A 50353-nucleotide genomic window follows, 5' to 3' on the forward strand; every position below is an offset into this window, starting at 1 on the left:
GAAAGTAATGCAAAGCTTAATAAACAGGAAATATTAATCGCTGCCTATGGGTGACAACAGTGTTCTACAACAGAGCCTGAAATTCATGGTGCTAATGGCTATCTAATCGATCAATTTTTACATCATGATAGTAATCAACGCAATGATGAATACGGCGGCAGCAGTGAAAACATGATACGTTTTGCCCTAGAAGTTGTTGATGGTATTATCGCAAAAATAGGTAATGACAGAACCGCTTTAAGAGTATCACCCGGCGCCTACTTTAATATGGCGGGCGATAGTCGCGATCGTCAAGTCTTTGATCAACTGCTACCAGAGCTTGAAAAACGTGATTTGGCCTTTTTACATATTGGTATCTTTGACGATAGTATGGAGTTTGATTATTTAGGCGGCAAAGCCTCAAGTTATGTGCGAGCAAACTACAGTAAAACCTTAGTTGGTGTGGGTAGTTACACCGCAGAAACGGCGAGTGAGGCAATCAATGCTAATAAGTTTGATCTTATTGCCATTGGCAGACCCTTCATCGCCAATCCTGATTATGTTGCTAAAATCCGCAATAAGCAGCCATTAGTCAGTTATTCGGAGGAGATGTTGACTAGTTTAGTTTGATTGAATTGAACTGACTTCAATCCCGTTGAGGCTAACTTGGCCTAACTTAACTTAAATACATTGAAAACTCGCCACTAGTGGCGAGTTTTACTGTTTAAGCTAAAAGCTATCTCAGCGCTTAGTTGCGACAAGAATTAAAGACTACTTTTGGCTTAGAGTTAATGCCTGCTCAACGTCTGCAAGAATATCTTCAATATGTTCAATACCAATAGACAAGCGCACCATTTCCTTACTTACGCCGGCCTTAGCCAATTCTTCTGCGTTCAATTGTCTATGGGTTGTTGAGGCTGGGTGACAAGCTAGCGACTTAGCATCACCAATGTTAACCAGACGCACAATAAGCTGTAGTGCATCAATAAATTTAGCGCCTGCTTGTTCGCCACCTTTAATGCCAAAGCTTAAAATTCCGCTGCTGCCTTCTGGCATATATTTTTGCGCCAATTGATAATCAGGTGAGGTCTCTAAGCCAGCATAATTTACCCAGTTAACTGCACTATGCGCTGATAAATATTGCGCAACACGAAGGCAGTTAAAACAATGACGCTCCATACGCAGAGGTAAAGTTTCTAATCCTTGTAAAATAAAAAAGACATTCATCGGAGAAATGGCTGCGCCCATGCTTCTCAGCGGTACCACTCGCGCTCTAGCAATAAAGGCGGCATTGCCAAAGGTTTCTGTGTAACTAACACCATGGTAAGAAGGATCTGGCTGATTCAATAGGGCAAAACGTTGCTTATGCTCATGCCAAGGGAAATTCCCTGAGTCGACAATAATACCGCCGATAGAAGTACCATGGCCACCAATGTATTTCGTTAAAGAATGCACCACAATATCGGCGCCATGTTCAAACGGGCGACACAATGCTGGGCTGGCGACGGTATTATCGACCACCAGAGGTACGCCATGTTTATGAGCGATAGCGGCCATTTTTTCTATATCGGCAATATTGCCGGAAGGATTACCTATGGTTTCACAAAAGACGGCTTTAGTATTTTCATCAATTAAACTTTCTAAGGCGACAAAGTCATCATGACTGGCAAAGCGCACTTCAATACCCTGTTGTGGCAAGGTGTGAGCAAACAAATTATAGGTGCCACCATATAATTTATTGATGCTGACAATATTGTCACCCACTTTGGCCAAGGTTTGAATAGTCGCGGTAATTGCGGCCATACCTGACGCTAAAGCTAAGCTGGCAATGCCGCCTTCAAGTTCAGCAACTCTTTTCTCTAAGACCGCTTGAGTAGGATTACCAATGCGAGTATAAATATTACCTTCAACTTTTAAATCAAATAAATCTGCACCGTGTTGGGTGTTATCAAAGGCATAACTTGTCGTTTGATAGATAGGCACAGCAACGGCCTTACTGCTTTGCTCTGGAGTATATCCAGCGTGAATAGCTATAGTTTCTTTGCGCATATTTATTCCTAAGTTACTAGTTAATATAATGATTTTATTCATCATATCGAATAGCGTGCAACGAAGATAAGACCGTAATGTGATTAAGATAGTTTTTTTAGTTATAAAACTATTAATATTAGTTAAACAATATCCTATGCTTTTGAGTGGCTTGATTTAACGCTTATGCACTTGCCACTGAAGTCCGCACTTTGCATAGTAACGAAGATAAATATTAATCCACAGGTGTAACCGCGCAGTTATTACTGTAAATTAGTCTCCTGTTTCTTCATTATACCAACTATCATGACAAAAATTCGTTTGACCCAATACTCACACGGCGCAGGCTGTGGCTGTAAAATTTCACCGTCGGTACTTGATGTGATGCTAAAGTCATCACTGGTTTTACCCGAGAATAATGCACTTTTAGTGGGCAATAGCACCAAAGATGACGCGGCTGTTTTTGATATTGGTAATGATCAAGCAGTGATCTCAACCACTGATTTTTTTATGCCCATTGTTGATGATCCTACTGACTTTGGTAAAATTGCCGCCTGTAATGCCATTAGCGATATTTATGCTATGGGTGGAAAGCCGCTAATGGCGATAGCTATTTTGGGCTGGCCGGTAAAACTTTTAGCACCAGAAATAGCCCAACAAGTGCTTGATGGAGCACGAATTATCTGTGCTGAGGCAGGGATCCCGTTAGCGGGTGGGCATTCCATTGATGCGCCTGAGCCTATTTTTGGCTTAGCAGTTACGGGTCTGATCAATAATGCGCACATTAAGCGCAACAATACCGCAGGGGTTGGCGATCTTTTGTATTTAACTAAGCCGTTAGGTATTGGCATTATGACCACGGCTGAAAAACAAGGGAAATTGTTACCTGAGCACACACAACTAGCACCGAAACTGATGAAAACCTTAAATACTATTGGGCAAAAGTTTGCAGAACTGGATGTTGTTACGGCTATGACTGATGTCACTGGCTTTGCACTTTTAGGACACCTATTGGAAATGTGTCAAGGCAGTGATGTTGCTGCTGTTATTGATTTTGAGCAAGTACCCTGTATGGATTTCGTCAATGATTACATTGATCAAGGCTGCATACCTGGTGGCTGTGAGCGAAATTTTGACAGTTATGGCGAGCACGTTGGGCCGTTAAGCGCCAAGCAAAGAACAATTTTGTGCGATCCTCAAACCAGTGGCGGTTTACTTGTGGCAGTACAACCTCACGGCAAGGAAGAATTTGAAGCTGTGTGTCGAGATAATGGCCTTAACCTACAACCTATTGGTGAGCTAGTGGTGGCAACTTCACCCACCGTGAGCTTGTTGTAATGACCATCAATATTTCAACAATAGCGCGAGCCAACAGCGCAGACTTTCGCGCTATTATCCGTAATAAAATTCCTTTAATGGATGTACGGGCGCCAATTGAATTTGAAAAGGGCGCTTTTAATCAGTCGATTAATTACCCTCTGATGACTGATGATGAACGAGCGGAAGTGGGCCTTTGTTATAAGAATAATGGCCAAGCGGCTGCTATCACCCTAGGCCATAGCTTAGTTTCAGGACAGACTAAAGCGAGTCGACTGGCACAATGGCAAGACTTTGCTCGGGAAAATCCACAGGGCTATTTATATTGTTTTCGCGGCGGTTTACGTTCACAAACGGTACAGCGCTGGTTAAAGGAATCAGGTGTTAACTATCCACTGCTTATCGGTGGCTATAAAGCCCTGCGTCAGTTTTTACTGGACGAACTGGACAAATTAGCATTACAGCCATTGATGATTTTAGCCGGTAATACCGGCTGTGGAAAAACGCCTTTCCTAAGCCATTGTGTTAACAGTTTAGATTTAGAAGGTGCAGCGGGTCATCGAGGTTCGAGTTTTGGCGGCTTTGCTACCAGACAATCAAATCAAATAAATTTTGAAAATAAGCTAGTTGAACAATACATCACGGGTAACTATAACTCAGGGCAAACCTTGCTCTTAGAAGATGAGGGCAGGGCAATTGGCAGCATTCATTTACCGGATAGCTTAAGAAAAGCCATGGTATTAGCGCCAATAGTGGTGCTTGAAGAAAGCTTAGATTATCGACTTGAGCATATTTATCAAGAATACATCATAAAAATGACAGCCCAATACCAAGCTAAATATGGTGTTGAACAAGGCTTTGTCGCCTTTAGTCAGTATTTAGAGCAAGGCCTGTTTAAAGTACGAAAGCGCCTTGGTACCGAGCGTTACGGCCAATTAAAGGCAATACAGAGTACAGCCTTAATGCAACAGAAAAATGGTCTACTGCACTATCATCTTGATTGGTTAAAACCTTTACTCAGCGAATACTATGATCCCATGTATCAATACCAATTAGGGCTAAAGGCCGAAAGAATAATTTTTCGTGGCAATAATGCCCAATGTTTATCTTTTTTGCAAAATGAGCTCGTTTCGGCTCGTTAGTGCTATTTATTTTACTTCGCTTAGCTCACTGTAATCACTGCGCTACTCGGCTCAGCTTGATAACGTTCAAACATGCTGGCGAGGTTTTCATATTCAGTACTAAGCTGCTTTTCTTTTAAAAATTCGGCATTATAAAGTTTACTATAAGAGCGCTCGGCCAAGTCACAGCAAAAGGTGACAATAGTTTTCCCCTGACCCATTTTTGCGGCGGCGTATAAGGCACCAGCAACATTGAGGGCGGAACTACTGCCGAGTAAGATACCGTCACGTTGGCTGAGCTCTCGGGCAACTATTAGGCCACCCATAATAACTTGAGCATATTTTCATCAATTAAGTAGACTTAATTTACCTTGATTAAGTCTAAAGATTGATGTGCCTAAGCCTCGTTCGCAACAAATTAGTTTATTGGATACGCCCTTTTACCACATTTACAGTCGCACGGTACGAAAGGCATTTTTGTGTGGGGTAGATAAAGAGTCAGGTGTTAGTTTTGAGCATAGGCGCGCTTGGATTGAGAAACGACTATTCCAGTTATCTCAAGTGTTTGCTATCGATATCTGTGCGCATGCCGTGATGATAAACGTGGTGAAATTAACCATAAAACGGTAAACATTCTGACAAGGTTACACATCAGTGAAGAAAATTGGTTAAAGCTCACTACAGAGTTTGAAAGTATATTTACAGGAGCCGTAGGCACAGCAGAGCATTTATGTGAATTTAGTGAACATATTGGTTTACAGCGCACACATGGTATAGCCAATGCTCAGGCTTGTTTGAATAGCGCATAGCCTTTTATGAACTATCAGCAGCGTGAGGTTATAATGGGTGGCATAGTTAATGTGATTTACGACTTCACTCCTTTCTGATAATACTGCTGATATTCCTCATCAGGCACCATGCGTCCACCCGTTGCCCACGCAATATGATTAGAATTGGCCATAGCCTGCAGAGAGATTTTTTGCTGTTTAACATACTCTAAAAATTCTTGAGAGTTCTGCAAGGCAACTATACCCGCATTCGACGCCAATGCCGACGGTTCTAATTTAAGGCCTTCACTATCTTGTAACACTGTTAATAGATCATAAAGCCGCTGGTCGGCTACTGTATAGATGCCACTTAACAGCGGCTCAATAAATTTACCTACAAAACCAGATGCTCGGCCAACCGCTAAACCATCTGCACAGGTTAAACCATCGAGACCAATATCTTGAACACATACCTCATCGTGCAAGCCAGTGTGCATGCCTAACAACATACAAGGTGCCGCCGTCGGCTCGGCAAAAAAGCAATGCACGTGATTACCAAATAACTGCTTTATGCCGAAGGTAATCCCACCCGGTGCACCGCCCACACCGCAAGGTAAATACACAAACAAAGGGTGTTCGGCATCCACTAAAATATTATTTTCAATCAGTTGCTTTTGCAAATGTAAGGCCGCTATGCTGTAACCCAAAAATAATTGTTGAGAATTTTCATCATCAACAAAATGACATTTTTCAGTAGCCAGTGCTTGCTTTCGGCCATGCTCAACCGCCTTACCGTAATCGCCTTCATGCTCGATCACATTGACCCCATTGCTGCGTAGAACGTCTTTTTTCCACTGTCGCGCATCCGCCGACATATGCACGCTGACCTTAAACCCTAACTTGGCGCTCATAATGCCAATACTTAAACCAAGATTCCCAGTCGAGCCGACAACAATACTGTGCTGTGCAAAAAATTCCTGAAAATCTTCGTTGGCCAAAATATTATAATCATCTTCTATTTTTAGTTTACCAGCTGCCAAGGCGATTTTTTCAGCATGAAATAAAATTTCATAAATCCCGCCGCGGGCTTTAATAGAGCCTGCAATCGGTAAATGGCTATCGCATTTTTGCCAAAGACTGCCTTGTAGCATTGCATCACTATTTTTCTGGACTGCATTTTTGAAGTCAGCTATTGCTACCAATGGGGATTCAATGATGCCACCTTGCTCGGCTGTTTCTGGAAACACCTGAGCGATGTACGGCGCAAACCTTTGTAAACGCGCAGCAGCTTGTTCGATATCGGCACGCTGTAAAGTTAATTTTTCATTACCAGACGGAGACAACAAAGGATTAATCCAAGTTAGTTCTCGCTGCCGATTTAGTTTTTCCAATAATGGGAATTTTTTAATTAATTCGGTTTTCGAAAACGCGGGACTATTCATAAACTACCTTTAAAAATTCAATTATCAATTTAGCCAATTTAGCAGATAGCTACTAAAATGGAAATAATCACAGTCTCTTTTTTATTGATGATTATGAGTGGCTGTTAGCTATTTTGTGCTTGATGCTTAAGTGAAAATAACGGCTTATGGTTATCAAGAACAAAATTCACCAGATTAAGTAGCTATATACCCTATTAATGTTTCAATTTATCCGATTATCCGTGTTTAAACGCGGATAATCGGATAAAGGGGAATAGTGAGTAAGTGCTGCTTATCCAGAGTTCAGGTTATATTACTAAGCTGTCATTTATTGATATCAACCACTGCGCTAGCTGGCTCTGCTTGATAACGTTCAAACATGCTGGCGAGGGTTTCATGATTGGTACTAATCTGCTTTTCTTTTAAAAAATCGGCATTATAAAGTTTACTATAAGAGCGCTCGGCCAAGTCACAGCAAAAGGTGACGATAGTTTTGCCAGGGCCCATTTTTGCCGCAGCATATAAGGCACCAGCAACATTGAGGGCTGAGCTACTGCCGAGTAAGATACCGTCAAGTTGGCTGATCTCTCGGGAAATGGTCACCAAGTCTTGATCCGGTAACCGTATGGCCTTAGTTATCTTGGCCTGGCGGAAATTTTCGACAGTACGCATAATGCCAATGCCTTCGGTAAAGGAACTACCGCTGGCTTGATACTGGCCGGTTTTTAAATAGTGGTAGATGCCTGAGCCGTGGGGATCAACCAGCCATGTTTGTAATTGCGGGTTCTGCTCTGATAAATACCTTGAGTTACCCGCTATGGTGCCGCCAGTACCAACTACCGAAACCAGGGCATCAATATGGCCTTGGGTTTGTTGCCAAATTTCTGGCCCGGTATTGAGATAATGGGCTTTACAATTACTGGTATTCTCAAACTGATCGGCCCACCAATAATCACCATGCTGTTCACCAAGGCGTTTGGCAGTATGATAAAAATGTTTTGGATCGGCAAAGGGGCAGGCATCAACGAGTAATAATGTTGCGTTATATAGCGCGATCATTTGTTCTTTTTCTTTAGCTTGTCCTCTAGGCATTACCGCTAACATGTTAAAACCATAGGCATTGGCCACGAGTGCTAAGCCAATACCGGTATTGCCGGCGGTGCCCTCGACTATGGTCATACCGTTTTTCAATTGACCACTTTCTATGGCGTCTGTTACTAACTGCAAGGCAGCTCGGTCTTTAATAGAGCCTCCTGGGTTTTGCTGCTCACACTTTAATAAAATCTCACAACCAGTTAACTCGCTCAGGCTATTGATGCGTAATAAATCGGTATTACCGATCAATTCAGTGATGTTATTGGCAATGTTATTGGTAGTGCTAGGGGAAAATATTGTCATGGCATCTTCAAAGTCGCGAGGTGTTTATAAAAGCGTAGACCTAGCTAAGGCTAAGTCAAGCTGCTGTTATTTAACCTTAATATTAGTCGCCGGGGATGATGGCAAATAACAGAGGCTGTCCTAGATGAGTCATTAAGTGTTAAATTTACAGGTGACCCACCTTAACCAATATAATTGTCTCTTGTTCTACATAAGGAAAATGCTCACTTAAATGCGGACTACGAAGCCAAGTGCCTGCGGGATAGCGGCCATACTCATCCATGAACTCGCCACTAATAACAAATATCTCTTCGCCGCCGAAGTGTTTGTGTGGTTGAAATCGCTCACCTTTGGGCCACTTAACCAGCGCGGTAGATTCACCTTGGAAGTTGTGCAGTGGCATAACCATTAAATTACCCATACCCGGTGACCAGCTTGTTTTAGTGGTATCAATGATTAGATGTTCATTATCACCTGATTGAAATTGGTGCAGCTTCACCAATAAGATACAACCGTCTTTACTAAATGGCGCATGACGAAAGCCTTCAGGATTTCTAAAATAACTTCCCGCATGATAGTCACCGGTGTGATCAGAAAAACTGCCTGATAACACAAAGATTTCCTCACCTAGCGGATGATCATGTTCATTAAAGCTAGCGCCAGGCTCAAACTTAACTAAGCTGGTGGCATGACCTCTTTCTGCATCTTCTCTGGCTAAAGGTTTACGCCATACACCGGCGTGCGGACTAGCTAGCCAAGGTTGCTCTTGAGTATTAATAACGACTTTTTCAGTGAAGTTCATATTGAGCATGATTTTTCCTCTAATACCCATTAATTAAATAATCTACTTGGTATAATATCCTCTACTCAATACTATACCAAGTACGCACAATAGGGTTTGCTAAGCACTTTTAGGTACATCTTTATGAATAGTGAGACAATTAAATTTTCAAGAAAATCAGCACCTGAAAAGACTGCGCGTATGGTTGAAAGTATTGTTGGCTGTAAATGGTCGCTCACCGTTTATAATTTACTGAAGAATGATATTCGTCGGCCAGGCGAAATGGTAAAAAGCGTCGAAGGCTTAACCACTAAAGTGTTAAATGCTTGTTTAAAGCGCAATATAGAGTTTGCTATTGTTGAACGGGAAAGTTTTAATGAAATTCCACCTAGGGTAGAATATAGAGTAACGGCGTTAGGCGATAAATTTATCCATATACTGACTGAATTAGAAAAGCTGCAAACAGAAATAGATGACGGTAATTTGTAAGATTTTTGTTGTGTTCTTTAACTAAATAAGCTGAATTATGGTTAATAAATTTTTATCTAACTAATGATATTATTGCGCTTAGAAGAAATAAGCCGCAAAATGAAGCTCTGCACCGAACAGCCATCCTAAGTAGAAACTAATTTATATGAACGCTAATTCGCTAATAATTCTCGATTTTGAAACAACGGGTCTTTCTCCCAATAATGGTGATAGAGCCATTGAAATAGGTGCGGTAAAACTTGAAAACGGTGTGGTCACCGAGCGCTTTCAAGAGCTGATGAATCCAGGACGACCAGTGAGTTATTTTATCGAAGACTATACCGGCATCACCAATGAAATGTTGAGTGATGCTGCGCCCTGTCATGAGGTAATGGCACGCTTTGCTGATTTTATTCAAGGGCAAAACCTTGTCGCCCATAATGCCTCTTTTGATAAACGCTTTTTAGACAGTGAGCTAAAACGTATATCGTCAAACTATGATGGTCAGTTCGGCTGTTCGTTACTGGTCTCGCGCCGATTATATCAAACCGCGCCTAATCATAAGTTAGGTACCTTGATTAATTATAAAGGCATAGCCTCAAAGGGCAGTTTTCATAGGGCATTATACGACGCTGAAATGACGGCCAAACTGTGGTTAGCCATGCTTGATGACATTCAACAGCAAACGAATGTTGATGAGGTACCGTTTTCTTTAGTGCAAAAATTGGCAAAAACCACTAAAGCGAATGTGGCTAAGTTATTCGCTAACTATGTCGTTAGCTAAATAACCTAAGGTTTTTTTGTGCTTATTTGGCTGGTAAAATACTCTTTTAAAAAATTAAGCAATAACCTCAGTTTTTTAGAGTTAGCCGTGCCTGGCGGGAAAACCCCATAAACATTGATATCGCTTAAACTGTAATCATCAAGCACCGTTTCTAAGGTACCAGCCTTGATTTTTGGCCAAGCATCATAAGTTGGAATACGAGCTAAACCATGTCCGGCTTCAACAAATGCGGTACGCGCCGCGGCATTATTGGTACTAATAGTTCCTTTGGTGTTTACGCTGAACGAACGACTGCCTTTAGTTAGGGTTATTACCCCTGAGGTTAATTTGTAGATCACCCATTGATGATTAGTTAAATCTGCTGGCTTCGTTGGCCGCCCATATTGAAGAAAGTACTCAGGTGCAGCACAAAGACACGTTTTTAGGGTGGCGAGTTTACTTGCTTGTAAACCTGAGTCAGGCAAAGGCGCACCACGAATGGCCAGATCGATGCCTTCTTTCATGATATTAACCACTTCATCAGTCAACATGACATCAAGCTCAATTTTTGGATAAATCTTCTTAAATTCATTGAGTGCTGGCACCACAGTCTGCAAGCCAATATTTACCGGGCAGGTAATTTTAAGTAAGCCGATGGGCTCATTTTTGAAATTTTCAATTTGCTGATTGGCGGCACTGGCTTGCTCGGCAATAATGCGACAGCGTTCATAGTAGGCTTGGCCGGCTTCAGTAAGCTTGATTGAACGTGTTGAACGATTAAGCAGTTTTACTTCCAGCTGTGCTTCAAGCTTTTTTAAATGATAACTAACTACGGCTCGAGATAGCCCTAAATGTTTAGCGGCGGCGCTTAAGCTGCCTTGATCAATGACTTGAGCAAAAACAACCATACTCTTCAGTCGTTCAAATGAAACATCCATAACACTACCTAGCACTCATAAAATAACGGACAATACGATTAATTAGCTATTGTATCAATTATTAATACAATGTTGTCAGTTTTATCTGCATTGTTCATCTATGGCGGTAGTTCTATACTAGCTGCATCTCAACGAAGAAATATTCCTTATGGTTAGCTAAATCGCTAACTTAAATAGCTAACTTATATAATTAAATAGATGGATGAATGAACATGACTAAAAAAATATTGATGGTACTTACTTCACATGATGAGCTTGGTAACACGGGCAAAAAAACTGGTTTTTGGGTGGAAGAGTTTGCCGCCCCTTATTACGCTTTTATCGATGCGGGTGTTGAAGTAACACTGGCGACACCAAAAGGCGGGCAAGCACCTATTGACCCAACAAGTACCTTAGCCGATTTCCAAACATCAGCCACTGAACGTTATGATGGCGATGAGGTAGCACAAGCTAAAATTGCTAACACAGTGCAGTTATCTTCTCTTAGTGAAAGTGATTTTGATGGCGTATTTTATCCAGGTGGTCATGGTCCATTATGGGATCTTACCGATAATAAAGACTCAATCGCCTTGATTGAAAGCTTTCTTAACGCAGGTAAAGCTGTTGCGGCAGTTTGTCATGCCAGTGCCGCCTTATTAAATGTAAAACAAGCGTCGGGTGAATTTGCCATTAAAGGCAAAGCAGTAACCGGTTTTACCAACAGCGAAGAAGAAGCCGTGCAATTAACCGAAGTTGTGCCTTTTTTACTTGAGGATGAACTGATTAAGCGTGGCGGCGAATACCAAAAAGCGCAAGATTGGCATGCCTTTGTCGTACAAGATGGCCTTATTATTACCGGTCAAAATCCAGCGAGTTCGGCCTTAGCGGCAGAAAAATTACTGACTCAGCTTTCAGCTTAACTTAGTTGTTTAGGTAATCAGCTAGGTAATCAGTTTAGCTACCTGGCTAAGGTAAGCCGTTTTGCTAATAGCTTAGCGATACATATAGGAATATAGATGTTAAATTTTAATTTTCAAAACCCAACGCATATTCATTTTGGCGAAGGGACAATTTCAGTCATTGCAACAGAAATCCCTCTAAACGCTAGAGTATTAGTGGTTTATGGCGGCGGATCTATTAAAACCAATGGTGTTTATCAACAAGTGATTGATGCCCTTGCTAAACATACTTGGTTTGAATTTTCGGGTATAGAGCCCAATCCAACTTATGATACCTTGATGAAAGCGCAAGAAATCATTAAACGCGAGAATATTGATTACTTACTGGCCGTTGGTGGAGGCTCTGTCATTGATGGCGCTAAATTCATTGCCGCTGCGGCCTTATATGAAGGTAATAGTGAAGGTAATGCTGAAGGTAATGCTGAAGGTAATAGCGAAGGGGATAGTGAGGTTAACGACCCTTGGGATATTCTGGCTAAACAGCAAGCGGTAACAAAAGCATTACCTATTGGCGCGGTATTAACCTTACCGGCAACAGGCTCTGAAAGTAATGGTAACTCTGTAGTTACACGCGACGGTAATAAATTACCTTTCTCTAGTCCTTTGGTTAGACCACTCTTTGCTGTATTAGACCCAAGTGTGACCTTGTCATTATCGGATCGTCAAATCAGCAATGGTGTCGTGGATGCCTTTGTACATACCATTGAGCAGTACCTAACTTACAGTGTCAATGGCAAGGTGCAAGACCGCTTCAGTGAAGGATTATTGCAAACCTTGATTGAAGAAGGACCAAAAGCTTTATTACCAGCCACTAAAGAAAACTTGGAGGTTAGAGCTAATATCATGTGGTCGGCAACCATGGCGTTAAATGGCCTTATTGGTGCGGGTGTACCACAAGATTGGTCAACACATATGATAGGTCATGAATTAACGGGTGCTTTTGGTATTGACCATGCACGTACTTTATCGATTATATTACCTGCGGTAATGAAAGTGCGCCGTGAGCAAAAGCGTGAAAAATTACTACAATATGCATCACGCGTTTGGCAGATAAATGAAGGTGATGATGATGCACGTATCGACCAAGCTATTCTTTTAACCGAACAGTTTTTCCAACAGATGCAAGTACCAATACGTTTATCTGAGGTAGATCTTGGCAGCAAGGACATTGATCTGTTGATTAATAGACTAGAGCAACACGGTATGACCGCATTGGGTGAACATGATGATATCACTTTAGCAATAAGCCGTGAAATCTTAACAAAAGCATTGTAAGCACAAGGAAATAACATGACTCAAACAACTAAGATAAATCGCCAAATGGTTTTGGCTTCACGTCCCTTTGGTGCGCCAACAGCGGACAACTTTAATCTTGTACAAAGCGAAAAACCGACGCCTAAAGCGGGTGAGGTATTACTTCGCACTGTCTTCCTGTCACTCGACCCTTATATGCGCGGGCGCATGAATGATGCTAAATCGTATGCCGACCCTGTTGCCTTAAATGAGGTAATGGTTGGTGGCAGCGTCTGTCGAGTAGAACAGTCAAATCATGATGACTATAAGATAGGTGACTGGGTCGTTGCTTTTGGTGGTTGGCAAGATTATAGCGTTATCAATGGCAGTGAATTACTTAAATTGGATAGCAACATGGTCAAGCCATCACATGCCCTAGGTGTCTTAGGTATGCCAGGGCTAACGGCTTACATGGGTTTACTTGATATTGGTCAACCAAAAGCAGGGGATACGGTAGTTGTTGCTGCGGCAACGGGTGCTGTTGGTAGCCTAGTGGGCCAAATAGCCAAATTAAAAGGCTGTAAAGTGGTGGGTATTGCCGGTGGCGAGACTAAATGTAAATACGCGGTGGAAACACTAGGTTTTGATCATTGTTTAGATCATAAAAGTGAAAATTTAGCCGAGCAATTAGCGGAAGTTTGTTCATCAGGCATAGATGTTTATTTTGAAAATGTTGGTGGTAAAGTTTTTGACGCCGTTATGCCATTACTTAATAGCTGTGCCCGTATTCCTTTATGTGGCCTTATTTCTCAATATAACGCGACTGAATTACCCAGTGGGCCGGACAGATTGTCGTTATTAATGGGCACACTATTGGTTAAGCGCATCAAAATGCAGGGCTTTATCGTCTTTGATGATTATGGTCATCGTTATAACGAATTTAGTGAGCAAATGGTTAAGTGGTTAATGGCTGGCGAAATCAAGTACAAAGAGCACATGATTGATGGGCTTGAGAACTCGGTAAGTGCTTTTATTGGTTTATTAAAAGGTGAAAACTTCGGTAAGTTAGTGGTACGTGTTGGGCCAGATGACCTAACATAACTACCATCAACAGAACTTAATTAATAATTATCTTCAATAAACCTTGCCGCATCGCTAAATATAGTGATAATCGGGCAAGGTTTTTTTGTTGAGCTAGTGAGTTAATTAAGTGCAGTTATTAGAAATAGAGTGTTTGGGTAAAACACTAAGATTAGAAGGTTCAATGGCCGGGTGGCAACAGCTTTTTTGGGACGGAAAATGTGTCTCACAAATTAATGCCAATGCCGACAATGAGTCATTTACCCATCAATTTTCTTTAAAAACCGATGGTGGTGAAGAAAGTGAGCCGGGCGAGTTGCATGTCGAATTGAAGGGTTCATTGAAGTGGCAGCCCTTTGGCTTGCAGTTTAAGCTATTAGTCAATGATGAGTTGTTGCACGAAAATAGTCTTAATGAAAAAGATATCGAGCAAAGAAAAATAGGCGAACACAAAAAACAGCCGATGAAATTCAGCTTCATTGGTATGGCGGGTCTTGGCTTAAAGTTATTGAAAAGCGCCAAGGTTATAAAAGTTTTGTTTGCTGCTGGTAGTTTAGCGGCTTATAGCTGGTTATTTTCTATTGAGTTTGCCATTGCGCTGATCCTTTGTTTAGTTTTCCATGAGTATGGTCATATTAAGGCGATGAAGTATTTTGGCTTAAAAACCAAAGGTATTTATCTTATTCCCTTTGTTGGCGGCTTAGCCCTTAGCGACGATAAAATTAATACCCGCTGGCAAGATATTGTTATCTCCATTATGGGCCCTTTCTTTGGCTTGATATTATCCATAGTCTGTTTAATTGGCTATTGGCTTACCGATATAGAAATATTGGCCGGACTTGCGGTATTTAATGCGCTGCTCAATTTATTTAACTTGTTACCGGTATTGCCGTTAGATGGCGGCCACATCATTAAAAGTATCGCTTTCTCCATAAACTCTAAAATTGGTTTAGTGGCTTGTGTGTTAGGGGCCGTGCTTGGTGTCTACATTAGTTATCATTTTGGTTTAGCGCTGTTAGGTTTTTTACTGGCCATTGGCAGTATTGAAATAGTCTTTGAATATAAACGCCGACATTTAAGTGAGTTACTACCGCTGAATCGTTATGCGCAAATTGTTTCAGTCTTGTGGTATATCCTTACCCTTGGTGGCTTAAGTGCCATTATTTGGTTTGTTGGCCAAACGGGCAATGGCGCCTTGTCATTACCCCTTAAAATATTAGCTAGCTAGGCTAATAGGTAATAACTCGAGATGACAGGGTTGAATAAATATTTTCTCTAGCATCCTTACCATGGATAATGACTAGTTTATTCAAAAGCTTACAATTGATGTTGTAAGCTTTTTTTATTTTATCTTTAAAAAATAATTTGTCTCTGTATGGTAAAGGCTACGTATAAGCCAAAAGCAAGGCGCTTTAATAGGCTCTAGATAGACATAGCAACTTGATGTTAATAGAGTGTTATTATAGATTATGTTAAGCGGTTATTTAAAAGGATAGGATAGCTTAAGAGTTAAATTAGCATAAGAATAAAGCATGAACACTAAGTAGGAATAACCATTGCCCAGACCTATTAGACTATTAATATTAGCCCTCGCTGGCTTGGTTAGCTTTTTTCCCTATCATTTTATAGCTAACTGGCTAGCAATTATCCCTGAAAGCAGTTCAAGCTTTGCCTTAACCACGTTGCAAATTTTCAGCGGCATATTTTTATATTTTTGTGTTAAAAAAAACAGCTCACGTTCATTTAAACTGTTTTGGCAATACTTACTGCTAGCGATACTCGCGGTTATCGCTAGTAAATTTTTAAATGGCACACCAACAAGTATTAGCCAGCAGTTATATCAAGACTTTGCTTCACTGTTTATTTATTTCTTTATTTTATTGGCTATAGAGACCAACCCGCATTTAAGTGATATACCACTTAATAAATATATCAGTGGCCGAGTGCCGGCTATATTTTTTACCCTGATTTGTTTTTGCTATTTTATTCTTTTACCGGCTGAATTTTCAACTCTAATATACCAAACAGCCAAGCCCTCACTGTTATTTCATCTGCTCATAAATATTCTGATCATTGCTAGATTAATACAGTGTTTAGTGAATGCTAAAGATAATTTCTGGCGTTACACCTTTACCTTACTCTCTTGCAGTGCCGTATTTTTATTTATAGGTAATCTAAGCGCTTTTCTTCCTCACGGTTTCCCGTTAATTAGCACCAACAGCTACACTGTTCAGCTTATTGCTTTACTGCCTTATTTTTTCTTGATAGTTACGGCAAATATCAGCTTAAAAGCCACCAAGCTACCTGCGGCTATAGCAAAAGAAGGTAGTCCAGAATTCTATATTTTACTGCTTATGCTTATACCCACAGCAATGCATTTATATGGCTATGAGCAAAAGCTATTTTATAGTGTCGATTCCAATCTTCAATCGATTACTCTGCTTTTTTGGTTAGTTGTTGCGGCGCTATTGCTAGCAAATATTGCCAACAGCCGCCGTAGTCAAACTAAAAAGCTCAAATATACTCTATTCGCACAGCAAGCTCAGCATCAACAACTCACCAGTCTAAATAATGACTTAACCGATGCGCTGATTAATAGTGAAGATAAAGCGATAGTTAATGCGTCAAATAATGCCATCTTAACTACCTCTACTACCGGTGAGATATTATCCGCTAACCCTGCTGCCGTGCAGATGTTTCAAAGTCTTGAGCAAGAATTAAAAGGCATCTCAGTTAGTCGCTTATTTGCAGAAAAAGACGAAATGCACTTCTTTTTTGACTTCCAAAGTAATATCTATTCATTACAGCGCAAAGGTGAGGGTATTTCGGTGGAGTGTGTGTCGCTGCGTTCAGATGGCACTGAATTTCCGGCACAAGCAGAGTTACAATGGGCTGAGCGGGCTAAACAACCTCTTATTGTTATTACTTTTATTAATTTATCAGCAAGAAAACATGCGGAAAAACAAGCCTTAGAATTAAAAGATAAATTCATTGCCAATATTTCTCATGAATTTAGAACACCACTAACCATAATTAACGGCATCATAGATAGATATATAGAAAAAACCACAGATGAACTAGAAAGTGAAGATCTAATAACGGCTAAGCGTAATGGTTTACGCTTAGTACGTATGGTAGAACAACTGTTAGAGCTTTCACGTTTAAGTGACAACCCACAACTGTCGCTGAGTACATACCGCTTAAAAACCCTTATGCTGATGCCTGTTGATTCCTTTTCTCGCTTGGCATCACAAAGTCATTTAAATTTCACTAGCAATATCCCGGACAATTTGTGGCTTGATTGTGATGGCCAAGCCTTTGAAAAAATCATCTTCAATTTACTTGCTAACGCGATAAAATACACCCCCAAAGGTGGTAGTGTGCAAGTGAATGCCTATGCAGAACAAGACACCATTATTATAGATATTATCGATTCAGGCATAGGTATCAGTAAAGACTGCCAAGAGAAAGTTTTTGAACGCTTTCAACGAGCGGATGATGTAAAAAACCAAGCAACCTTTGGTGTTGGCATTGGCTTATCATTAGTCAATGAACTGGTTAAAGCGCACGATTGGCGCATAAGTTTAGTGAGTGAACAGGGTCATGGTAGTAAATTTAGCCTGTCAATACCGCTAGCATCAGCCAATGATGTTGAGCCTGAAATATCGCTGAGTGTCTCAGAAAGTGAGGTTGCCTCATTACTAATAGAACAGCGCAGCGTAATCAGTCATCAAAGTAATCATTCACAGCAAGTGGTTTTAGTTATTGAAGATAACCTTGATATGCAAAGTCATATAAAGCAAGTTATTGAGCAAGAACATCATTGCATTCTTGCCGGTAGTGGCGAACTTGGCCTGCAATTAGCGCAAGAATACCTGCCTGATCTTATTGTTTGTGATCTCATGTTAACGGGTATTGATGGTTTTGAAGTCTTAACACAGTTAAAACAAGACGACATGACCGCACATATTCCGGTGATATTACTGACAGCAAGATCTGATCTTGAAAGTAGATTAAAAGGCCTTAAGTTAAATGCGGATGAATACTTAAGTAAACCTTTCAACCAACATGAGCTATTAACTCGAATTCAAAACTTAATCGCCAACAGACAGCGGTTACAGCAGCGCTATTTACAAAAATTTAACGACCAACAAAAAGCCGAGCAAAGAGCAGAAAGAAAAATCATCAGCCAAAATAATGCGGTAAAACTCACTGAAGAGATAGTGGCAGAAGGTAGTCTAGAGGATAAGTTTTTACATAAACTCGAAAAGTTAATCGCTAAACATTACACCGAACCTGAGTTAGATATCTCCTTACTGGCAAAAGAACTCGCCATGAGTGATAGGCAATTGCAGCGAAAAATTAAAGTTATACTCGGCACTACGCCTAATAACTTTATCAAAGACTTTCGTTTGAAAAAAGCACAAACATTACTTATCAGTGGTGCACAAATAGGGCGTATTGCTTTAGATGTTGGCTTTTCATCACAAACCTACTTTGGCCGTTGCTTTAAGGAAAGCTTTAACTGCACACCAAAACAATACCAACAACAAATGGCACAACAAGATTCAACTAATGATTAATTAGCTCAGAAAGTACCACAATATAGTCTTTTACCCCTGATTAAGACCATACTATCTAGCGGCAACTGTTCGAGCAAACAGACCTAAAGTAGACAATAAAGTTACCTCAAGTTTTCATCGTCAAACTTGAAAAATCAATATGCAAACTTGAAAAATCAATATGCAAACTTGATTGCAATCACCGAAAGCGGACATTCGTTTTGCATGACTTCTGGGTAGTAAATCTTTAATGGCTCTATGGCTCTATGGTGCTTTCGGGCACAAAGCACCATAGGTTTTATCTAGTATATCTGTCTTAATATAAATTCTTTGCTTTGGATCTAGAGCCCTACTTTAATTTTCTCTTTGCTAAGCTGCTGAACTTAAAAGTTGCACAACTAGCATAAATAAATTGCGAGCTGTTACCCGGTGATATATTTATACGGAATAATGAATATTCCGTATGAAAATGTAATTATTATTATGTAGTGTTATGTGCTTAAAATAGAGTTAAAAGTGTGGCTAATGTATTTTTTAGGGTAAATATTAATGTTTTAAGAATAATTTGTTGCTGTATATATTCAAGTGATATGCATATATATTCATAAAAAGATTGACTCAGTCCCCTTTTACGGGTAATTTTTCCGACCGCTTTACATAATAATTTTCATTAATGGCAGTTCGTCTCATAAAGACTCAGTAGAAGTCTGGCGTGCAATGCTCAAGAAATTCTAAATATTATTCTGAAGGATCAATAGCGCACATTTTGAGTATTAACAATATAGGTCTTAATTAGCAAGCAGCTTAATGAGCCAGAAAAACAGCGAATAGAAATAGTTAGATGAATAGGAATAAGCAATGAATGATATGAGCAAAAAAAACCAAGGCCTTTATCGTGCCGAGTTTGAGCATGACAGCTGCGGTATTGGTTTTGTCGCCAACCTAAAGGGTAAAAAATCGCACGATATTATCGAAAATGCACTCACCATGTTGAGTTGTATGGAACATCGTGGTGGTACTGGTTTCGACGTCAAAAGTGGTGACGGTGCCGGTATTCTTATTCAAATTCCCCACGATTTTTTCAGTCAAGAAACTGCAAAATTAGGCTTTAGCTTACCCGATGCCGGAAACTACGGCGTTGGCATGATTTTCTTTCCCCGCGAGCAAGAACAACGCGAAGCGTGCCGAGATATTTTAAACCAAAACATTACTCAATTGGATTTAACCTTAATCGGTTATCGTAATGTGCCAGGTGATAATTCTATGTTAGGTGCGGCTTCACTTGAAACCGAACCGAATATTGAACAGGTATTTATTGCTAAACCAGCAGCATTAACGGCCCAAGAATTTGAACGCAAGTTATTTGTTTTGCGTAAATACACCTCGCATAAAATAAATGCCAGCATTGCCAAAGAACGTGACGAGTTTTATGTCACTTCGATGTCATCAACCAAAATTGTCTATAAAGGTCAATTTACTACTGCGCAAGTTCGTCAATATTATCTTGATCTTCAAGACGAGCGTACCATCTCTGGGTTGGCGATGTTCCATTCTCGTTTTTCAACCAATACTTTTCCTGCTTGGCGACGCGCGCAACCATTTCGTTATATCGCCCACAACGGTGAAATCAATACCGTTCGCGGTAATATTAACTGGATGAATGCCCGTGAAGCATTGTTCAGTTCAGTGAATTTTACTGATGCTGAATTGAAAATGTTGAATCCGGTTTGTAATAATGACAACTCTGATTCTGCCAACCTTGATATGGCCATTGAATTATTGGTGTTAAGTGGCCGTTCGCTCGCCCAAGTGATGATGATGATGGTGCCTGAAGCTTGGCAAACTCAAGATGATATGGATCCAAGCAAACGGGCATTCTATGAGTATTACGCTTGTATAATGGAGCCGTGGGATGGCCCTGCGTCGTTATCCTTTACCGATGGTAATATCATCGGCGCGACCCTGGATCGTAACGGTTTACGTCCTTCTCGTTACTTGTTAACCGAAGATGGTACCTTGATTATGGGCTCTGAAACAGGTGCCTTGTGTGTTGATCAGTCAACTGTTGTTGAGAAAGGTCGTCTTCAGCCCGGTAAAATATTCATTGCTGATTTAAAGCAAGGTCGCATTATCAGTGATGACGAAGTAAAAGAAACCGTTAGTTCGGCGCAGCCTTATGGTCAGTGGTTAGCAAAAAACAAAATTGAGTTAAACCAGTTACCGGTATCAACGGCTTCTATTGCCCAACCGCCATTGGCGGAACTGCGAAAAATGCAAAAAGCCTTTGGTTATACTAGCGAAGATCTTAACTTAGTGCTTGCTGGCATGGTTGGTACGTCGAAAGAGCCATTAGGTGCTATGGGCACAGATACACCATTAGCCGTGCTTTCAGATCGTCCACAACATCTATCACATTATTTTAAGCAGTTGTTTGCTCAGGTGACCAACCCACCAATCGATCCCATTCGTGAAGAGTTGGTGATGTCATTGCGTGGTTACATTGGTAAGTCACTTAACTTACTTGAGGAAACAGCAGCGCATTGTCATAAAGTTGAAATTGAACAACCGGTGTTAACCAACGAGCAATTACGTAAGTTACAGCATATTGATAACGACCACTTACAAGCAAAAACCATTAGCATCACCTTTAAAGCCAATGGTGAAGCTGGCGCACTTAAAACAGCACTCGATCGTGTTTGTTTGTACGCAAAAAATGCGATTGAAGATGGTTATGCCATTTTAATATTAAGTGATCGGACCGTTGACAGCGACCATGTTGCTATTCCATCGGTATTAGCAACAGCAGCGGTTCATCATTATTTAATTCGTGAGAAATGTCGTTCTTACGCCGATATTATTCTGGAATCTGCTGATATTCGTGAAACTCACCATTTTGCTACCGTTATTGGTTATGGCGCAGCCGCGGTAAATCCATACTTAGCACTAGAAAGTATCTATGGTTTGCGTGATGAAGGAGTACTGGATAGCAAATTATCAAATGAGCAAATCACGGCGAAATACACCGCAGCGGTAGGCAGTGGTTTATTGAAAATATTCTCTAAGATGGGTATTTGTACCTTACAGTCTTATTTAGGTGCGCAAATTTTTGAAGCTTTGGGTATTAACTCAGAGGTGGTCGAGCAGTACTTTACCGGTACGGTCAGTAGAATCGAGGGTTTGAGTTTAGACCAAATTGCTCAAGAAGCACTATTACGCCATCGTGAAGGTTTCCCTGAAGCAAGCCGCATTGCCATTGAAAACTTATTACCAACGGGTGGTGAGTACTCATGGCGTCATGATGGTGAACGTCATCTATTTAGCCCAACGGTTATTCGTTTACTGCAGCATTCAACCGCAAGTAACGATACTGAGCAATTTAAGCAGTACACAAAAACAGTTGATGATCAAAGTAAAGAGGCCTTTACCCTACGTGGTTTACTGGAGCTAAGTAGCGATCGTCCTGCTATTCCATTGAGTGAAGTTGAGCCGATTGAAAATATTTTCAAACGCTTTGCTTCCGGTGCCATGTCATTTGGTTCAATCTCGTGGGAAGCACACACCACGTTAGCGATTGCCATGAACCGTATTGGCGGTAAGAGTAACAGCGGTGAGGGTGGTGAAGATCCTATTCGTTTCACGCCACTAGAAAATGGCGATTCAATGAACTCGCGTATTAAGCAAGTTGCTTCTGGTCGTTTTGGTGTTACCAGTCATTACTTGACCAATGCCGACGAACTACAAATTAAGATGGCACAGGGGGCAAAACCGGGCGAAGGTGGTCAATTACCCGGCGACAAAGTGGATGCTTGGATTGGCAAAACTCGTGGTTCTACGCCAGGTGTAGGTTTGATTTCACCGCCACCACATCATGATATTTATTCGATTGAAGATTTATCTCAGCTTATTTTTGATCTTAAAAACGCCAACCGCGATGCCCGTATTAACGTTAAGTTAGTCTCAGAAGCCGGTGTTGGTACTATCGCCTCGGGTGTCTGTAAAGCGTATGCTGATGTGGTGCTGATTGCTGGACATGATGGTGGTACTGGTGCTTCGCCCTTAAGTTCAATTAAACACACGGGTTTACCGTGGGAACTTGGTTTGGCTGAAACTCATCAAACCTTGGTCCGTAATAAACTGCGTAGCCGAATTACCGTACAAACCGATGGACAACTTAAAACACCACGCGATCTAGCCATTGCCACCTTACTTGGCGCGGAAGAATATGGCATGGCAACCACGGCATTAGTGGTTGAAGGTTGTATCATGATGCGTAAGTGTCATTTAAATACTTGTCCTGTTGGCATCGCTACACAAGATAAAGGTTTACGCGAACGCTTTACCGGTCGTGCTGATATTTTAGTTAACTTCTTTACCATGATGGCTGAAGGTTTACGTGAAATCATGGCTGAACTAGGTTTTAAAAGCATCGAAGAGATGGTTGGTCAGACTCAATGTCTTAAACAACGTACCGACGTTGAACATTGGAAATATAAGGGTGTTGATTTAACGCCGTTACTATACAAAGAAGAGTGCGGTGAGAACGAGACGCTTTATAAGTCAATTGATCAGAAACACCTGATTGACGATATCATCGACCGTAAGATGATAAAAGATGCGCAAGTGGCGCTAGATACTCAGCAAAGTGTTGCCCTGGAATACGATGTGAGCAATACCGATAGAACCATAGGTGCGATGATTTCCAATGAAATCTCGAAGAAGTACCAAGCCGAAGGCTTACCAGAAAATACTATCAGGGTTAAGTTTAACGGCTCCGCTGGTCAAAGTTTTGGTTGTTTCTCCGCCAAAGGCCTGCGCTTTGAACTTGAAGGTGATGCCAATGATTACTTTGGTAAAGGGCTTTCAGGCGCAAACCTGGTGGTATACCCAAGTAAACAAGCTAAGTTCGTCGCCAGTGAAAATATTATCATTGGTAATGTTGCCTTATTTGGCGCAACGTCAGGCAGCGCCTTTATCGGTGGTGTTGCCGGCGAGCGTTTCTGTGTTCGTAACTCAGGTGCTACAGCGGTTGTTGAAGGCATTGGTGATCACGGTTGTGAATATATGACCGGTGGTATAACGGTTATCTTAGGCGCTACCGGTCGTAACTTTGCGGCGGGTATGTCTGGTGGTGTCGCTTATGTACTTGATAACAACAATGACTTCGCCCCTAAATGCAATATGGAAATGGTGTCACTGGAAACAGTAGATACCGATGCTGAAAGTCTTGAACTAAAAGCATTAATTACCCAGCATTTAAACGCTACTGGCTCAGAGGTCGCTAGTGATTTACTCAATGATTGGGACAACAGCGTGAAGCGCTTCGTTAAAGTTATGCCAGTTGATTACAAACGCATGCAAGGTTACATGACTGACGTGCGCAATAGCGGAAAATTCGACTCAGAATATGACATTGCCGTTGAAGCTTTCGATATCCATTTAAACAACATAGCTAGCGCTAAAGCTTAAGCTGACAAGGAGAATATATTATGGGAAATCCAACAGGATTTATCAACCTAGGTCGTGCCTTGCCAACTGAACGCCATGCAGGTGAGCGCTTAATTGACTGGCTTGAAGTCTATGATGACATGCCAAAAGCAGAGGTCGAGCAACAAGCTTCTCGATGTATGGATTGTGGTGTACCATTTTGTCAATCGGCGAAATCAGAGTTTGCTCCGGTCGTTGCCGGTTGTCCGGTGAACAATGTTATTCCTGAATGGAATGACTTGATTTACCGAGGTCGTTGGCAAGACGCAGTAGAGTTACTGCATAAAACCAATAACTTCCCGGAATTTACTGGCCGTGTATGTCCAGCACCTTGTGAAGGCGCTTGTGTACTAGGTATCAATGCAGATCCGGTAGCCATTAAGCTTCATGAAAAAGAAATTATTGACCATGCCTTTGCTGAGGGTTGGGTCACTGCTCAAGTTCCATCTGCTCGTACCGGTAAAAACGTCGCGGTAATTGGTTCGGGTCCGGCAGGGCTTGCTACTGCTGCACAGCTCAATAAAGCCGGTCATATGGTTACTGTCTATGAACGCGCCGATCGTATCGGTGGTTTGTTGATGTACGGCATTCCCAACATGAAATTACAAAAAGAACTAGTGCAACGCCGCGTGGATATTTTAGCGGAAGAGGGCATTGTTTTTGTCACCAATACTGAAGTGGGTAAAGACATTAATGCTGAACAGCTTGAAAGCGATTTTGATGCGGTAGTGTTATGTATTGGCGCAACTGTGCCACGCGACCTACAGGTTGAAGGCCGTGAACTTAATGGCGTTCATTTTGCCATGGAATTCCTTAGTGCAAATACCAAAAGCTTACTTGATAGCGAGCATAAAGATGGTAAGTTCATTAATGCCCAAGGCAAAAATGTTGTGGTCATCGGTGGTGGTGATACGGGTACCGATTGTATTGGTACCTCATTACGTCACCAGTGTAAAAGTACGGTGCAACTAGAAATCATGCCGCGTCCGCCAGAGAAACGTGAAGAGAAAAATAACCCTTGGCCACAATGGCCAAAACGTTTGTTGGTTGATTACGGTCAAAAGGAAGCAATTGAAATCCAAGGCCAAGATCCACGTCAATATTTAGTGATGACTAAGAAAATTGAAAGTGATGAGCACGGTAATGTGAAGGCGGTTCATACCGTTGATATTACTTGGCAGCGTAACGACAAAGGTCAAATGATGCCACAAGAAGTTGCCGGTAGTGAAAAAGTACTTGCTGCTGATATCGTCCTTATCGCCATGGGCTTTATCGGCCCTGAAGGTGGCTTAATTGAGCAGTTTGGTCTTGAGCAAGATAATCGCTCTAACATAGTGGCAGAATACGATAAGTTTACTACCAGCAAAGAAGGCGTGTTCGCTGCGGGTGATGGTCGTCGTGGTCAAAGCTTAATTGTTTGGGCCATTGATGAAGGTCGACGCTGCGCGCGTGAAGTAGACAGTTATTTAATGGGTAGCAGTTACCTGCCATAAGCAATTTTTTTGTAAATCACTCTATATTTAAACAATAAGCCTCTCCATGTTGCTGATGGAGGGCTTAATTGATAAAAATTGCCAACTCCCAACTCCCAACTCCCAAGAAATACCGAAGTTGCAGCTATTAATTCTTGATAAGGGTTATAAAACACTTGGCTACAAGTTTGATGAGCAAAAATAGTGAGGTATCATTGCTTTGCTCTAAAGACTCATCATTATTAAAATAATATATTGTCTTTCTAATGCTCGGTACGTTATTTTATAGTTTCCACCTCGCTTAGTGGGTGCTATCGCCCTGCTTTAATTTAACTAACTTGCTTAGCTCGCCAATATCTTGTTGTTGAATGACATCCAAGTAGTTGAAGGGTTGCACCTTAGGCGCATAAAACCCTAACCAGCTTAATTTGTTATTGTGAGCAACTTTTAGGGCATGTTCGGTAAGAACACTCACTTGATCCCAGGACAGTGCCATAGGTTGTTCAAAGTTAAAAGGGTAAAAGGCATACGCCATGCCTGCTTTGATATTGTTACCTAATACCTGCTCAAAACGACTAGTTAAGCGAGTTACTAGGTCACGGGTGTTATTATCCTTCTCATAGCCAATAATCATAAAGGTATCATCAGCCCATCGAATAACTAAATCATCACTATTGCGGCTATAAAGTAATATGTCAGTAAGATTAACCAATTGGCTATTGCTTACTTGTTTTATGTTTTCTAACTTTATCATCACCAGAGATAAACGTGGCAATAGGCTGCGTTGCACGGGCAGAATATTTTCATGAATTTGAGACATCAAGCGGCTGGCTTGCTCGATATAAATATCTAAATAACGACGGCTTTTAACACCCGTCACTTTATCCACAGTTGCGGCATCTTCTAACTGCTGATTAGCTTGCTCAAGTTCAATGTTTTTCAAATGAAACTCTTGTGTTTTCTCTTGAATTTGTTGTTCTAAATATTCTTTTTGTTGCTGTTCTACTAGTAGTTTTCGGTTTAAAAAACGCGAATAAGTCAGTAATAACAGCGCAATCAATGCCGCATAAAGTACATACGCCCACCAAGTATGCCATGGCGCGGGTTGTACAACTATATTAAGTGACAGACCAGGCTCACTCCAAATGTTATCGCTATTACTGGCCATGATTTGTAGCTGATAACTACCTGAAGGTAAGTTGGTATAAGTGGCGCGTCGTGACTTACCGGCATCAATCCACTCTTCATCAAAGCCTTTTAAGCGATATTTATAACGTGTTGACTCAGGAGCTGTATAGTTTAAACCGACATATTCGAATGAAATTATTTGATCTGTATATGCCAGTGTCAACTCAGTTAAATCTGATAACGTTGTGCCTAAAGCCATAGGTTCGTTAAGCTTTAAAATATTGGTCAAACGGACCTGTGGTGCATTGAAGTGACTATTTACTTTTTCAGGAGCTATACTGTTAAAACCTTTGCCAGCACCAAAATATAGGGTGTTATTCATTGAGCGAAACACAGACGAATGGGTGTATTCTAAATCTACTAGGCCATGGCTAAGATTGAAATGCTTAAAGGTTTTTTCACTCATAGAATAACGAGAGATTCCTTTGTTAGTACTAAACCAAATATCTCCATAAGCATCTTGAGTAATACCATATATGGTCATGCTTTTCATCCCCTCTTTAGCACCAAGATGAGTAAATGAAAAGTTGTTACTATGACGATTTTCTCGGCTTAATATACTTAATCCGGCATCTTGAGTACCAAACCACAGGTCTTTTTTATTGTCTAGAAACATGATCCAAGAAAAGTCATCAGAAATACCGTTAGGGTTATTTTCTTCATGACGAAGATGAGTAAATTTTTCTTGCTCAGGGTCAAAACGACTAAGACCACCACCAAAAGTCGCCAACCAAATAAAACCTTGATCGTCCTCCAGCAACTGTAAAATATTATTACTGCTGGGCCCTTTTTCACTGTTTGACTTATTCTTGATAAAACGTTTAAAAGTGCCATTTTTATTAAGGCGGTTTAGTCCTTGATGGAAAGTAGCAACCCAAATGTTACCGTGGCGATCTTTAATTATATCGGTAACACTATTGGCTGAAAGAGAGTTGTTATTTTCAGTGTCATGTCTATATTCAGTAACGTTATTCGTTGTTAAATTTACTGAATATAAGCCTGAACCTCGCGTTCCTACCCATAAAGTGTTGCCATCAGCAAACAGAGTCATAATTCTATACTCTGAAAATGAATGATTAAAATCAACAGGTGAAATTGAATTGTCATCTTCTGACAACTGATAAATTTCACCACTATAGGTGCTAAAAAACAAACTTCCTTGCTCAAATTGGGCAAAACTAGTGATATTACTACTTTTTAAGGCCGGATTTGTTTGGGTACTATATTGTCTAAATATTGCCATATTGGCATCCCAACGATTTACCCCCGAAAAAGTACCTATCCACATCATGTTATTATTGTCTTCAAAAAAGGTAAGAACATAATCATGACTGATACTATAAGGGTTATTAGGAGAGTATTTGTAGCGATTAAAATCGTTGCTTTTATAATTATAAATAGATAAACCATTGTCCGTAGCAATCCAAATATTTTCTTCAGAATCTTGATAAATATTTTTTATGGCATTACTGCTAATCGTTGATTGATCATCAACATTAAACTGATGGTGAATAAACTGTTCCGTGCTAGGGGAATACTTTAATAAACCACTATCAACGGTTCCTATCCAAACATCGCCATTGATATCTATATATAAGCTACTGACAAACTTATTAATGTAGGTCGCACTATTATCATCTCCGTATTTTATCGATTTAATAAAGTTTCCTTGTAGATCAAATACCGAAATACCACCGCCATTTGTTCCTACCCAAACTTGTTGATTATCGGTTTCAATAATTGCGAGTACAGCATTGTGGGTAAGACTATTCGGGTTACCTAACTCTTGAAAAATTTGTTGGGTTGACCATTTTTTTTCATGGTAACTGATAACGTTTAAGCCATTTTCAGTACCTACCCAAATCTTGCCTTCACTGTCTTCAAATAAGGCATTAACGGTATCATTACTTAGCGCTGTATTTTTTGTTTTAGTAGTAAAGTGCAAGAAGTCCTGACTAACTGCTTTATATAGATTCAAGCCACCACCGAAAGTTCCTACCCAGAATCTTTGTTGGTTATCAATAAGAATACGACTGATTACATTAGAGCTGAGTGAGTTAGGTTGAGAGCTATCATGGTGAAAGTTTAGCGTCTTGTGACCATCAAAACGGTCTAAACCTTCCGACGAACCAAACCATATAAAGCCTTCTTTGTCTTGAGCAATAGTTCTAACAAAGTTGTATGACATTGGGTTATCAATGCCGAAGTTTTTAAACAGTTTAACTTCTTGCGCAAGAGCACTGAAATTTAGGGTAATTAATAATAAAAAGAGAAGTATATTTTTCACAAAACAGCTCTGATAAAGTGTTGATTTATAGAAGTTTCCAGTATGGAATAACGGTAATAAAAAAGCCACTGTAGTAACAGTGGCTTAGAATTAATGAACTATTGTTGTTCAACCCAATTATTAACATTAATATTGGTAGCGCTATTGGCTACACTCATTCGCCAAAGCAATGTGTCTGACTCAAGACTCATCCGCCAAAGTAATGTATCTGTTTCGATATTCATTCGCCAAAGGAGGGTATCCGTAGAAGCAATGTTTCTCCAGCCTTGAGCATTTTCAGCAAAATTCATGCGCCAAAGTAAAGTATCACCATCTAGGTTATTTTCATCTAATTGCCAAACATATTCATCGCCTAGGCCTTCAATATAAAAGTTGCCATCACTATTAATGTTAGCCGGCCCAAAGAAGTGTTCATCGCCGTCTAAATCTTGAGCAATATCTAAGGCTTGATTGGCACATGCTGAAGCAGTACTCGCTAATGCACCAGCAGCATTAACCAGCCCTGAGCCCTGTTGGAAAACACTATAAGCAAGTTCACCATTATCATTAAATGCGGCATGGGCACTATCCATTAAACGACATTTTACTTCATCAGGGGTAAGAGAGGGGTCTTGTGTTAACATCAGAGCAACGACGCCGGAAACAACGGCAGCAGCTTGAGAGGTGCCTGACATTTCAAAGTAACGGCCACCATCATGAAATTCAGGGTGTTCTTGAACTATTTGACTATCAAAAGCCATCAAGCCCGATAAATGCCCTCCTGGAGCGACAATCTCTGGTTTAACAAAACCTGCAAAAGTAGGTCCTGCAGCACTAAAAGTGGCTAGCTTGTCATCGCTTGAGTCAGATTCGGTATAGTTATCTGTCATTGCACCAACCGTTATAATATAGGGGACATTACCCGGTACACCAATAGTCATGGGGTCGGGGCCATTATTGCCAGCAGATGCCACGACAACAATGCCTGCTTGCCACGCTTTCATTACCGCCTGGTTTAACGGGTCTTCCCAATAATACGAACGTGCAGGTCCACTAAAAGACATATTAAGCACTCTAAGATTTATTTGATCTTTTACTTGCAGTGCCCAATCAATACCACGAATAACGTCAGCATAAGTAGCCTTGCCCTCAGCATCAAAGGCTTTAATACCTACGAGTGCAGCATTTGGCGCAATACCATAAACTTTTCCGTACACGTCATAGTCGGCATTGCCGGCAATACTGGCAACATGGGTACCATGGCCACTTCCGTCATTACTATAGTTACTTAGCACGTTATTTATCGCATCATAAGTTCCCCAGAACTTATCTCGGCCATACAAATCCGTCGATAAGCCTAAGCCTTTAGATGTGCCTTGTAATTGCTCTAAGCCAGTATCTAAAAAGCCAATGGTTACGCCATCGCCAAAATTGCGCATTGCATGAGCAGAGTCAGCTTCAATATACAGTGGCACGGTAGCTTTAGGTTGCCATTTACGCTTTCCCCAAGCACGACCCCCAGACAATGTTACTTTATGGTTTTTAGTAATAGTAAAATTAAGCTCTTGCTGTAATTGAGATAACTGAGCTTGATTTAAATCAACCGCGACCGCATTAATAATGGCCAGTTCATGGGAAGGAACTAGGTGCAGCGTTTTGATTTTTTCTTTTAGTAATGGGTAATCGGCTGAGCTGATAATATAAGATTCAGTATAAGACTGAGTGTGAGTATTACTTGTGCTGTTTACTGAAATACTGAGAAGCCAGACTGACAAACTAACAAAGCCTAACAATGAGAGTGGTCTGATTATTCGTTTTACCGAGTTGTTCAACATTTTATTCCCCTATGTCCAATACATCTTTAAAAAATTCATCTACATTTCTTAAAACATTAGGGTGTTTCTGCTTACATCTTGTCGCGTCCATTCCTACTTAAATTACAGTAATTACAATTGTAAAAAAGAAGTTACAAAAAACACATCGCTACAAAACATAGACTAAACACGCCCTAACCACAATCATTTTTATTGCTAGAGTTATCAAAAGTAAAAGTTAAAGTGGCTTAAACGAAAATATCCAGCCGATAAAACAAGCTGGATATCAAGTGCTTAACTAAGTTAAAGTTAGAAGTTTACCGTTACTTCAGTTGAACAATTATCGCTACCTTGGTCACATACTTTATAGGTAAACGAACCGTAAGTTCTGAAGCTATCAGTATAAGCACCATCGTTTGAGGTCGTTGTTCTTAAAGAACCATTACGGTAAATGTCTACACTTGCAGAAACAGCACCTGACCACGTTAGGTCAACTTTATTTCTACCTTTAGCACGGTATGCTGAGGCATCTGCGGTAATATCGCCAGCTACTGGAGGAGGAGTAACACCACCACCACAACCGTTGGCTGTTAGGTAATCGCTGGCCGCTTTTGCTTTTACGATACCGTAACCGAAGTAGTCATCGTGACCTACAGCGCCGTTATCTTCTGCTGTCGCTTTTAATGCTTCACGAATTTCTGTACCAGTACAGCCGTTATGGTTAGACCAAACTAGAGCCGCCATACCTGATACCGCAGGAGTCGCCATTGACGTACCGCTCATGAAACCATAATCGCTAGTACCAATGGTCACATCAGCAGTAGTAGCAGCTAATAGCGCCGCTCTGTCTGCAAACGTTGCACCCACAGCAGGGATAGATGTTGCGTTGCTATCACCTAATGTGCCGTATAACATACCGGCTTCATTGTTAATGATAATTGCACCAATACCGCCTGAGTTTTCACAGTTTTGCACTTTATCGTGGAAAGAGATATTACCACGGTCAATCATACAGATATTACCGTTTGCGCCAGAGTCTGTTGCTTCGGCTGTGCCCATGTAATAAGTATTGCCTGCAGCATTACCGGCGTTCTCCATTGAAGAAGAAAGAAATGCTACGCCATCAGCAGTCATTGCAGCACTAGTCGCCATGCCTGCAGGATATGTAGATAGTGTATCAACACCACCAGCAGTTACTTCTACACAGATAGCGTCATTGGTTGTTGTAGTACGTTTCTTACCACGGCCTGTAGTTTCATCACAGCTTGGGAATTGTGAGAAGTCGGCAATGTTATTATTATTGTCGTTTGCGCCAATCATCATTACTGATGGATAACCAGCAGGGAATGAACGCACATCGTTACCATCGTTACCTGCAGCAGCTAAAACTAAGCCACCATTATCAGTAAAGGCTTGAAAGGCATTTTCTTCAGTGCTGTTGGCACCACCACCACCAAGACTCATGCTAATAATGTTAGCGCCAGCTTCTGCACATTTTTCAGCAGCATAAGCTAAATCAGAAGAGTAACCCCAACCATCAGTATTGAATACTTTAACAATGTGCATAGCAACACCAGGAGCCATACCAACAACACCAACGTTATTGTCTGCAGCACCAATAGTACCTGCAACGTGGGTACCGTGAGGACCACCATTTTCATCCCAGTTACCTGTGCCAGAGTCATTATCACCAGTGATATTGTTCCAAACGAAATCTTGGTTAGAGCGATCTAAACCAGAATCAATAATACAAACTTTCATGCCAGCATCAGCATTGAAGCTAACTTGGTCTGCTTGAGATTGTACAACCGCATAAGGCGTTAACTGTTCAGTCATAGCATTACCAACATCATCACTATAGATAGATAGCGGCATACGACGCTGATCTTCTTCAATCATTTGAATATGTGGGTTATTCAGTAAACCTTTTACTTCGCTTAAGCTTTTCCCTGAAAATGATGCAGCAAAAAAACCATTACCATCAACTTTTAAATCAGCACCAAGTTTTTTCGCTAAGGCTTTTACTATGCCTTTTTTGCTTTCATCTACTTTAATAATGTATCTATCATCAGCTGCTTGGGCTGAGAATGCTGCGGTTACTGCTAAGGCTAGAACTGAGGTGGTAAATTTAGAAACTTTCATAGGTATTTCACTCTCTCTTTGATGTTAAGTCGTCTTATTCTTATTATTAATGACGCTAGTTTTATTGTTTATATTAACGGTTTAGATGAACTGTCTGTTCTGCTTTTATATGTTGCTCTTGCTATATATATTTGCTTAACTCGGCTCCCTGCCTCTTGCATCAATCGATAGTAACAGCTAGTCAAACTGCCCCTAGTAAAATTACGACAGCTTTTCGTACAAAAACGACATACCAATAACATGTTGTTAATTTTCAATATATTATCTAGATTAAATAAAAGTAACTGGTCGGTTTTTTATTAATATCTGTCGATAATTTGCTAGTTAAAAAACGGATAAAGACGCAATCTGATAAGTGTTGGTTTTATGTTAACTATTAACGCAACCCATAAAAATAATGCGCAAGGCATTAGTCAAATCGACTTTTGTCTTAAGCGTAAAATAACAATGATGGAGTTAATGTCAGATGAAAAAAAATAGAAAAATTGCCCTAAGTGCTATCGCCTTATCGGTTTTTACCGCAACCAGTATTGCCAGTAATGCAGCCCCTCAGGCTAAACTTAATAAAGTAAAAGCAGTTGCCACGGTAACTCAATCGGCAACGCTTAGTTTTGCCGAGTGGCAAGCACAGCAAAAGCTTAAACGTAATGATTATACCGATCGTTTAATTATTACCTTTAGGGATAAGCACCAAGGTAAAGTTATTCCTCCTGGTCTCGCTAAAAAAATAGGCTTAAATTTAAAACATGTAAAAATATTAAAAAATAATAGCCATGTAATAGCGCTTGATGACATGCATTCGCTGAAAGATGTGGAAAAATTCATAGAAAAATTACGTAAACATCCAGCTATTGAATCTATTGAGCCTGATTATCAACGTTTTTTATTTTCACAAAGCCAACCTTGGGGTATAGCTAAGACACAAGCAGATCAATTAGCAGACACAGATGCAGCTAACATGACCGTTTGTATTATTGATTCAGGTTATGAGCAAGCTAACCCTGATTTGAATGCCAATAATGCTTCTGGCACTAATAACTCAGGTACGGGTAACTGGTATCAGCACGGTGGTTCGCACGGCACCCATGTAGCAGGTACTATTGCTGGGGTAAATAACAGTGAAGGTGTCGTGGGTATTTTACCTAGCACTAACGTGAACCTGCATATTGTCAAAGTCTTTAACGAAAGTGGTTGGGGTTACTCTGGCGATTTATCTGACGCAGTAGATACTTGTGTAAATAATGGCGCTAAAGTTATCAATATGAGTCTAGGTGGCTCTGGCTCATCAAATGCAGAAAAAAATGCCCTACAAGCTGCGGCTGATGCAGGGGTATTGTTAATTGCCGCTTCTGGTAACGATGGTAACTCAACCTTGTCTTACCCGGCATCTTACGACGTGGTCATGGCTGTCGGCGCGTTAGATAATAACAACCAACATGCTGAATTTTCTCAATATACCAGTCAAGTTGAAATATCTGCGCCAGGCGAAGCTATATTATCAACCGTTGCTGGTGATGGCCGTTTAGGTTTTATCACTGTTGGCTCAACCACTTATGGTAATGACAGTGTGGTACCGCAAACACATTACATTCAAAGTGGCGGTAACTATGTGGTTAGCAATGTTGATGGCAGTGCTAACGGTGTCTTAGCCAGCTGTACCATTTCTGCTAGCAGTTATAGCTGTAGTAATGTTAATGGTAACATTTGTTTAGCCGAGCGTAATGATAACCAAAAGGGCAGTAACTATCCTGAAATAAACCCAGCCAAAGCGTGTGCTGATGCCGGTGCCTCTGCGGTTATTGTTTATAGTGACAGTACGCGCCCGGGGTTACAAAATCCTTTCCTTGTTGATGCCAACACTGACGTAACTGTGCCGACAGTGTCTGTTAGTCGTATTTTAGGCCTGCAACTCATGTCTCAATTAGGCACTAACGCTAGCTTAACGGTCAATGGCTCACAAGATTATGCCTATTACAATGGTACTTCAATGGCTACACCACATGTTACCGGTGTTGCCGCATTGGTGTGGAGCAATAATCCCAATTGTAGTGCTGATGATGTCCGTAGTGCTTTGAAAAACACCGCGATTGACCTAGGTGTAGCAGGTCGTGATGACAAAACAGGTTTTGGTTTAGTGCAAGCCAAAGCTGCCTCAGATGCCTTGGCAGCTAGCTGTGGTGGTGGCACTACACCGCCGCCAACACCACCTACCCCGGGTAAAGTCCTTGAAAATGGTGTTGCTACAGCTAACCTTAGCTCAAGTACTGAGCTGAGCTTTACTATGGAAGTTCCTGCTGGTGCCACTGAGTTAAACTTCGATATGAGTGGCGGCACGGGTGATGCTGATCTTTACGTTAAATTCGGCTCAGCACCAACCAGTAGCAGTTATGATTGTCGTCCATACAAGGGTGGTAACAGTGAAAGTTGTGCTATCGCTAGCGTTCAAGCGGGTAGCTACTTTGTTAAAGTCGTCGCTTACTCGACCTTTAGTGGTGTTAGCTTAACGGGTAGCTTTACCGAGCCTAGTACTGGTAGCGGTGCTATCGGCGGTAGTGCCTCAGTGACAGACATTAGCGTTGCTCGTCGTGCTTGGACCTATTACACCATTGATGTGCCTGTAGGCATGGCTACCTTAGACTTTGTCATGAGTGGTGGCAGTGGTGATGCGGATATGTATATTAGACGAGGATCTCAACCGACTTCTGCTACTTATGACTGTCGTCCATATAAGAGTGGCAACAATGAAGCTTGTGCCTTTACCAATCCGGCCGCGGATACTTGGCACATTGGTGTGTATGGTTATTCGGCCGCAAGCGGTGTTCGCTTAGACGTAACGTATAACCCCTAGGTAAAGTGATTGCTAGGTAAAAAAGTGCCTAGATTAGTAAAACCTTAATACCCGATGCAAGTAATTTTCATCGGGTATCTTTATTTCAATTAAGGGGCACTCTTTGGCATATTACTAGCCACTGCCGGTTTGCATATAAAGGCTGGCATTTAAGTGAGTTACTGCCTTAGTTATTATTTCCTTATATCAAATGTCATTAACGGCTTCAAAAACAAATTTTGCATTACGTTTACTTTTATACCAATTTTTTTTACTTTTTCCTTTGCTGGCCGCCCATTGCAAAATATCAGGGTAGCCATTAGATAGATCTACACGCTCTTTTGTGTGATGCCACTTGGCTGGAATAAGCATAGCCCAAGGTAAATTCCCCTCCGTTTGATAATACCTATCTTGGCTTTTATCTGAGTCATCTTGTCCTTGGCCAAACTTTCTTTTAGAAGCCTTTGTTGAGGGAAAATGGCCAGGAAAGTGTACTTCGATCTGCTCGCCAGTATCGAGTACTCTCGAAATGAAACTGTTATATGGTGCCGTGCCTAGCGTTTGAGATGATATAGGGTAATTGAAGTTAATGGTTAAGGTATAAAGATTGCCATTAACCTTAGGGCTACCGGAAAAGGTATTAGACATCTTATATCCTGGAGGCGGTGGTAAGGCATCTGCTATTTTATCTATAATGATAAATAGGGATTGATTGCCGTCTGCTATCGGATTTAGCTCTGTTGTTACGCCTTTTAACTGCATGCTCACTTGACCAATATTAGTAATGGGCGTGTTAATGAGTAATCGTAAGGAGTTTTCATAAATGGCACCGCGAGCTACAGGTAGTATTTTAAGAACAATGCGATGAACAAGGCCATTGACCTTATTTTCTTCAACGTTGTAATCAAACACGGCATCGTTAAAATCGTAGTCCCCTGTTAATGGCCACTCATCTTCAAATGCCATGGTGCCAAATTGGCTGTTTGCCGGAGAATATGAGGTGCTGGTGGTTGATATAGTGGGTGTATCATTACTATCCAAGGGTGAGGTTTCATAAAAGTTTACTTCGTTGCCATCACTAAAGCCGTCATTGTCACTATCAGGATTATGGGGGTCGGTATTAAATAAATTAAGCTCTTCATTATCGGTTAAACCGTCGCCGTCACTATCCGCAAGCGTTGGGTCGGTATTGGTTTCCAGTAGCTCTTGCTGATCGGTTAAGCCATCATGGTCTGAGTCAATTAAAGAGGGATCTGTTTTAGTAACCATTACCTCCTCATAATCACTGGCACCATCGCCATCGGTATCAACCATGGTAGGATCTGAATTATAAATAACTACTTCGTCGAAGTCAGATAAACCATCTTGGTCACTATCCGCCATCAGTGGATTTGATTGATAAATGGTCACTTCTTCTTTATCCGTTAAGCCATCACCATCGCTATCACTGAGGTTTGGGTCAGTACCTAAAATATTAATTTCATCCCAATCATTCAAACCATCATTGTCACTATCGATTGCCTCTGAGTCATAAGCTAGTTGAGTTTGCATTTCGGTGAGTGCCTGCTCTCTTGCTGATGGGCTAGTGTCACGATTCAGGTAATAAAGGTAACTAACACCTTGAGTGCTGCTGGTGACAATTTTGTTATGTGCACCAATAACTATATAGTCCTGTGCAATAGTGACAGCATGGCCAAAATTATCTTGTTGCTTAGCATCATCCGGCTCAAAGTTAAATACTTCAGTCCAAACTTCGTTTATATTTTGAAATAGGTAAGTTGAGCCTCTAGCGCTATTTTTATTTTCGGCGCCGATAATTAGGTAATCCCCTGAGATAGCAACACTAGAGCCAAAATTATCTCCTTGTGCAGCATCACTTGCTATCAGTTTTGCTTGATTACTCCATAACTGCCCCGTTCTTTTATAAACATAGACAGCGCCACTTTTTTTATTCTTTTTAATTAAAGGGTCATTTTCTGATTTTGCCCCTAAAACAGCATGATTGTTCGAAATTGCTACGCTGGTGGCAAAACTGGCGCTTTTAGTGATATCGCCACCTTTTAAACTAGCCTGGAGACTCCAAATACCGTCTTCTCGTCGGTAAATATAGGCACTACCTTCATGGGTACGACCATGATCATCATCCCCTATGATGAGGTATTCACCGGATAAACTCAGTGCCGAGCCAAAATGAGCACTTTTAAATGATGAAACGGGCGTGAACACGATATCTTCAACCCAGCCGGAATCCGTACTTTTAAAAATATAAACAGTACCCTCATGGCTCGCGGAAGCACCGGGTGAACCAATCGCTATATAGCTTTGTGAGATACTCAGTGTGCTGGCGAACTTATCATTAGCGGCTGAATTTGGACTGATTAATTCAGCTTCTAGTAGCCATGAGTCACCTTGGCGTTGATAAATATAGGCAATACCCTTGGTACCATTTTGTTTTTTTTCTGCGCCGATAACTAGCTGTTCCCCAGAGAGTGCAACAGTTTTACCAAACTGTTGCACTACTAAGCTGTCAGTATTAGGGCTAAGGCAACTTAATAGGCTCCAGCTTTCACCTGAACGTTGATAGAGGCAAGCTTGCCCTATATCGTCACTTGCGCCAGGAGCACCTATAACGGCAATATCACCAAAAATAGCGACGGATGAACCAAGTTTTTTATACTCCGCTGGGGTTAAATCTATAGTTATAGCCTGCAGTACCGGGTCAGCATTGGCCGCAAATATGGATAAGCAAGTTAGTATGCTAAGGAACACTATTTTCATCTTAATTACTCCTGAAAAGTATGAGTAAGTAGGTCATGGTTATTGATTTTAACCGTCACTAAGGTTGAAAAGTCATCATTTCTAACCACAATTAAAGCGTTTATTGCTGTGGCCACGGTCAACATGCTTTTATAGCTATTTGATTGATTGATTGTGCCTTGCTCTAGTAAATTTACTGGGGTAAGTGCACTGGTATCTATGGTTGAATAAATTGAAATTTTTTCTTGGAACTGCATGGTTGAAAAATGCAAATCAATACTTACCATTCTTTGGCTGGCGAAGGCAAAGTTGCCTGCTATGGTGATACTACTAAGTGAATTTGTTGCTTCTTGCTCTATTTTATTTTGCTCTGCTATGTTGTTTTGCATAGTGTTTTCTGGTGGGGCAGCTTGGATTTTTGCAACTTCTTGCTCTTCTTCATCACCGCAGGCATAAAGTAGCGGAACTAAAATAAGAAGAAACAATACCCATTTATATTGAGATAAAGTCATATTTACTCCTTAAATAAAACTTAGTTTATTATCGTGATAAAGGTTTAAGTTAATAGAATAACTGTAACTTTAACTAACAGAGCAAAGCGCATGCCACAAAATAAAAATAATATTTTTTACTTTAATAACAGAGTATTAGCTTGTTGTGGCTAATATATTAATATTTTATGAGCACGGCATATTGTCGGTTTTTCAATATGGTTTGCATTTTACGATTGATATTTATCCATGCCAGTTAATAACGAAGCTAGCTTATATTTACTTCACTCCAATAATATTCAGTAATTCGAATTAATCACTCAGAGTAATCTATTGTCCTTTTTTTAGTGATGACTATAACTATTGTTTATTCTGATTATTTCCATTATAAATAATTCGCATCTGGATAAAAAACGAGCGATATTCTATTGTCAATGCAACTGGTCCAACGTCCGATCAGTTTAAATGATAATAATAAAAACATGATGAAATAAAAAAAATTATAAAAAAATATGGGGATAATATGAATATAATCAAGATCTCAGCTGCTTTTGTAGCTCTCTGTTTCGCGCTCTACTCAACAGCCGCATACAGCAAAGAATATAAAATAGTGCTTATCCATGGCTTGCAACCACAACAATTAATATCCGACGGTAATGTCAGTGAAAGTGGCCAAAACTATTGGCAAGGTTATTGGGCCGATTTAAGTGATGCCCGTATTGACTGGCCTTCATATGAGCGAATAGAAGAAAAAATCGCTACTGATTATCTTTGGCCAAAGTTAAAAAGTTTTTCTGAAAGTAACTTTTGCTCACCTGGCTGTATCTTTGTCACGCACTCTGCCGGTGATTTAGTGGCTCGCTATATTATTGATAACCAAGCGACTTGGTTAGAAAATGCTGGCTTAGCACCACTTAATATCGTTGCTACTTTTGATATTGCCGGTGCTGGCGGTGGCAGTGAACTTGCCGATTTAGCGGTCAGTGTTGCTCAAGCTACCGAAAGCTGGACCTTTATTATAGAGGCTGCTTTAGAAGCCTGGCTGGGTGGTCAACTTAGTGATGAAATGGGGGTACTCCATGACCTAAAAGTCAATAATGCTAGACATTTGTCACCATTACCCGATGCAAGAATACCTCGTTTACGCTTTGTTGGTGATGCAAGTGAATACTTAGGTGTTACCAGCCTATTCATTCAAGGTCATGATGACGGTGTTGTTGGCAGCCATTCCTCATGTGGTGGTAATCGCCAAGGACATTTTGGTAGTTGTAGTACACAAGTAGCCTTTAACGGTAAAATATCAAATCAAAGCAATGCTGTTTCAGGCTTTATGCCGTATCATTATCCTATGCTTATGGGAGAAGATTATAGCCATGGTTCACTACTTGAGCCAAAGCAGCAAGGTAAAGTTACACCAGCAAGTAACCAGCAAAATATGTTATCGGGTGAGGCTATTCATTTTGATACCTACACTCAAACCAGTGGCTGGTGGCTTTGGAAAAGCAATTATCTTTATGTGCAAAATTCCAAAAATGACAGCATGTCAACGCTGATTTATGACGCGATCCCTAACTAAAAAATATGCATAGCTGTTCATCGTTGCTACTAATATTAGCAAAGGTTAACAGCTGATAAATCAGGAAAAAATGAGTTATGAAAAATACCCAGTTCTTAAAGCGAATGGTGGTGATGAGTATTGTTGTTGTCACTGTTTGGCTTTTTTGGCCATCAATGCCACAACAACAAATAATGGTGAATGACGCTCTGATGAAAAGGCTGCCAATAGAAGCCATCAATCTGCCAGCTGCAGCCGTTCAGAAAAAAACTACGCTTGCGCTAACGCCAGAAAAAATAACCTTAAGTGATTCGGCAACATTAGTCGCTAAAGTGTATGCCGCGACATTGAAATTTCCAATATACTCACAACCGCTGACCGATAAAGATTTTGACCGTTTGCAACCAAACCATTTCAATCCACAATCGATTCCTGTTGATGATGCTGGCAGTCAAGTCACTGCTGCCTTATCACAATATCGTTACACCTATCCTGAACCGGTGTTCGCGACCCTTACCGGCGTAAATATCGATAATGCCGAGCTTCAGCTCGTTGACATAGCTACTGGCAAGGTGTTGTTAACCAGTAAGTTTGAACAGGATGAAGATAACTGGTATGCACAATTTGAAGGTAGGCGAAACTTGCCAAGGCAACTGCAAGTTACCATAACAGCATTGATTAATGGTAAGTATATTACTATTGCTCTGGCACTCAAGTATGTTGATTCAATCGCCACACTCGAAGGGTTCAATGCACCATTTCATCAAGATGCAGATATGGTGCTGTCAGCCAACTTAACCACAAGAGAGCAAGGTCTTTATAGAATACGCGCAAACTTATTTGATGCCAACAATCAACCTATCGCCCACTTAGTTGCTAAAGAAAAGCTTAGTAAAGGCAGTAGTCATATAAACCTAAAAGTTCATCAATCAGTGTTAAAAGGCAAACAAGCGCCATTCTATTTAGCTACTTTCTCAATCGAGTTAATGTCGCCAGCAGCCGGTAAACCGACAAAATATGGCAACAGCGCGATTAAGAAATATGAAATTAAAGATTTTGCCATATCTAGCTTAAGTGATATTCCTTATCAACCTTCTGCTCAGGAACAACAACGATTGCAGCTATTGCAGAATATGGCGGCGGGGAGGTAAATAAATGAAATTTGGTGATATTAATGAAAACTAAGTTTGCTCAATTTACTCAAACTTAGTTTGCCATATATTTAAAGGGGGCTAAGGCAGCCAAACATTGCTGTTTTAGTCAATACAGCTTGCTCGGCAAGGCTCAAGTCACTTGCATTATCATGGTAACAATGATCTTTACATGAGCTACTAATATTGATGAAAAGCGTAACCACCGGTTAAATGCCCAACTTGTTCAAAGCCCAGACGCCCTAATGCTTGCGCGGCCAAATGAGAGCGACTACCACTGCGACAAATCAGTACCAATGGTACTTGTTTATCATCTTGGTGCTCTTGCACAAACTGCACTAGTCGAGTTAAAGGCACGTTGTAGGTGAACTTTTCATCGTGCTGTAGTGCGTATTCATGTGCCTCTCTGATATCAATTAATTTAATCGTGCTCGATTTTTTCATTGCCTCAGTTAAGCTGGCACTGTCATATTCACGCACAGAAACTTTATCGCCAGCACCGATTAAAGCGCCACACATAATTACACTGCCAGATTCATCAATAATACCTTTGTCCATAGTGTACTTTTGTATTGAAAAAAAATTGGAATTGATTTCATCGTTGATCACTTTATGGAGTAGTGAATTACGTGATATTTCAGCGCCAATGCTGGTGGTAAACTCGTTGTTATAATCATGACTAGGACAAATAAGACTCTCTGTACCGATAAGGGTATTTAACAATTGTAAACTGGTAAACATAGCCGGCGCACTACTCGTGTCGAAGTTTGTGCGGCCAAGGCTGTTCATTAAAATTAAGTCACCGCAAAAGGCATAGAGCACAACTAATTTATCGCTTGAATCAGTGACGGGCTCGCATAGTAATAAGCTAATACTGTCCTCGGTATGCCCAGGTGTGGCAACTTTAAGCAACCACTTATCGCCCAGCGTTAGGTACTGGTATTCATTACCATTAATGTTTGTTGTTGGTGTATTGTCTGGCCAGCCTAGTGCATCAGTTTTCTGCTCAGCTAAGCACGTTTTGGCGATACTGGCACGACAAGAGACATGATCGGCATGGCCATGGCTATCAATAACTGCGACTAACTTAAGGCCATGACATGTCAGCATGGTTTGCAAGCGTTCGGCTACTTCCGGTAAGGGATCGATAACGAATGCCGACTTGGTTTTGTGATCGACATATAGCCAACTACAGCTACCACCTACTTTAAATTGTACTAAACCCTCTAATGCCTTGTTATCGGTTATTACCTTGCTATCCATGGCATTGGTGTCAATAGTCAGACAACTTTGTTGCAATGCTTGCGCTGCAGAGACAATTCGCTCACAGGTCTGGTCAACTAGCTCTTGCGTCATGGCGGGTCCAAACGACATTCTAATTGCCGACTCACTTTGCCAGGAGGGTAGCCCCATTGCATCTAAGACAAAACTGCGCGTTACTTTAGAACTACAAGCTGATCCTGAACTTACTCGGACATTGGCTGCGTCGAATAAATCCATCATTTCTTTCGAGCTAAAGCCAGGGATAGCGAAATTAATGGTGGTTGGCACTGAGTTTTCAAAACTATGATTAAAAACGATATTAGGGAATGCTTGAATCAATGTTGCCACTATCTGTTGATGGAATAAGTGCAGCGATTTCACTGGCGTAAAGCTATGTTCACTTTCTCCCATGAGCATATCAAATATAACGCTTAAGGCCGCTAACCCAGGTAAATTTTCCGTGCCCGAGCGTAAGCCGCCTTCTTGGCCACCACCAGCAATAACGGGCGTGAATGGCGCGTTGTCTTTAATATAGATAAAACCTATGCCTTTAGGGGCATATAGTTTGTGGCCACTAAAGGGCGCATAATCAATACTTGTTTGCGCTAAGTTCAAGTCTTGTTTACCTAAAGCTTGCACACAATCTACCATCCAAGCAATATTGGCATTATTGGCACGTATGGTTTTGTCTAATAGATTAAGGTCTTGATAGACACCAGTTTCGTTGTTAACGGCCATGGTACAAATCATCAGGGCGTTAGGGACTTGCTTGGCGATAAAATCCATATCAAGGCGACCCATTTTATCTACCGGGATTGCTGTTACTTCGGCGTTAATATCAAGAATTTCATTCCAATGCTTGAGTGACTCTGGCACCGCTTTATGCTCGGTGGCACCGTATAAAAGACAATATTTTTTACTTTTTATAGCGGTGATATCCAGGGTCTTTTTGGCCGCAATCAAGGCTGATAAAATTGCTGTTTGAATGCCTTCGGTAGCGCCACTGGTAAATATAATTTCACCTTCGCCAGCACCAACAATCTGTTTAGCTTGTTGCCTTGTTTTGGCCATTATCTGCTGCGCTTGCAGGCCGGTAATATGACTACTACTTGGATTGCCAAAAAAAGTTTCCATGGTGGCTAAAGCTGCCGCCGCTGCTTGCGGTAAAACTTGCGTGGTCGCATTGGCATCAAGATAAATTAAGCTCAGTGGTTGTTTTACATCGGTAGGTAAATTAGTCATAAAATTCTCTGGAGTTATGCAGTTAGCTGTCACTGCTTACTAGTCGACTTAACAGTGGCGTTGATAGAGAAATTATTTCACGTATTGCTTGGTATATTTTTGCTTACTGAGCCTTAATAGAGTGATAGTTTGGTGTTCTATTTTGATTTATATCAATAAACCGGAAAATTATTCCTGAAGACCTTGAATTGAAGAATAGTCAGTCTAACTACCGGCTTTTTTAGGAAATTGAATTCCCAAAGCGAATTATGTTATAGCTACTTTAGCCGTAACAAATTTATAAACAATTTAGCGTGTTTATTATGTGGGTAAATGATAAAAACAGTCATGTAATGGCTATAACATTTGTTCGTTTTTTAGTGACCTAGTAACGGGCTTTTATAAAATTTCAATACTATGGAGAAAATATGAAAAAATTACTTTTATCGTTAATCACTGTGTTCGTTTTAGTGGCGGGCTTTACTGTGCAAGCAGATGACTACAGTCAAACTATTGATAATTTCAAATCATCACCAGCGACTAAAGACTTTTTTAACCAGGCTTATGGCTATGCGGTTTATCCCACTATAGCGAAGGCTGGGGTAGGAATTGGTGCTGCTCATGGCAAGGGTCTGGTTTATTTGCATAATAAAAAGGTCGGGAAAAGTAGCATGACGCAACTATCCATTGGTTTTCAATTAGGTGGTCAGGTATATAGTCAAATAATTTTCTTCCAAGATAAACGTTCATTTGATGAGTTTACTTCCGGAAATTTTGAATTTTCTGCCAGTGCTTCAGCGGTCGCCTTAACAGCGGCAGTTCAAGCGCAAGTAGGCTCTTCAGGGATAAGCTCAAGCAAAGGTGCTGATTCGAGTTCAACTAAACAAAACAAAGCTAGCTATCACAAAGGCATGGCGGTGATGACTTTAACAAAAGGCGGTTTGATGTATGAAGCGGTATTAGCAGGGCAAAAATATAGTTATATAGCGCTGTAATTTCTATCTTTAATAGTCATGCCAACGGCTAAAAGCTGATGTATGCACTTTGTTTCTGGCTCAAGAGGTATTATTTATCAAGCCACCGGCAGTACCTTGTAACAACTCAATGGCAGCGGCTCAACTTTACCCTGAGCCATTGTGGTCATAACGTTGGCCTAAGCGAGAAATTAATTAGCTTAGCAAGCACGACATTATTGATTTTTTGATATAAAAAAACAGTCCATAAGGGACTGTTTTTAGGCAGACTGTGCATAAAGGGAGTAAAAACTCCGCTTACTGCGTATATACCCGTTACCATTCAAAGTGCTCAAGCACTCTGAAACATGCATCTTGAATGGTTATAAAGGGATTAAACTTTAAGTTTTTTTATGATTGATGATGAATCAATTAGAGGGTTTCTCGGTACATAGCGCATAATACCCATTTTGTGCGGTAACTTGTACATATGTTCCATGTTATCACCGGCAACATGAATGTCAATCTTATGTTTTTGGTAAAAACTTGCATCATTATTCGGGGTAAGTGGGGCAACAATTACCTCATCAACACCCTTAATGTTCCGAATGATTTCACAGCGTTGTTCACAAGAAATAATAGGTGAACGCTTATAAGATTTAACGTCTTCGTCTGAATGTACGCCAACAATAAGGTAGTCGCCAAACTCTTTTGCTTTTTGTATAACCGATAAATGCCCTACGTGAAACAAATCAAATACGCCACTGGTGTATACTCTTTTCATCTTTATTACTCCTATACATATCGAACATATAAAAAATACTTTTGCTATATGCGCTATTCAAATCGTCCTCGCTGCAAACTCACTCTGTGGTGAAAATGTCGGGAATAGCGAACAGTTCGCTGTTAAAGATCGATCTCAGTACCTAAACCGTGTTTACTAACCACGGTAACTAAGGGTACTTATTTTATTGAATAGCTATGGCTTTAGGCGCCATGCATCATTATCGTTGCCTGAATGACAGTTAAAAATATCACTCAGGTGTAAATATTCTAGACTAGCAACCAGCCATAAGCCACAGTGATAAATAAAGTGTATAGAGCAAGGACATAATACCAACTACCACTGAGTTTTGGTGTTCTTATCGAGGCTACATTGAGAGCTGCTATTACCAGGATGGTAATATAAAGAACGATAGTGAATGCCGAAGTCGAGATAAAACGCTCTAACAGAAAAACAAAAACAAGAATGATGGCATTATTATCAGAGGCAAGACCTTGATAGGTGGATTTTCCATCTAAGCCATAAACATTAAAATAACTTAGTCGTAAGACGCAAGCGGCAACAATAATAAAAGCACCGGGAAAGAATATAGGATCGTAATTGCCATAGCTCAATAAGATAACGGCCGGGCAGATGCCAAAGCTGACAAGATCGATGAGTGAATCTACTTGTCCACCCACTTGACCTTGCTTAGCCGTTCGGTTTTTCATTTTACGAGCAATTTTGCCATCATTCCAATCAAAAAATACTGCCCAAATTAATCCTATCATCGCGGCAGGGTATATGCCGATCAAGGCAAAGTATAGTGCTAATAATGCTGAAAAAAGACCAACCAAAGAACAAATGTTTGGTAAGTCAAAGGCAAGTGATATTATCGAAGGAGGTGTTGTCGACGGATTACTATCTGTTTTTACTGATGGCATGAATCACTCTCATTGTGAATTAATTATATTTTTTGGATATTAATCTAAAGAGTGAACAACTAGAGGGTATTGTTATCGATACGAGTTTTTTAATGTAGTTAATTTTCTTACGGGAAGTCTTATAACATTAAATTACTTTGTCTATAAAATATTTGTCATCAATAGATAATTTGGCATGAATATAGCATATTTTTCATACTCAATCTTATTTATTTCTACTTATCTTTATATTAGCTAAGATAAAAAGGTAGCTATTATTCTAATTTCTCGACTAATTATTCCTTAAGCGGTTGTTTATATTATTTTTTATTTGTAAATGGAAAGTTACAAGTAACCATGAACGCTATAAGATGTATTACTGAACATTGGCCATCACAGCTTGATGAGTATATTTTAGTATATTCGGGCGACATGAGATAAAGCCTGCTTTGACTCAAAGGTAATATTTATGGCAAATATTCTGTACTAAAGTCTTCACTACGCACTAGAGCAATTGAGCTATTTAGCCACTGGCTACTCGAGCCTTGTATTGTTGTTTTGATGGTAATAGGCTAATTAAATCATTGAAAATAAAACAATAACGACAGTTGTTAATAAGCCGTTTAAGCACATCGCTAATACTGAAAAGGCGGCACATTGCTCACTAATTTGTACCGCAGAGGATGTTCCTATAGCGTGTGAGGCAATACCCAGTGATAAGCCCTTACTTATATCGTGTTTTATTGCCAGCAAGGAAAATAGTGGCGTTGCTAATGCGGCGCCAATAATGCCACTGATAATGACAAAAATGACCGCGATAGCCGGAATGCCACCAACGAGTTTAGTAATATCAATAGCAATAGGCGAGGTGATTGATTTACTGATCATGCTCAAAAGTAATGAGCCATCAACCTTGAATAACCAAAGTAACAATAGCGCCGAGCAGGGCGATATTATCGCACCCAGCAATAAAGGGAAAAATATAGCGCTTTTGTATTTTGCTAATACCGCTAAGTTTTTATAGAGCGGCACGCCTAATGCTACGGTTGCTGGGGCTAGCATCATCATAATCACTTGGCTATTTTGTTGATAAGCTTCAATAGAAATATCAAAGGTATGCAATAAAGCGACCAGTACCACGCCACTGAGTATTAACGGGTGCGCTAAAGGGAATTGTTTACAGTAGTGATATAATTTGCTTGATAACTGAAAAACGGTCCACGTTATTAACAGATTAGCTGCCAGCAGAAGTAACATAGTTGAGTTTTGCATTACTTGTCAGTATCCATTGTTGACGCATTTACTGAGTGTTTCACTGATACTTTTGTCGCAGCTTCAATTAGTTTATCACTGAGCAGACTAGTAACCGCTAGGGTAACTAAGGTGCTGATAAAAAGTGCCAGCAAACAGGCAAGCCAATAATCTGCTAACGCTGGCCAAAATAAGGTGATTGTTACCACATAGGGGATGAAAAATATCGCCATGTTTTTTAGCAAAAATCTACTGGCGATATCAAGTGATTCTGGTACTTGCTTTAATAATATACAAGCTGCGCAGCAAGCTATTAGGCCAATGATTGCTGCTGGTAACGGGATTAAAGCACTCAATAATTCACCCATAAGCAAATAAATAAATATTTGGCAAAAGCCTAAGACCGTTAAATGAAGTTTTTTTAGCTTTGCTATTTTATTTTTCATACACCTAATCACACCTCTTTGCCGTTAATGCTTAGCGAAGTATTAACGGCTTGCTCTGATGGCTACCTTGCCACCGGCCATAGGGACCTTCAATGCCAGGTGCGCCTGAAAAGATAATACCCTTTAACTTATTGTTAAGTAATAAATATTAATTTATTGAACTGTTGGTAAAGAACTTGAAAAATTGATGATAGCTATGGAAACCGGTGCACGAGGTTTTTTGATCACAGGTAAAGATAGTTTTCTTGAACCCTTTAATAAAGCTCAACAGGTTTGGCAAGAAAAAAATAAAGCGTTGCAAGAGCTTGTTTCGGACAATGATAAGCAGGTCGCTAGGTTGAAGTTAATTGATAAACTGGAAGGACAATGGTTGCAACAATCGGCAGAAGTCGAAATCAGTACCCGAAGAAATGTAAAGAGCAAAGAGATAAGTCTTGAATATATGCAAAACACCTTGCGAGCAGGGCATGGTAAAAAAATATTAGAGCAACTTAGCACTTCACTGGATGAATTAACTACTATTTTTGTCCAGTCAAATACCTTAATTGGTGAAAATATTATTTTAGCCATTGGCAAGGCTTTAGTAGACCAAGAGACGGGACAAAGAGGATTTTTAATTACCGGTAGAGCTGAGTTTTTACAGCCATATGAAAATGCAAAAAACGCCATAGCACCTCTATTTAAATAGCTGCGCAAACAGGTAGAGAATAACTATAAATCTACGGTTGTTTTACCACACCTTGAGAATATTCAAAAGTTGTCTAGTCGTTGGTTGCATGAAGCAGCCATTCCTGAAATTTCAACTCGTCGAAAAATAAATAAAACGGGTTTATCGACGTTTTAACGCAGAGCATTGGATAAATGGGGTGTTGAGCAAGTACCACTTATCCATGTTCAGGTTATCTAGCTATACTAAGGTTAGTCGTTAATGAATTGCTAAATAGGATGCTACTATGCATGTACAACTTCTAGTAACACAAACCGATTTTTGTTTGCCTAACCTTATGCGAGAGCTTGAAGATGTTGGCATAAGTTATAGTGTTGAATATATTGAAGATAATCCAGAATTAGTTGCCAGTCATCAAATACGACACTCACCCAATATACTGATTAATGGCAGTTTGATATTTAGATCTCAGCCGAGCATAGGAGAGCTGCGCACATTCTTTTTGGGTTAACGGTGTAATTATTATGGCTTGTTTAACTCATATTGCTTTGCATGTTAAAGATGTAGCTAGTTGTGTCACTTTCTACCAAGATTATGCCGGCATGCAGTTAGTACGCGATCGACACGTTAATGGTAAACATATTATTTGGTTAGCTGAGCCAGGTAAAGCCGCGCAATTTATTTTTGTCATCTTACCTGATGGACCAGGACATCAACAATCATCAATGGATTTTTCTCATTTTGGTTTTGCCTTGGCAAGTCAGCAACAAGTGGATGCGATAGCTCAGAAAGCTGAAAAAGAGGGTCGACTATTGTGGCCGGTAAGACAAGAACCATATCCTGTTGGCTATTATTGCGGTGTGTTAGATCCTGATGGCAATAGAGTAGAGTTTAGTTATGGTCAGCCATTAGGATAGCCTTGCTTCATTTTGTTAAGCCAAGCATT

Annotated in this window: 35 protein-coding genes and 1 pseudogene; 20 read left to right on the forward strand and 16 right to left on the reverse strand. The window is 40.5% G+C overall.

Annotated features, from left to right (window positions below; all coding sequences use genetic code 11):
* Window positions 1-78: 78 nt before the first annotated feature.
* Window positions 79-609: pseudogene (locus tag MTCD1_RS13610) on the forward strand (oxidoreductase); the annotation flags it as partial.
* Window positions 610-750: 141 nt separating this feature from the next.
* Here the strand turns inward: MTCD1_RS13610 and MTCD1_RS13615 are convergent.
* A complete protein-coding gene (locus MTCD1_RS13615; protein ID WP_057179710.1) occupies window positions 751-2028 on the reverse strand; it encodes a bifunctional O-acetylhomoserine aminocarboxypropyltransferase/cysteine synthase in 1278 nt (425 codons plus the stop codon).
* Window positions 2029-2310: 282 nt separating this feature from the next.
* On the opposite strand from MTCD1_RS13615, the gene selD reads away from it, so the two are divergent.
* The gene (gene selD, locus MTCD1_RS13620) at window positions 2311-3345 is read left to right on the forward strand and encodes a selenide, water dikinase SelD (protein WP_088568963.1); all 1035 of its coding nucleotides are present in this window, start codon (window positions 2311-2313) and stop codon (window positions 3343-3345) included.
* On the forward strand, window positions 3345-4466 hold the full coding sequence (mnmH, locus tag MTCD1_RS13625) for a tRNA 2-selenouridine(34) synthase MnmH (protein WP_057179712.1): 1122 nt from the start codon (window positions 3345-3347) through the stop codon (window positions 4464-4466). Before selD ends, mnmH begins: the two co-directional genes overlap by 1 nt.
* 20 nt (window positions 4467-4486) lie before the next feature.
* Here mnmH and MTCD1_RS13630 read toward each other — a convergent pair whose 3' ends face one another.
* The gene (locus MTCD1_RS13630; protein WP_057179713.1) at window positions 4487-4771 is read right to left on the reverse strand and encodes a PALP domain-containing protein; all 285 of its coding nucleotides are present in this window, start codon (window positions 4769-4771) and stop codon (window positions 4487-4489) included.
* A 67-nt stretch (window positions 4772-4838) separates the two neighbouring features.
* Between MTCD1_RS13630 and MTCD1_RS21795 the strand changes: the two genes are divergently transcribed.
* A complete protein-coding gene (locus tag MTCD1_RS21795; RefSeq protein ID WP_231732957.1) occupies window positions 4839-5075 on the forward strand; it encodes a hypothetical protein in 237 nt (78 codons plus the stop codon).
* Between the two features lie 235 nt (window positions 5076-5310).
* On the opposite strand, the gene dsdA is transcribed toward MTCD1_RS21795, so the two are convergent.
* The 3 genes from dsdA to MTCD1_RS13650 all read right to left on the reverse strand — a co-directional run bounded on the left by dsdA (window position 5311) and on the right by MTCD1_RS13650 (window position 8821).
* Window positions 5311-6654, reverse strand: a complete 1344-nt coding sequence (gene dsdA / locus MTCD1_RS13640) for a D-serine ammonia-lyase (RefSeq protein ID WP_057179714.1) — start codon at window positions 6652-6654, stop codon at window positions 5311-5313.
* A gap of 303 nt (window positions 6655-6957) precedes the next feature.
* Window positions 6958-8031: a cysteine synthase A gene (locus MTCD1_RS13645; protein ID WP_057179715.1), complete on the reverse strand. Its 1074-nt coding sequence runs from the start codon at window positions 8029-8031 to the stop codon at window positions 6958-6960.
* 145 nt (window positions 8032-8176) lie between these two features.
* The gene (locus MTCD1_RS13650; RefSeq protein WP_057179716.1) at window positions 8177-8821 is read right to left on the reverse strand and encodes a cupin domain-containing protein; all 645 of its coding nucleotides are present in this window, start codon (window positions 8819-8821) and stop codon (window positions 8177-8179) included.
* Window positions 8822-8935: 114 nt separating this feature from the next.
* On the opposite strand from MTCD1_RS13650, the gene MTCD1_RS13655 reads away from it, so the two are divergent.
* Together MTCD1_RS13655 and MTCD1_RS13660 are read left to right on the forward strand one after the other, a co-directional pair.
* Window positions 8936-9280: a winged helix-turn-helix transcriptional regulator gene (locus MTCD1_RS13655; RefSeq protein WP_057179717.1), complete on the forward strand. Its 345-nt coding sequence runs from the start codon at window positions 8936-8938 to the stop codon at window positions 9278-9280.
* A 145-nt stretch (window positions 9281-9425) separates the two neighbouring features.
* On the forward strand, window positions 9426-10043 hold the full coding sequence (locus MTCD1_RS13660; RefSeq protein WP_057179718.1) for a 3'-5' exonuclease: 618 nt from the start codon (window positions 9426-9428) through the stop codon (window positions 10041-10043).
* A 5-nt stretch (window positions 10044-10048) separates the two neighbouring features.
* Here MTCD1_RS13660 and MTCD1_RS13665 read toward each other — a convergent pair whose 3' ends face one another.
* On the reverse strand, window positions 10049-10960 hold the full coding sequence (locus MTCD1_RS13665) for a LysR family transcriptional regulator (protein ID WP_057179719.1): 912 nt from the start codon (window positions 10958-10960) through the stop codon (window positions 10049-10051).
* Between the two features lie 212 nt (window positions 10961-11172).
* On the opposite strand from MTCD1_RS13665, the gene MTCD1_RS13670 reads away from it, so the two are divergent.
* The 7 genes from MTCD1_RS13670 to MTCD1_RS13700 all read left to right on the forward strand — a co-directional run bounded on the left by MTCD1_RS13670 (window position 11173) and on the right by MTCD1_RS13700 (window position 25750).
* Window positions 11173-11859: a type 1 glutamine amidotransferase domain-containing protein gene (locus tag MTCD1_RS13670; protein WP_057179720.1), complete on the forward strand. Its 687-nt coding sequence runs from the start codon at window positions 11173-11175 to the stop codon at window positions 11857-11859.
* A 96-nt stretch (window positions 11860-11955) separates the two neighbouring features.
* On the forward strand, window positions 11956-13173 hold the full coding sequence (locus MTCD1_RS13675; protein WP_057179721.1) for an iron-containing alcohol dehydrogenase: 1218 nt from the start codon (window positions 11956-11958) through the stop codon (window positions 13171-13173).
* A gap of 15 nt (window positions 13174-13188) precedes the next feature.
* Window positions 13189-14232 (forward strand): NADPH-dependent curcumin/dihydrocurcumin reductase, encoded by a 1044-nt coding sequence (gene curA / locus MTCD1_RS13680; RefSeq protein ID WP_057179722.1) that lies wholly within the window; start codon window positions 13189-13191, stop codon window positions 14230-14232.
* 109 nt (window positions 14233-14341) lie between these two features.
* Window positions 14342-15439, forward strand: a complete 1098-nt coding sequence (locus tag MTCD1_RS13685) for a site-2 protease family protein (RefSeq protein WP_057179723.1) — start codon at window positions 14342-14344, stop codon at window positions 15437-15439.
* A gap of 328 nt (window positions 15440-15767) precedes the next feature.
* Window positions 15768-18794: an ATP-binding protein gene (locus tag MTCD1_RS13690; RefSeq protein WP_057179724.1), complete on the forward strand. Its 3027-nt coding sequence runs from the start codon at window positions 15768-15770 to the stop codon at window positions 18792-18794.
* Window positions 18795-19631: 837 nt separating this feature from the next.
* Window positions 19632-24239 carry a glutamate synthase large subunit gene (gene gltB / locus MTCD1_RS13695; protein WP_057179725.1) on the forward strand — a complete coding sequence of 1536 codons (4608 nt, stop codon included), beginning with the start codon at window positions 19632-19634 and terminating at the stop codon, window positions 24237-24239.
* Window positions 24240-24259: 20 nt separating this feature from the next.
* Window positions 24260-25750, forward strand: a complete 1491-nt coding sequence (locus MTCD1_RS13700) for a glutamate synthase subunit beta (RefSeq protein WP_057179726.1) — start codon at window positions 24260-24262, stop codon at window positions 25748-25750.
* Between the two features lie 280 nt (window positions 25751-26030).
* On the opposite strand, the gene MTCD1_RS13705 is transcribed toward MTCD1_RS13700, so the two are convergent.
* From MTCD1_RS13705 to MTCD1_RS13715, 3 genes are all read right to left on the reverse strand, one after another.
* Window positions 26031-29204, reverse strand: a complete 3174-nt coding sequence (locus MTCD1_RS13705; RefSeq protein ID WP_057179727.1) for a ligand-binding sensor domain-containing protein — start codon at window positions 29202-29204, stop codon at window positions 26031-26033.
* A 98-nt stretch (window positions 29205-29302) separates the two neighbouring features.
* Window positions 29303-31018, reverse strand: coding sequence for a S8 family peptidase (locus tag MTCD1_RS13710; RefSeq protein ID WP_057179728.1), 1716 nt, complete (start codon window positions 31016-31018; stop codon window positions 29303-29305).
* A 288-nt stretch (window positions 31019-31306) separates the two neighbouring features.
* Window positions 31307-33139 carry a S8 family serine peptidase gene (locus MTCD1_RS13715; protein ID WP_057179729.1) on the reverse strand — a complete coding sequence of 611 codons (1833 nt, stop codon included), beginning with the start codon at window positions 33137-33139 and terminating at the stop codon, window positions 31307-31309.
* Window positions 33140-33605: 466 nt separating this feature from the next.
* Between MTCD1_RS13715 and MTCD1_RS13720 the strand changes: the two genes are divergently transcribed.
* The gene (locus MTCD1_RS13720; protein WP_057179730.1) at window positions 33606-35987 is read left to right on the forward strand and encodes a S8 family serine peptidase; all 2382 of its coding nucleotides are present in this window, start codon (window positions 33606-33608) and stop codon (window positions 35985-35987) included.
* Window positions 35988-36173: 186 nt separating this feature from the next.
* Here MTCD1_RS13720 and MTCD1_RS13725 read toward each other — a convergent pair whose 3' ends face one another.
* Together MTCD1_RS13725 and MTCD1_RS13730 are read right to left on the reverse strand one after the other, a co-directional pair.
* Entirely contained in the window at window positions 36174-38744 is a 2571-nt protein-coding gene (locus tag MTCD1_RS13725; protein ID WP_057179731.1) for an LruC domain-containing protein, read from the reverse strand.
* A 5-nt stretch (window positions 38745-38749) separates the two neighbouring features.
* Entirely contained in the window at window positions 38750-39235 is a 486-nt protein-coding gene (locus MTCD1_RS13730; protein WP_057179732.1) for a hypothetical protein, read from the reverse strand.
* Between the two features lie 502 nt (window positions 39236-39737).
* Between MTCD1_RS13730 and MTCD1_RS13735 the strand changes: the two genes are divergently transcribed.
* Both MTCD1_RS13735 and MTCD1_RS13740 read left to right on the forward strand, forming a co-directional pair.
* Window positions 39738-40790, forward strand: coding sequence for a hypothetical protein (locus tag MTCD1_RS13735; protein ID WP_057179733.1), 1053 nt, complete (start codon window positions 39738-39740; stop codon window positions 40788-40790).
* Between the two features lie 77 nt (window positions 40791-40867).
* Window positions 40868-41920, forward strand: coding sequence for a hypothetical protein (locus MTCD1_RS13740; protein ID WP_057179734.1), 1053 nt, complete (start codon window positions 40868-40870; stop codon window positions 41918-41920).
* A gap of 180 nt (window positions 41921-42100) precedes the next feature.
* Here the strand turns inward: MTCD1_RS13740 and MTCD1_RS13745 are convergent, their stop codons facing one another.
* On the reverse strand, window positions 42101-44425 hold the full coding sequence (locus MTCD1_RS13745) for an aminotransferase class V-fold PLP-dependent enzyme (RefSeq protein WP_057179735.1): 2325 nt from the start codon (window positions 44423-44425) through the stop codon (window positions 42101-42103).
* Between the two features lie 407 nt (window positions 44426-44832).
* Here MTCD1_RS13745 and MTCD1_RS13750 point away from each other — a divergent pair, with 407 nt between their 5' ends.
* The gene (locus MTCD1_RS13750) at window positions 44833-45399 is read left to right on the forward strand and encodes a lipid-binding SYLF domain-containing protein (protein ID WP_057179736.1); all 567 of its coding nucleotides are present in this window, start codon (window positions 44833-44835) and stop codon (window positions 45397-45399) included.
* A gap of 352 nt (window positions 45400-45751) precedes the next feature.
* On the opposite strand, the gene MTCD1_RS13755 is transcribed toward MTCD1_RS13750, so the two are convergent.
* The 4 genes from MTCD1_RS13755 to MTCD1_RS13770 all read right to left on the reverse strand — a co-directional run bounded on the left by MTCD1_RS13755 (window position 45752) and on the right by MTCD1_RS13770 (window position 48740).
* Complete coding sequence (locus tag MTCD1_RS13755) at window positions 45752-46141, reverse strand: FAD synthase family protein (RefSeq protein ID WP_057179737.1); 390 nt, start codon at window positions 46139-46141, stop codon at window positions 45752-45754.
* Between the two features lie 269 nt (window positions 46142-46410).
* Window positions 46411-47064, reverse strand: a complete 654-nt coding sequence (locus MTCD1_RS13760; RefSeq protein WP_057179738.1) for a CDP-alcohol phosphatidyltransferase family protein — start codon at window positions 47062-47064, stop codon at window positions 46411-46413.
* Window positions 47065-47619: 555 nt separating this feature from the next.
* Complete coding sequence (locus tag MTCD1_RS13765; protein WP_057179739.1) at window positions 47620-48315, reverse strand: LrgB family protein; 696 nt, start codon at window positions 48313-48315, stop codon at window positions 47620-47622.
* Entirely contained in the window at window positions 48315-48740 is a 426-nt protein-coding gene (locus MTCD1_RS13770) for a CidA/LrgA family protein (RefSeq protein ID WP_057179740.1), read from the reverse strand. Before MTCD1_RS13770 ends, MTCD1_RS13765 begins: the two co-directional genes overlap by 1 nt.
* A gap of 184 nt (window positions 48741-48924) precedes the next feature.
* On the opposite strand from MTCD1_RS13770, the gene MTCD1_RS13775 reads away from it, so the two are divergent.
* From MTCD1_RS13775 to MTCD1_RS13785, 3 genes are all read left to right on the forward strand, one after another.
* Window positions 48925-49428 carry a CHASE3 domain-containing protein gene (locus MTCD1_RS13775; protein ID WP_143760125.1) on the forward strand — a complete coding sequence of 168 codons (504 nt, stop codon included), beginning with the start codon at window positions 48925-48927 and terminating at the stop codon, window positions 49426-49428.
* Window positions 49429-49693: 265 nt separating this feature from the next.
* Entirely contained in the window at window positions 49694-49918 is a 225-nt protein-coding gene (locus MTCD1_RS13780) for a thioredoxin domain-containing protein (protein WP_057179742.1), read from the forward strand.
* A gap of 13 nt (window positions 49919-49931) precedes the next feature.
* Window positions 49932-50324: a VOC family protein gene (locus MTCD1_RS13785; protein WP_057179743.1), complete on the forward strand. Its 393-nt coding sequence runs from the start codon at window positions 49932-49934 to the stop codon at window positions 50322-50324.
* Window positions 50325-50353 lie beyond the last annotated feature (29 nt).

The sequence above is a fragment of the Colwellia marinimaniae genome (genome assembly GCF_002207865.1).
GTDB lineage: Bacteria > Pseudomonadota > Gammaproteobacteria > Enterobacterales > Alteromonadaceae > Colwellia > Colwellia marinimaniae.

Coding starts and splice junctions, on each gene's coding strand:
- MTCD1_RS13615 (WP_057179710.1), bottom strand. CDS start 2,028: ATGCGCAAAGAAACTATAGCTATTCACGCTGGATATACTCCAGAGCAA.
- mnmH (WP_057179712.1), top strand. CDS start 3,345: ATGACCATCAATATTTCAACAATAGCGCGAGCCAACAGCGCAGACTTT.
- MTCD1_RS13630 (WP_057179713.1), bottom strand. CDS start 4,771: ATGGGTGGCCTAATAGTTGCCCGAGAGCTCAGCCAACGTGACGGTATC.
- dsdA (WP_057179714.1), bottom strand. CDS start 6,654: ATGAATAGTCCCGCGTTTTCGAAAACCGAATTAATTAAAAAATTCCCA.
- MTCD1_RS13645 (WP_057179715.1), bottom strand. CDS start 8,031: ATGACAATATTTTCCCCTAGCACTACCAATAACATTGCCAATAACATC.
- MTCD1_RS13650 (WP_057179716.1), bottom strand. CDS start 8,821: ATGCTCAATATGAACTTCACTGAAAAAGTCGTTATTAATACTCAAGAG.
- MTCD1_RS13655 (WP_057179717.1), top strand. CDS start 8,936: ATGAATAGTGAGACAATTAAATTTTCAAGAAAATCAGCACCTGAAAAG.
- MTCD1_RS13660 (WP_057179718.1), top strand. CDS start 9,426: ATGAACGCTAATTCGCTAATAATTCTCGATTTTGAAACAACGGGTCTT.
- MTCD1_RS13665 (WP_057179719.1), bottom strand. CDS start 10,960: ATGGATGTTTCATTTGAACGACTGAAGAGTATGGTTGTTTTTGCTCAA.
- MTCD1_RS13670 (WP_057179720.1), top strand. CDS start 11,173: ATGACTAAAAAAATATTGATGGTACTTACTTCACATGATGAGCTTGGT.
- MTCD1_RS13675 (WP_057179721.1), top strand. CDS start 11,956: ATGTTAAATTTTAATTTTCAAAACCCAACGCATATTCATTTTGGCGAA.
- curA (WP_057179722.1), top strand. CDS start 13,189: ATGACTCAAACAACTAAGATAAATCGCCAAATGGTTTTGGCTTCACGT.
- gltB (WP_057179725.1), top strand. CDS start 19,632: ATGAATGATATGAGCAAAAAAAACCAAGGCCTTTATCGTGCCGAGTTT.
- MTCD1_RS13700 (WP_057179726.1), top strand. CDS start 24,260: ATGGGAAATCCAACAGGATTTATCAACCTAGGTCGTGCCTTGCCAACT.
- MTCD1_RS13710 (WP_057179728.1), bottom strand. CDS start 31,018: ATGTTGAACAACTCGGTAAAACGAATAATCAGACCACTCTCATTGTTA.
- MTCD1_RS13715 (WP_057179729.1), bottom strand. CDS start 33,139: ATGAAAGTTTCTAAATTTACCACCTCAGTTCTAGCCTTAGCAGTAACC.
- MTCD1_RS13720 (WP_057179730.1), top strand. CDS start 33,606: ATGAAAAAAAATAGAAAAATTGCCCTAAGTGCTATCGCCTTATCGGTT.
- MTCD1_RS13725 (WP_057179731.1), bottom strand. CDS start 38,744: ATGAAAATAGTGTTCCTTAGCATACTAACTTGCTTATCCATATTTGCG.
- MTCD1_RS13730 (WP_057179732.1), bottom strand. CDS start 39,235: ATGACTTTATCTCAATATAAATGGGTATTGTTTCTTCTTATTTTAGTT.
- MTCD1_RS13735 (WP_057179733.1), top strand. CDS start 39,738: ATGAATATAATCAAGATCTCAGCTGCTTTTGTAGCTCTCTGTTTCGCG.
- MTCD1_RS13740 (WP_057179734.1), top strand. CDS start 40,868: ATGAAAAATACCCAGTTCTTAAAGCGAATGGTGGTGATGAGTATTGTT.
- MTCD1_RS13745 (WP_057179735.1), bottom strand. CDS start 44,425: ATGACTAATTTACCTACCGATGTAAAACAACCACTGAGCTTAATTTAT.
- MTCD1_RS13750 (WP_057179736.1), top strand. CDS start 44,833: ATGAAAAAATTACTTTTATCGTTAATCACTGTGTTCGTTTTAGTGGCG.
- MTCD1_RS13755 (WP_057179737.1), bottom strand. CDS start 46,141: ATGAAAAGAGTATACACCAGTGGCGTATTTGATTTGTTTCACGTAGGG.
- MTCD1_RS13760 (WP_057179738.1), bottom strand. CDS start 47,064: ATGCCATCAGTAAAAACAGATAGTAATCCGTCGACAACACCTCCTTCG.
- MTCD1_RS13765 (WP_057179739.1), bottom strand. CDS start 48,315: ATGCAAAACTCAACTATGTTACTTCTGCTGGCAGCTAATCTGTTAATA.
- MTCD1_RS13770 (WP_057179740.1), bottom strand. CDS start 48,740: ATGAAAAATAAAATAGCAAAGCTAAAAAAACTTCATTTAACGGTCTTA.
- MTCD1_RS13780 (WP_057179742.1), top strand. CDS start 49,694: ATGCATGTACAACTTCTAGTAACACAAACCGATTTTTGTTTGCCTAAC.
- MTCD1_RS13785 (WP_057179743.1), top strand. CDS start 49,932: ATGGCTTGTTTAACTCATATTGCTTTGCATGTTAAAGATGTAGCTAGT.